The following is a 51,245-nucleotide window of genomic DNA, read 5'->3' on the forward strand; positions in this document are numbered from 1 at the left end:
GGGGCTTGAAGGCGCGTCGCTGCAACGCGCGCAACGGGCGCTGACCTATATCAAGAACCGCGATCGGGCTGATGAAACCGAGATACGCGCCGAATTCGCCACCTATTTCGATGCGGTGGCCTAGATCATGATCCCGAACGGTGGGAGCCGGTTTTTCGGAACAGATCACGGTCAAACACGAAGTTAGAAGCAAAGGAAGCGACAGGAAGTGGCGGAAACATTGGACAGCAAGGCCGGCAAGGCCGCACCGATGGACCGTCTTTGGGCCGAGAACGACGATTCGCGGCTGACCGGCGATCCCGCGCTGGTCGTCGATGTCGACGGTTTCGAGGGCCCGCTCGATCTTCTGCTGCATCTTGCCCGCAACCAGAAGGTCGATCTGTCGCGCATCTCGATCCTGGCGCTGGCCGAGCAATATCTGGCCTTCGTCGAAAAGGTGAGGGCGCTCAGGCTGGAGCTTGCCGCCGACTATCTGGTGATGGCGGCGTGGCTGGCGTTTCTCAAGTCGAAGCTTTTGATCCCCAAGCAACCCGGCGACGACGGTGAAAGCGGCGAGGAACTGGCGGCGGTGCTGCAATTCCGGTTGAAGCGTCTGGAAGCGATGCGTGACGCGGCGGCACGCCTGGTCAATCGCAATCGGCTCGGGCGCGACGTGTTCGCCCGCGGCATGCCGGAAATGGTCATCGTCGAGAAACGCAACGCCTATTCGGCCTCGCTCTACGATCTGCTGACCGCCTATGCGGCGCAACGCCAGAAGCAGGCGATCACCAATGTGACGATCGCCAGGCGCGGTGTGTGGTCGCTCAAGGATGCGCGCGACATCCTGAACAGGCTGATCGGCACGCTTGCCGACTGGACGGCGCTGGACCGTTTCCTGGTCGAATATCTGACCGACCCGGACGATCGGCGTACCGCGATTGCCAGTTCGTTTGCGGCGACGCTGGAACTGGTGCGCGAAGGCAAAATGGAAATGCGGCAGGACGACGTGTTCGCGCCGCTCTATCTGCGCGGTCGTGCGCAAGGCATCAGGGCAGTTGAGGTGGCATCATGAGCGAGCGCACCAACGCTTCGGTCATTCCGTTCAAGGTCGACGACGAGACCGAAGACGGCGTGCTCGCCGAGGTGCCGGCAGAAAGTCAGGCCCAGAACTTGTCCCAGAATCCTGGCGAGCGGCTGCATATGGCAGAGGCCGTGCGCATGGCCGAGGCGATCGTGTTCGCCAGCGCCGAGCCGGTCAGCGAAAAGCAGCTTGCCGGGCGCCTGCCCGACGGCATCAATATTGCCGCGGCGATGGCTGAACTGCAGCAGATTTATGCGCGGCGCGGCGTCAATCTGGTGCGCGTTGGCGATGCCTGGGCGTTCCGCACCGCCGGCGATCTCGCTTTCCTGATGAGCCGCGACACGGTGCAGCAGAAGAAGCTTTCCCGTGCGGCGCTCGAAGTGCTGGCGATCATCGCCTACCACCAGCCGGTGACGCGCGCCGAGATCGAGGATATCAGAGGCGTCGAGACCTCGAAGGGCACGCTGGACACGCTGATGGAGACCGAATGGGTGAAGATGCGCGGCCGGCGCCGCACGCCCGGCCGTCCCGTTACCTACGGCACCACCGACATCTTCCTCGACCATTTCGCGTTGGAGGAGATCCGCGATCTCCCAGGCATGGAGGAATTGAAGGGTGCCGGGCTGCTTTCGGGCCGCATGCCGTCGAATTTTTCCATTCCGATGCCGCCGGCCGACCCGGACGTGCTGACCGATGACGAGGATCCGCTGACCGACATCGACCTTGAGGAACTCGGCCTGTTGACGCCGCGCGTCGAGGAAGATTGACCGCAAACGACGTGCCGAAAGCGATGGTATTTAGCGGCTGCGCCGATAGGTAGCGGGCTGAGGCGCCGAAACTGCGTGACTTCGGCCACTCATTTATAAACTCTGTCGCGGTTGTGTTTGAATCCCGGCGCGAAAGCGCATAGATCATCGTCAGAGAAAACTTTCGAGAGAGATTGTTATGGGTTCATTTTCGATTTGGCATTGGCTGATCGTGCTGGTGATCGTGCTGCTGGTGTTCGGTCGCGGCAAGATTCCCGAGCTCATGGGTGACATGGCCAAGGGTATCAAGAGCTTCAAGAAGGGCATCGCAGACGACGAGGTTGCCGAGGACAAGCGCACCGTCGAGCACCGTGCCGACGAAACCGTTTCGGCAGCGAAGGAAAAGGCCAGCAAGAGCTGAGCCCAAAACTTTAGTCGGAACGTATCGCCATGTTCGACATCGGCTGGACCGAGATGCTGGTGATCGCGATCGTCATGATCGTGGTCGTCGGGCCCAAGGATTTGCCCAAGATGCTGCGCACTTTTGGCCGCACGACGGCGAAGATGCGCGGCATGGCCGCCGACTTCCAGAAACAGTTCAACGATGCGCTGAAGGAGGCCGAGCTTGACGACGTCAAGAAGTCGGTCGATTCACTCAGAAGCCTCAACCCGGCCGCCGAGATCAGGAAACAGCTCAACCCGTTCGAGCAGGCGGCGGCCGACGTCCGTTCAGGCGTCGACGCGGTGATGAAGCCGAAGCCGGCCGCAGACCCGGTCGCGCCGGCTGCTTCGACGCCGCAGGATACCGCGCTGAACAATGGCGCGACGGTGCTGCCGGGCGTCGATGCCCCGGACGCGGCGCCGGCGGCGCCGACCTTTCCGGCGATGACCGATGGTTCGGTGACCCCGCCTGTCGCGACGGCGGCGCCGGCCACATCGCCAAAGGCCTCGGCGGCGAAGACGGAGGCGGCGCCAGCGAAAGCGATGCCGGCCTCCAAGGCCGCAGCGAAGCCAGCGGCAAAACCTGCTGTGACAAAGACCGCGGCTAAAAAGGCCGAGCCGAAGCCCGCAGCAGCAACGGTGAAGAAGCCGGCCGCAGCCGCCAAAAAGACGGCGGGAGCCGCCAAGTGAGCATTTCGGAAAAGGACGAGATCGACAAGTCGGCGGCTCCGCTGATGGAGCATCTGATCGAGTTGCGCCGGCGGCTGATGTGGTCGATCGGCGGGTTCTTCGTCGCCTTCCTGTTCTGCTTCTTCTTCGCCAAGCAGTTGTTCAACCTGCTGGTCATCCCGTTCAAATGGGCGACGCAATGGGCCGGGCTCGACCCGCACAAGGTCGAGCTGATCTACACGGCGCCGCAGGAATTCTTCTTCACCCAGGTCAAACTGGCGATGTTCGGCGGCATGGTGATCGCCTTTCCGCTGATCGCCACCCAGATCTACAAATTCATCGCGCCCGGCCTCTACAAGAATGAACGCAACGCCTTCCTGCCGTTCCTGATCGCTTCGCCGATCCTGTTCCTGATGGGCGCTTCGCTGGTCTATTTCTTCTTCACGCCGATGGTGATGTGGTTCTTCCTCGCCATGCAGCAGGCCGGCACCGACGACCAGGTGCAGATTTCGCTGCTGCCGAAAGTGTCGGAATATCTCAGCCTGATCATGACGCTGATCTTCTCTTTCGGGCTGGTGTTCCAGTTGCCGGTGGTGACCAGCCTGATGACGCGGGTGGGCATGCTGTCGTCCGAGGCGCTGGTCGAAAAGCGCAAATGGGCAATCGTCATCGCCTTCGTCGTCGCGGCTATTCTGACGCCGCCCGACCCGATAAGCCAGATCGGCCTGGCCGTTCCCACGATCCTTCTCTACGAGGTCTCGATCTGGTCGGCCCGGCTGATCGAGCGCAGCAAGGAACGGGAACGTCTGGCGCGCGAGAAGCGGGAGGCTGCGGAAGCGGCGGCCGAAAAGCCGGCGGACGCGTCATCGACCTAGCGGCATCGCCGTTATCTTCAGGTTTGCGGGACAGCGCGGGGCGCGAGGGAACTCGATCTTCACATCTTGCATCGGTCAAGGATGCGGTTTACGCCCCCTCTAGCCTACTTGAGGACGAACAGACCATGCTTGACATCAAATGGATTCGCGACAATCCGAAGGCCCTTGTCGAGGCGCTCCAGAAGCGCTCGTGGCCGGTTGCGGAGGCGCAGTCCACTGTCGATGATCTGATCGCCGGGGACGAGGCGCGGCGCGAACATCTGACCGAGCTGCAGACCAGGCAGGAGCGCCGCAACGCCGCCTCGAGAGAAATCGGCAACGCCATGCGCTCGGGCGACGGCGCCCTTGCCGAAAGACTGAAGGCCGAGGTCGGCGAGATCAAGGCCTTCATCCAGAACGGCGAGGCGCGCGAACGCGAGCTCGACAAGGCGCTGAACGACGCATTGGCGGTGCTGCCCAACGTGCCGCTCGACGACGTGCCGGTCGGCAAGGACGAGCACGACAACGTCGTCAAGCGCACCGTCGGCAAGGTGCCGGCCCGCCCGAACTGGGTGAAGGAGCATTTCGAGATCGGCGAAGCGCTCGGCATGATGGATTTTGAGCGTGCGGCGAAACTGTCCGGTTCGCGGTTCACGGTGCTCAAGGGCGGACTGGCACGGATGGAACGCGCGCTCGGCCAGTTCATGCTGGACCTGCATACGACCGAGCATGGCTACGAGGAGATCCAGCCGCCGCTGATGGTGCGCGACGAAGCTCTTTTCGGCACCGGGCAACTGCCGAAGTTCGAGGAGGATCTGTTCTTCGCCCCGCATGGGGACGGCAGGCTTGGCCTCATTCCCACCGCCGAAGTGCCGCTGACCAATCTCGTGCGCGAAGACATCACGCCGCATGAAAAACTGCCGCTGCGCTATACCGCGCTGACCTCGTGCTTCCGCTCGGAAGCGGGCTCGGCCGGGCGTGACACGCGTGGCATGCTGCGCCAGCACCAGTTCTACAAGGTCGAACTGGTGTCGATCACCGACCAGGACACCTCGCTTGCCGAGCACGAGCGGATGACCGAATGCGCTGAGGAAGTGCTGAAGCGGCTCGGCCTGCCGTTCCGCACCGTGACACTGTGCACCGGCGACATGGGCTTTGGCGCGCGCAAGACCTATGACATCGAGGTCTGGCTGCCGGGCCAGAACGCCTATCGCGAGATTTCGTCCTGCTCGGTCTGTGGCGATTTCCAGGCACGGCGCATGGATGCCCGCTACAAGGACAAGGACGGCAAGGGCAACCGCTTCGTCCACACGCTGAACGGTTCCGGCACCGCCGTCGGCCGCGCCCTTATTGCCGTCATCGAAAACTACCAGAATGAGGATGGCAGCGTAACCATTCCTGAAGCGCTTCGGCCTTACATGGGCGGTCTGGAAAAGATCGAATCGAGATAATGCGCATCCTCCTGACCAATGATGACGGCATCCATGCCGAGGGCCTTGCATCGCTTGAACGCATCGCCCGCACGCTGTCGGACGATGTCTGGGTGGTGGCGCCGGAGCAGGATCAGTCCGGCTATGCGCATTCGCTGTCGATCTCGGAGCCGCTGCGCCTGAGAAAGATCGGCGAAAAGCACTTTGCCGTGCGCGGTACGCCGACCGACTGCGTCATCATGGGCGTAAAAAAAATCCTGCCCGCAGCACCAGACCTGATCCTGTCCGGGGTCAATTCCGGCGCCAACATCGCCGACGACGTCACCTATTCGGGCACCGTTGCCGGCGCCATGGAAGGCGCGCTGCTCGGTGTGCGCTCGATCGCACTCAGCCAGGCTTATTCCTATGTCGGCGAGGATCGCCTCGTCCCTTACGAGACCACCGAGGCGCTGGCGCCGGCGCTGCTCAAAAAACTGGTCGCCATGCCGCTGCCGGATGGCGTGCTGCTTAACGTCAATTTTCCGAATTGCCTTCCCGAAGAGATCGCCGGCACGGTGGTCACCGCGCAAGGCAAGCTCGTCCACAGCCTGTGGGTCGACGAGCGCCGCGACGGCCGCGGGCTTCCCTATTATTGGCTGCGCTTCGGCCGCGAGCCGGTCGAGGGCAAGCAAGGCACTGATCTCCATGCCATGCGCAACCGGCTGGTGTCGGTGACGCCGCTGCAGCTCGATCTCACGGCGCATGAAATTCGCGATCAACTGACCAAGGCGCTCGTATGAACCTGAACCATGGTCCGACGGTCGATGACCGTGAAGGCTTCGCCGCTTTCCTGCTCCGCCTGCGCGGCAAGGGCGTGGTGCCGAAGGCGCTGATCGCCGCCTTCGAGGCGACGCCGCGGCGCGGCTTCCTTTCCGCACAGTTCCACCCGATCGCCTGGTCGGACCGCATGCTACCGATCGAATGCGGCGAGGCGATCGAGGGCGCCGATCTGCAGGCTGCGGTGATCGCAGCACTTGCCATCGAGCCGGGCAACCGGGTGCTCGAGATCGGCACCGGGTCGGGCTACACGGCGGCGGTGATGTCGCGGCTCGCCGCGCGCGTCGTCACAATCGATCGCTACAAGACGCTGGTCGAGCAGGCCAAACAGCGCTTCGAGGCGCTCGGCATCGGCAATGTCATCGTGCGCCAAGCGGACGGCTCCAACGGACTGGCCAATGAAGCGCCGTTCGACCGTATCGTCGCGTGGGCGGCCTTCGACAGCCTGCCGCGCTTCCTGCTCGATCAATTGTCGAGCGGCGGCATCGTCATCGCCCCGATCGGACCCGAGGAGGGCGAGCAGGTGCTGGCCAAGCTGACCAAGGTCGGCAGCCGCTTCGAACGCGAGGACATCGGTCTCGTACGCCTGCAGCCGATCCTGCGCAGCGTGGCCGCCGTCATCTAGGATCTGTCGATATTCAGGTGATGCCCGCAACTCACCTGTCTGGTCCGTCTCCGGCTTGCCTCAGCTCAATCACGCCCGTCCAATGCAGCTTTAAACATTTTAAGAAAATTTGCGTCTGATTCTAGAGGTTTAACCGGCCGGTAACATTAACGCGCTTTAATCACGGTCAGTCTGTACCGGGTATCTGCGGGTAAATGCGATGCAATTCAGTATTTTGAAGGCAAACGGACGCAACCTGGCGCGGGGTATCGCCGTCCTGATGGTTGCGGGCACTACGGCGGGATGCAGCTCCCAGGTCTCGCGGTTCAACAGCGTCGATGATGTCTTCACGTCGTCGACAAACAACCAGCGCGCCATCATCGACAAGCAGGACGCCGCCCAGCCCTATCCCGGCGATGCCGCCGCGGTTTCGACCGCGCCGCTCGACGGCAGCCACACCCAGTCGGTAAGCCGTTCAAGCCTCGAACCGGTCACGACGCAGCAATTGCCGCCGGTCGACCAGGCGCAGCCGGCTACCGCGTCGGCGCCCGCCGCCAGTCCGGTTCGCACCGCTTCGGCGCCAGCCGCTCCCCGGGTCGACCGGACCGCGACCGGAACCGTGGCAAAGCCGTTCAAAGAGTCACAGCCCGATGCTCCGCGCATGGCGACGGCGGGCGGCGAACCGCGTGCAGCCGAGATCATCGTCAAGGACGGCGAGACCATTTCCGGCCTGTCGCGGCGCTACGGCGTGCCCGCCGACGCCCTGATGAAGGTCAATGGGCTAAGCGCGACCAACGGGCTGAAGACCGGCCAAAAGATCGTCATCCCGGCCTATGCCTATTCGGGCAAGAAACCGGCGCCTAAGCTTGCCGGCGCCAAGCCTGCGAACGACACCAAACACGATGTGCCGGCCAAGGCGCCGGAGATGGTCGCCGTGCTGCCGCAACAGCCCAAGCTCAAGGAGGGCAAGTCCACCGCGCAGGTGGATGCATCGGCCGCAGCAAGCCAGCCGAAGGACGCCGCACCCAAGGCGGCTGGTGCCGGTGGCGCCTACACCGTGCAGCAGGGTGATACGCTGTCGGCCATCGCCAGGAAGACCGGCGTCGGCGTGGTTGCGTTGAAGCAGGCGAACGGCATGCAGGACGGTCTGCTCAAGATCGGCCAGACATTGAAGGTGCCGGCCGGCGGAACCGCGACAGTTGCCAACGCCAAGCCGGCAAAGGTCGATCCGGTAACGACTGCCACCACCCCGCCTGCGGCGAAGACGACGCCGTCGGAAACGCTCGCCGCCTACACGCCGCCGAAGAAGGAAAAGGTCATCCAGCAGGCCGAGGACGACGACGCGGTCGCGCCGAACGCCACCGGTATTGGCAAGATGCGCTGGCCGGTGCGCGGCCGCGTGATCTCCAGTTTCGGCGGCGGCAAGGACGGTGTCGACATCGCCGTGCCGGAAGGAACACCAGTCAAGGCGGCCGAGAACGGCGTCGTCATCTATGCCGGCGATGGCCTCAAGGAATTCGGCAATACGGTGCTGGTGCGCCACGAGAACGGTTTGGTCACAGTCTATGGTCACGCCCGTTCGATAGAGGTCCAGCGCGGCCAGAAGGTCAAGCGCGGCCAGGAAATCGCGCAGTCCGGCATGAGCGGCACCACCGACTCGCCGAAACTGCATTTCGAAGTGCGCAAGAATTCGGCGCCGGTCGATCCTTCGACCTATCTTGAATAAAGAAAGTCGATCCTTCGACCTATCTTGAATAGAACAAGAAAAGCGATTGCGGGCCGCCTGACCTCCAGTCCGGCCCGCCGGCTCAGCCCGCTCCGCAAGGGGCGGGCTTTTTCAGGGGCTTTTCCGGACCATGATCTTGTCTGAAAACCGGGCTCCACTTTTTGCTACGCTGACCTTCGGTTCGGGATCATGGGCTAATCCTGGAGCGACTTGCCGAGCCGGCCTGCCAGATCCTGGGTGTACTGCCAGGCGACACGGCCCGAACGGCTGCCGCGCGTCGTCGCCCATTCCAGCGCCTCGGCGCGCAGCGTCTCGGGATCGATGGCAAGTCCATGATGGCGGACATATCCGTCGATCATGTCGAGATACTCGTCCTGCGAGCATTTGTGGAAGCCGAGCCAGAGGCCGAAACGGTCGGAGAGCGAGACTTTTTCCTCGACCGCTTCCGACGGGTTGATGGCGGTCGAGCGCTCATTGTCGATCATGTCGCGCGGCAAAAGGTGGCGCCGGTTCGACGTGGCGTAGAAGATCACATTGGCCGGGCGGCCCTCGACTCCGCCTTCGAGCGCCGCCTTCAGCGACTTGTAGGACGTGTCGTCGTGGTCGAATGAGAGGTCGTCGCAAAACAGGATAAAACGGTAAGGCGCTGCCTTCAGCAGCGCCATCAGCTTCGGCAGCGTGTCGATGTCCTCGCGGTGGATCTCGATGAGCTTGAGTGGCAGGTCCAGCTTTGCCGATGCGTTGACCGCCGCATGCACGGCCTTGACCAGCGAGGATTTTCCCATGCCGCGTGCGCCCCACAACAGCACGTTGTTGGCTGCGTAACCGGAGGCGAAACGCTCGGTGTTGTCGACCAGTATGTCGCGGACGCGGTCGACGCCGCGGATCAAACCGATGTCGACGCGGTTGACCTTGCGCACCGGCTCCAGATAGCCGGGATCAGCCTGCCAGACAAAGCAGTCGGCCCCGCCGAGATCGGTTTCCGGCACCGGAGGCGGGGCGAGGCCGGCGACCGCCTCGATCAGGCGGTCGAGCTTCCTGTTCAGGGCTTCGATGGTGCTGTCGGTCATTCTTGTCTTTTGTCTTTGCATTCACGAAGCAACGGAACCTATTGATTCCGGCGGTTTCGGAACCGGCTCCAACCTTTTGTTAGGGCACGATCTTTTTCGAGAACCGCGCTCCATCTTTCGGGACCATGCTCTAACACGGCTCAACCAGCCGGAAAAGCAGCTGAAATGCTCGGCCGCAGTTGCATTGGCAACTTTACCGACTATATTCCGGCCAAATTTCACGGGGCCGCCAAATTACCCGTTTGGCGGCTGTTTTTCAAAATTCAGGAGTACTTCGATGTTCGTGACACCGGCATATGCCCAAGGCGTCGGCACCTCCCCGGATATGTTCATCAGCATTTTGCCGTTTGTCCTGATTTTCGTGATCATGTATTTTCTGATCATCCGGCCGCAGCGCACGCAGTTGAAGAAGCGCGGCGAGATGCTGGCGGCGGTGCGCCGCGGCGATACGGTCGTCACTGGCGGCGGTTTCGTCGGCAAGGTGACCAAGGTCATCGATGACAACGAGCTCGAGATCGATCTCGGCGGTGGCACCAAGGTAACGGCGCTGCGCTCGACGATCGCCGATGTGCGCGTCAAAGGCGAGCCAGTGGCGAACCAGAACGCCAAGAAATAACCGATTGTCGGCGAACGATCTGCGGATACGCCCAGACCGACAAACGCCATTTGCTGTATTTTGCGCTTCAGGACGAACCTGATCTGGCTGGCCGCCGGTATCACGGGGCGCCAACGATCTCGTGATGCCATTGCGCGCTGGTCCCATGCCGGCAAGATTGACAATAGTTGAAGAAAGCCCGATGGCAGCATCAAAGTGAACTGCCTTTAGCTCGACATCAACCTTTGTGCGGACCACGGCGAGCCAGTGGCGAACCAGAGCGCCTAGAAATAACCCAATTCCAGGCGGAACGATCCGCCCGAATGCCGTGACGGACGACGCCATATGCTCTATTTCTCGCGCTTCAAGATGATCCTGATCTGGCTGGCCGTGGCCGCCACAGTGATCCTGGCTGCGCCCAATCTTTTTTCGGCAAGCACGCTCGCCAGGCTTCCCGACTGGGTTCCGAAGCGCCAGATGACGCTCGGCCTCGATCTGCAGGGCGGCTCGCATATCCTGCTCAGGATGGATCCGAACGATCTGATCAAGGATCGGCTGGAGACGACGCGCGACGAAATCAGGACGCGGCTGCGCGATGCCAAGATCGGTTATACCGGCCTTGCCGGATCAGGCCGGGCCGTGCAGGTCCGCATCACAGATCCCGGTCAGGTCGAAGCCGCCAAGACGGCGCTGAAGACATTGACCGACCCGGTGGCCGCCGGCCTGTTCAGCGGCGGCTCCGTCCAGGAAATGTCGCTGGATGATACCGAGCCCGGCCTGCTCAAATTCGCCTTCACCGATGCCGGCATCAAGTATCGCACGTCGACGGCGCTGGCGCAGTCGCTCGAAGTCGTCGAGCGCCGCGTCAACGAACTCGGCACCACCGAGCCGATCGTGCAACGCCAAGGCGACGACCGCATTCTGGTCCAGGTGCCGGGCCTGCAGGATCCGCAACGGCTGAAGGACATTCTAGGCCAGACCGCCAAGCTGACCTTCCAGATGGTCGACCAGTCGATGCCGGTGCAGGACGCGCTCAACGGTCGTCCGCCGGCCGGATCCTCGGTGTTGTATTCGCAGGATGATCCGCCAGTTCCCTATCTGATCGAGAACCGCGTCATCGTTTCTGGCGAAAATCTCGTCGATGCGCAGGCGACGTACAATTCCCAGACCAATGAGCCGGTGGTTTCGTTCACCTTCGATTCCAAGGGGGCGGCGCGTTTCGGCCAGGCCACCTCGCAGAATGTCGGCAAGCTGTTTGCCATCATCCTCGACAATCAGGTGATTTCGGCGCCGCAGATCCGCGAACCGATCCTTGGCGGCAGCGGCCAGATCTCAGGCAATTTCACCGCCGAGAGCGCCAACGATCTCGCCGTGCTGTTGCGTGCCGGCGCGCTGCCGGCGACGCTGACGGTGATCGAAGAGCGCACGGTAGGCCCTGGGCTCGGCGAGGATTCCATTCACGCCGGCAAGGTTGCCGGCGTGATCGGCTCCATCCTCGTCGTCGTGTTCATGTTCGTGGCCTATGGCTTTCTCGGCTTCATTGCCAACATCGCGCTGGCGGTGCATGTCGCGATGATCATCGGGTTGTTGTCGTTGCTTGGCGCGACACTGACATTGCCCGGCATCGCCGGCATCGTGCTGACCATCGGCATGGCGGTCGATTCAAACGTCCTCATCTACGAGCGCATCCGCGAGGAGCGACGAAACGGTCGCTCGGTAATCCAGGCGATCGACACGGGTTTTTCCAAAGCGCTGGCGACCATCGTCGATTCGAACGTCACCTCGCTGATCGCGACCGTGGTGCTGTTCTGGCTCGGGACCGGGCCGGTGAAGGGCTTTGCCGTAACCTTCGCCATCGGCATTCTGACCACCGTCTTCACCGCCTTCACCTTCACCCGCCTGCTGGTGTCGATCTGGCTTCGCCGCGCCCGCCCGAAGGAATTGCCGCGCGCGCCGGTGACCTTCGTCCCGCCGGGCACGCGAATTCCGTTCATGGGCATCCGCCGCTGGACATTCGCGCTGTCCAGCGTGCTGTCGATCCTGGCGGTCGTGCTGTTCATGACCGTCGACATCAATTACGGCATCGACTTCAAGGGCGGTTCGCTGATCGAGGTCCAGGCCAAGGATGGCACCGCCGATATTGCCGACATCCGCGGCAGGCTTTCGGAACTCAATATCGGCGAAGTGCAGGTGCAGCAGTTCGGCGACCCGAACGACGTCTTGATCCGCGTCGGCACGCAGGAGGGCGGCGAGAACGCCGAACAGACCGTCATCGACAAGGTGCGTGGCGAGTTGCAGGACCATTACGATTTCCGCCGCGTCGAAGTGGTGGGACCGACGGTTTCCGGCGAGCTTGCCAAGCAAGGCACCATCGCCATGCTGATCGCGCTGCTCGGAATCCTGGTCTATGTCTGGTTCCGCTTCGAATGGCAGTTCGCGGTCGGCGCCATCATCGCCACGGTCCACGATGTGGTCATGACCATCGGCTTCTTTGTCATCACCGGTCTCGAATTCAACCAATCGTCGCTTGCAGCGATACTCACCATCATCGGCTATTCGCTCAATGACACGATCGTCGTCTATGACCGTGTTCGCGAAGACTTGCGAAAATACAAGAGGATGCCGCTGCCGCAATTGTTGAACAACGCCATCAATGAGACGCTGTCGCGAACGACGCTGACCTCGGTGACAACGATGCTCGCGCTGCTGGCGCTGGTGCTGTTCGGCGGCGAGGTGATCCGCTCGTTCACGCTGGCGATGCTGTTCGGCGTCGTCTTCGGAACCTATTCGTCGATTTTCATCGCTGCGCCATTGCTCATCCTGTTCAAGCTGCGGCCGGAAACCGCGACGGCCGATGTGGAGAAGCCGGTGAGCGGCGGCAAAGCCATAGCAACCTGACGGGCGGCCAACGGGATGACCAAAGGCATTGTCATCCGTGAGGCGCATTTCCCCGGCCGTGCGCCGATCGAGGCCTATGGCAATGGCGGGTTTCGTTTCGCCGACATGTCGCATCGCGGCTCGCTCCTGTGCCTGCCGTCGGGCATCTATGGCTGGGAGCCGGCTGATCCCCTGGCGCTGACGGCGGCGGATTTCGCCAAGCTGCTCAACGAGGCTGACCAGGTCGAGATCCTGCTGGTCGGCGCCGGCAAGGATCTCAGGCCGTTGCCGGCAGCGCTGCGTGCTGTGTTGAAGGCGGCGGGCATTGCGGCCGATCCGATGTCGACTGGTGCTGCCGTGCGGACCTACAATGTTCTCCTGGCGGAAAACCGTGCGGTGGCCGCCGCGCTGATTGCCGTCGAGTGACGTGAGCGAAAACGCCAAAATCGTCATGGAAACGGTGCGCGCCGCCGACCATGATCGCTATGTTTGCGCGCTCTATGCGCCCGAAGACAAGCGTGACGCGCTATTTTCGCTCTATGCCTTCAATGCCGAGATATCAGGCATTCGCGACCGTATCCGCGAGGCACTGCCCGGCGAGGTGCGACTGCAATGGTGGCGCGATGTCATCGCCGCCGAGGACGCCGGGGTAGGCACAGGCCATCCCGTCGCCGACGCGTTGAAGGCGACGATTTCCGCCCATCACCTGCCGAAGCCCGCCTTCGAGAACATGCTCGAAGCCCGTATTTTCGATCTCTATGACGACCCCATGCCGTCGCGCACCGATCTTGAAGGCTATTGCGGCGAGACAGCAGCGGCGCTCATCCAGCTTGCAGCGATGGTGCTCGATCCCGTCGAAGCGCCCCGTTTCGCAGAACTTGCGGGCAGGGCAGGTTGCGCACAAGCGATGACCGGCCTTTTGCTGCTGCTGCCATTGCATCGCAAGCGTGGGCAATGCTTTGTCCCGGCCGACATTCTGGCCGCGGCAGGATCGTCTTCCGAGGAGTTCGTTGCAGGCGATGACGGGCCTGGAGCACAACGCGCCGTCGCCGCAATGATCGCGCTGGCGCAAGAACATCTTGCAGCTTTCGAAAGCGGTGCATCGTCGTTGCCGGATTCGCTCAGACCAGCATTTTTGCCGCTGGCCTTGTCGCGCTCCTATCTCGGCAAGATGGAAAGCTCTCGTCAGTCACCTCTGAACGAGGTGGCGCGGCTCTCGGCCTGGCGCCGGCATTTTCAGTTGTTGCGCCGCGCGACGCGAGGCTGGCCGGACGAATCGACAACGTAAGCGATGATGGCAGAGTGCTCGAACGGCACTGTCCGCAATCCCGGCGCAATGTCATCGCGCGACCGGCCACCACGAGGCGCATTGCCGATGCTCTGGCAGCGTTATTTAATCCGATCGACAAAACCATTTGCGATGCTTTCGCTGCCGCTGCTCTCAAGGATGTAGGCAGCCATCGCTTCGAGATCGGCAATAGCTTCTTCGCTAAGAGCGACGGCGAGACGCTGTATCATCATTGTCTCGCTCGCGTTGTGAAATCCGGCTCTTTACCCTGTCGATTGCTTCTTCGAGCGAAACAGCGGGCCTTGTATCCTCGATCGATGCCTTCACGCGCGCCCTGATCGACGCCATGCGCTCGGCATGCTCTTCCTCCTCGCGCTGGAAGGCACGAAGTGCTGCGCGGATGACCTCGCTCGCCGAACCAAAGGTACCATCCTCGACTTTTTCGCGGATCATGCGCGCCATGGCGGGCGTGACGGTGACGGACAGTTTCTCGGCGGGCTCCATGGAATTGCTCCCTGTGGCGAGGTAGGATAATATCCTACTCTCCGATCAACTGATCGACAAGACCGGAAAAGGCTACTCCGCTGCTTCCGCCCGCGAAGGCAGCCCTAGCCATTGCCGGCAATCATCCAACGCACGCGATGTAACAGCACGCCGCTTGGCGACGGTCTTGTCCTTGCCGCGCAGGCGTTTTCCCTCGGCTTTCGGCGCTTCCACCGGAGGGAACAAGCCGAAATTGATGTTCATCGGCTGGAATGAGCGCTTTCCCGGCTCGTCGTCGGAAACGATGTGGCCACCGGTAATATGGTTGAGCAGCGCGCCAAAGGCTGTGGTTATCGGCGGCAGCGCCGGCGCGTGGCCCAACCGCTCGGCGGCGGCAAAGCGCCCGGCAAGCAGGCCGATGGCGGCACTTTCGACATAGCCCTCGCAGCCGGTGATCTGGCCGGCGAAGCGCAGGCCGGGCCGTGATTTCAACTGCAGCGATTGGTCAAGCAACGTCGGCGAATTGATATAGGTGTTGCGGTGCAGGCCGCCGAGGCGGGCAAACTCGGCGTTTTCGAGGCCCGGGATGGTGCGGATCACGCGCACCTGCTCGGCGTGCTTCAGCTTGGTCTGGAAACCGACCATGTTGTAGAGCGTGCCCAGCGCATTGTCCTGGCGAAGCTGCACGACGGAATAGGCCTTTACCGACGGATTGTGCGCATTGGTCAGCCCCATCGGCTTCATCGGCCCATGGCGCAGCGTCTCGACGCCGCGCTCGGCCATGATCTCGATCGGCAGGCAGCCGTCGAAATACGGCGTGCCTTCCCATTGCTTGAATTCGGTCTTTTGGCCGTCGACAAGCGCCTGCACGAAGGCAAGATATTGCTCCTTGTCCATCGGACAGTTGATGTAATCCTTGCCGGTGCCGCCAGGTCCGACCTTGTCGTAGCGCGACTGGAACCAGCAGATGTCCATGTCGATCGTGTCGAAATGGACGATCGGCGCGATGGCGTCGAAGAAGGCGAGCGCATCGGCCCCGGTCACTTCCGCGATCGATTGGGCGAGCCCAGGTGCGGTCAGCGGGCCGGTGGCGATGATCGCCTGGTCCCAATCCGCCGGCGGCAGGCCTGGCACTTCCTCGCGCTGGATGGTGATGAGCGGGTGCGCTTCGAGCTTTTTTGTCACCGCTCCGGAAAACCCGTCGCGGTCGACAGCCAGCGCACCGCCGGCCGGCACCTGGTGCGCGTCGCCGGCGCTCATGATCAGCGAACCGGCCAGCCGCATTTCGGCGTGCAGCAGGCCGACGGCGTTGGTCTGCGCATCGTCGGAGCGGAAGGAATTGGAACAGACGAGTTCGGCCAATCCATCCGTCTTGTGCGCATCGGTGCCGCGGATGGGACGCATTTCATGCAGCACGACGGGAACGCCGGCTTCGGCCGCCTGCCAAGCGGCTTCAGAACCGGCCAGGCCACCGCCGACGACGTGAATGGGTTTCTTGTTCATGAGCGCCGAAATAATCCTTTGTAGCTGCGATTGCAATTACGCGAGCCGGCGGCGTTGTTGCCGCCAAGCGCGGCAATCGTCTACTGTCGGAGAATGGACGGGATGCTTGGGATCTTTGCCAGAGCGACATTTCTGACAGTCGTGATCGGCGTGGGCGGAGCAGCGGCCGCCGGCGAACTGGCTGCGACGGCTTCCAAGCGGATCCCCATCTGCCACGGCTACAGTTGCAACTATCGCACGATGCTGGCGCTTGGCTCCGGTGACGGCGCGCGTTTCCGCTCTATTCTGCGTGCCGGCGCCGGTTCGCCCCAAGCCGAGCGAGCCGCCATTTCGAAGGCTGTTCGCTATTTCGAGCAGCGCATTTTCCGGGCCACCGGCATTCGCGATCTGCCGCAGTCGGAATTCGGCGCATCGCGCATCAGGGGCCAGATGGATTGTGTCGACGAATCGACCAATACACATGCGCTGCTGGTCTATCTTGCCGCGCGAAAATTGCTCAGGTTCCACAAGGTCGAGGACAAGGCCTCGCGAGGCTTGTTTGTCGACGGGCGCTATCCCCATTGGACGGCGGTGATCAGCGACCGCAGGGGCACCGAGTGGGTGGTGGATTCCTGGTATGCGCCGATGGGCGGCGCACCGGACATTTTTCCGCTCAGCCAGTGGAAGAAGCGGGGCGTGCTGGAAAGCGGTGCGCTCGACTGACGACAGGGACTTCCTCGCCAGAACGAATTCCCAGAACGATTCTCAGAGTGTGCGTCGAGCCTGAAAAACAACAACACCCGCCGGGGGAGGATCCGGCGGGTGTCGTTTTGCTGGTCGATCCTCGGGAGGAGGTGAAGATCGACCGTATTCGCCATCGCCGGGGAGGAGGTCGGCTTTGACGAAATTCCTTTCGCCTGATGGACGAAATTGCTTCGCCCTGGGGGAAACAGCGCCCGCCGCGGGAGGAGGTGCGGCGGGCGCCGTTTTTGTGGTCAACCCTCGGGAGGAGGTGAAGGCTGACCGTATCCGTCAGGGTCGGGGAGGAGGTCGACCCTGGCGAAATTCTGACTAGATCGCCTTGCGGGCGATGCTCTTGATCTCTTCGCGGACAATGCCGAGATCATGCAGCTGGCGGTTCGAAAGGCGACCCAGCTCGGTAACGGTCGAGCGATAAACGCGCCAGTTACGATAGTTGCGGATCAGGTTCATTGTCGTTCTCTTTTCAAGTCAAACTGGTTCGGACCATTTGCGGTCCGAAGAGGATTAGACCGCCTTGCGGGCGACGTAGTGGATGTCGCTGCGGCTGATGCCGAGGTCGGTCAGTTCGCGGTTGCTCAGGCGGCTCAGCTCGGAAACGGTGTCCCGGTAGCGGCGCCAGTTGCGGTAGTTGCGGATCAGGTTCATGGTATTCTCGTTTCGTCTTTCTTCCGGATCATTCCGTCTTTGTGTACGCCCTGAAGATAGGTCGGGTCATATCGATTTAAAAGCGCTATTGGTGCATGGCAGCAATGCAAATTGTGCAATGCACAATCGCCGGCAGTTCCCGTCTTCGATATAGATAGGCCCGAATCGGAAAATGCCGTAGCGTCAACGGTTTGTCCGGGTCGGTTGAAGAGACGACCAAGCTGGAGGAGAAAGGCATGGCGAGCTATTCGTCGCGGGTCAGGGCCGATATCGCACGATGGCTGCAGGCTGGCCTGATCGACGCCTCGACGGCCGACGCGCTGACGCGCGACGTCGAGGCCAATGAGCGCAAATCGCTGAGCTTCGGCTCGATCCTGGCGATGATGGCGGCGTTGCTTTTTGGTGCGGCCGTCCTGATCTTCGTCGCCGCCAACTGGGAAGCCATCCCGCGGCTGGCGCGGGTGGCAGCCCTCTTCGCCATCATCTTCGCCGGCTATGTCGGCGGCGCCGTTCTGAAGACACGCGACCATGCTGCAATCGGCGAGGCACTCTGGATCGTCGCCGTGGCGGCATTTGGCGGATCGATCGCGCTGATCGGCCAGATGTATCATTTGTCAGGCGACGAAGCGTCGGCCTTGATCACCTGGGGCGCGGGCACCGCCCTGGCGGCAGTTGCGCTGCGCTCGAACCCGCTGACCGTCGCTTCTGTCGGCATTGCCGACGCGTGGCTGTTCCTGAGAGGGTTCGATTATTTCAGGCGCACGGAATTTCCGCACCTCTTCGTCGCCATGGCGATCGTGTTGTTCGCCATTTCGTTCTGGACCCGCAGCCAGGCGGCGCGGCATCTGATCGTCCTGTCGGTCATCTTCTATCTCGTGCTGTTGTTTACGGAATACGAAACGCTGCAGGTCGCCGTCCCGCTCATTGTCGTGTCGGCGCTGCTTTTCGCGGCTGCGATCCTCGCTGCCGAGCCCGTCGACCGGATATTGCAGCTTGGCGGCCGTCTGCCCTTGCACGCGCTGATCGGGTTTCTCACCGGCCTGGCGATGATCCAGTTCGAACTGGCCAGTGAAAGCAATAACAGCGGCTTTGGCATTGCCTCGGCCATTGCGCTTGCCGGCATTGTCGCGGCAATCGTGCTGGGCGGCCGCGAGAGCAGGGGCTTGCGCTGGGTTGCCTATGCCGGCTTCGCCTTCGAACTCGCCATCATCTATGTGGTGATGCTGCAGTCGATGCTCGACACGGCAGGCTTCTTCCTTGCAGCCGCTGTGCTTCTTGGCCTGCTTGCCCTTGTCATCCTCCGCGTGGAGAAGCGCATGAGGCTCCCGAGCGTAGAAGGAGCAGCGGCATGATGACCGGCAAAAAACTGATCATTTCAGCGCTGGTGCTGACACTCGTCCAGATCGGCTTCCTGAGCTGGATCATCGCCGGCCGGGCGGCGATCCTGCGCGACGGCAAGCAGGTGCTGCTGAGGGTGGAACCGATCGACCCGCGCGATCTGCTGCGCGGCGACTACATTATACTCAGCTATGATATTTCGCGCCTGCCGGTGAAGCTGATCGCCAACATTCCGACCGGCAAGCTGACGAGCGACGATACGCCGATCGTGGTCAGGCTGAGACGGGGCTCCGACGGCTATTGGGGCGCGACCACGGCCTGGTTCGGGCAAGCGCCGGCACCGGCAGCATCCGATGAAGTCGATATCGTCGGGCATGTGTCAGAAGGGTGGGATCTCAGCGCAGCCACGACGATCGCGCCGAATTACGGCATCGAGCGCTTCTATCTGCCGGAAGGCGAGGGGATGGCGATCCAGAACGATATGCGGGTGCGGCCGTTCGGCGTCCGCGTCGCAATCGCAACCGATGGCGCCGCGCAGATCAAGGCGCTGATGGACGGCGACAAGACGCTGTTCGAGGAAGCGCTCTATTAGAATTGGCCCGGATTAGAATTGGGAAAGCGCGACCGCGGCCCCCAACGCCTTCCGGTACTGGAACCTTAGTCCACTGCTCGAGGGAGCAGTGGTGCGGGTAGAGGGACTCGAACCCCCACGTTCTCACGCCAGAACCTAAATCTGGTGCGTCTACCAATTCCGCCATACCCGCTGGCTTCGTTCACCGTGACATGTCTATGTCACAACCCATGTCACAAGTTCAACACTTAGATTTTCGAGGTTTTTGGGCCTCGCGTTGGCGTTCGGGGCCACGGCGCGGACTTTCTGTCCACAGTAGGCGACGGCGGCGCAAACGAACTCGTCGGCGGCCGGGACGCGACTCCTGGAACACCCGGGACTCCTGGCGTGAGCGTGGTCGCGCAGATGTCCAGCAGCCAGTTGATACGGATGAAGAAGCGCTGCGTGGATGTGCTCGGGAGCGGCGGCACATACGATCGCGACCTGCTGAGCTTTGCTTGCTGATCGCACGCCGCTGAGAAGACTGTTGCGCAAACGGGAGTGTCGCATCGGCCGTACAGGCTTGACAACACTCTCCCGGCCTCGCGGCCGGCCCGCCACTCGGAAGGTGGCGGGCTTCTCTGCGTCAGGACCGCTGTGCTGAGCGGATGACGACTTCGGGGTAGCTACACCAGCGGGAGCCAAGTCGGAGTGGTGCCTAAGATCCAGTCGCGGTCAAAATAGCGGCCGTTCGCCGGCGCATGATCCCGAAAAACGAAAAATCGTATTTTTGGGGATCATGCGCCAAAATCAAGGTGCTCCAGCTTCCTGTGCGCCTCCAAGATGACGCGCGGCGCTGTAGACGCGAAGATGGTTGAAAATCGGCCGCGCCTGTGACAAAAGGCGTGTCGAATGTGACGGGATGCGACGATCCACTTCTGCAGAATGTGATAAGAAGTCGGAAAAACAAAGACTTATTCACATTTTGGAGCGTGTTTCTGGACGATTTTGAGCCGCGTTGAGTGGACAGATCGCCAAGTCCCGCACCAAACGCCATTCCCGGCAAGATCATACCGGCAGGCTGTAAACGGCAAGAGCCGTTTGGCTGCGGAAACGAAGGTTCTATGATGCAGGTTACCGAAACGCTCAACTCCGGTCTCAAGCGCGAGATCAAGATCACCGTGCCGGCCGGTGACATGGAAGCCAAGCTGATGGCGCGGCTTTCAGATGCCAGGAGCAAGGTCCGCATCAACGGCTTTCGCCCCGGCAAGGTGCCGGTGCAGCACCTGCGCAAGGTCTATGGCAAGTCGTTCATGGCCGAAGTGGTCAACGAGATCCTCAACGATTCGACCCGTTCGATCATTACCGGCCGTGGCGAAAAGGCTGCCATGCAGCCCGAAGTGATCATGACCGAGGACGAGAAGGAGGCCGAGAAGATCCTGGCCGGCGGCGCCGACTTCGAGTTCCGCCTGAACTACGAGATCATTCCGCCGATCGAGATCAAGGATTTCTCCGACATCAAGGTGACGCGTCAGGTGTTCGACGTGCCGGATTCGGAAATCGACGAGCAGGTCAAGCGTGTCGCCGAATCGGCGCGCACCTACGAACCGAAGACCGGCAAGGCCGCCGAGGGCGACCGCGTGACGATCGACTATGTCGGCAAGATCGATGGCGAAGCCTTCAGCGGCGGCGCCGGCACCGACCAGCCGCTGGTGCTCGGCTCCAAGGAATTCATTCCCGGCTTTGAGGATCAGCTCATCGGCAGCAAGGCCGGCGACGAGAGGCAGGTCACGGTCACGTTCCCGGAGAACTACCAGGCGGCGCATCTTGCCGGCAAGGAAGCCACCTTCGACGTCACCGTCAAGGAAGTGTCCCAGCCCGGTGCGTTGGAGATCAACGACGAAATGGCCAAGAATCTCGGCCTGGAGTCGCTGGAGCGCCTGCGTGAGGTGGTGCGCGGCCAGATCGAGAACCAGTTCGGCTCGATGACGCGCCAGAAGATCAAGCGCCAGCTGCTCGACCAGCTCGATGCCGCCTACTCGTTCGAGGCGCCGTCGAAGCTTGTCGAGGCCGAGTTCAACAACATCTGGAACCAGGTCAACCGCGATTTGGAAGCCGCCGGCCGCACCTTCGCTGACGAGGAGACGACGGAAGAAGAGGCGCGCGCCGAATATATGCGGCTTGCCGAGCGCCGTGTGCGTCTCGGCCTGGTTCTCGCCGAAATCGGCGAGAAGGCCGGCGTCACCGTGTCGGACGAGGAATTGCAGCGCGGCCTGCTCGAGCAGGTGCGCCGCTATCCGGCCAACCAGCAGCAGGAAGCCTTCGAATTCTACCGCAGCAATCCCGAAGCGCTGAACACGTTGCGCGCGCCGCTGTTCGAGGAGAAGGTGGTCGACCATCTGCTCAGCCAGATTTCGGTCACCGACGTCAAGGTCAGCAAGGAAGAGCTGATGGCCGACGACGAGGACAGCGAGACGGCCAAGGCGAAGCCGGCCAAGAAAGCCGCAGCGAAGAAGGCCGACGCCAACAAGGCCGACGATGCGGAAGAGCCCAAGAAGAAGGCCGCGCCGAAGAAGAAAGCTGCCAAGGACGCCGAATAGCACAACATCTGCTGGATTTGAAAGGCCGCCCTCGAGGCGGCCTTTTTTTCGCCGCGCCGCATTACTCGTGAGGCAATTGGCTGACGAGGATACGCATCACCGTTACTCGCTTGGGCAGCTCAACGAGAAACTCTTGGTCGCGGGGCAGGTGGTGGATCTTGTGCGGGTCGCCGCCGGTGAAGCTCGCCATGGCATCGACGTCAGGCCAGTACGAGATCGTCACGAACTCCGTCTCTTCTTCGCGATCTTCGCGAAATAACTATACGCCGAGTGCCTTCTCCTGAAGCGGCGGAATGCCTTCGCGGCGTAGGTATGGCTCGTAGGCGTCCGCCAGATCACGGCGTGTCGTTCCCCGCCAGATCCGGGCGATTGTGGCGTTGTCGATCATGGAGTGCGCTCCTCTCGATGGGTGGTCAGCAATGGCGGAATCCGCTGCGGTGTTGTGCGGGCGATTAATGCAGGACCTTGCCCAGAAACCGTCGCACCAGTGGCAGGGCGACCTCGAAATGGGTCTCCAGCAGCCAGTGCCCTGCTTCGTTCAGCAAATGCAGCTCGGCCTCAGGGAGATCGCGCAGATAGGCGCGCGCTGCCGGCTCGGGCATGTATTCGTCCTTCGGTCCCCAGAGGATCATTGCCGGTGGCCGCCGCTCGCGCAGGTATACCTGGTAACGAGGGAACCAGTCGAGATTAGCCTTGAGCTTCTCCATCAGTCCGACTGAAAGCGCACGGCGCACAGGCGTATCCATCAGCGGCCAATGCAACTTCCACAGATCGGGCGGGACACGTCGAGCGACGTCGTCATCGACTTCGCCTACGAACTCGGCGCGAAAGCCGTCTTCGCTCACCGCCTGTTCGAGCGGTGCACGGTTGGCTGGCGAAGGATCACGCCAGAAGCGCCGGATCGTTTCGTATTTCGGGCCAAGAGCATCGGCGTAGATGTCGCCATTCTGGATGATCAGGGCCCTGATCCGCGATGGGTGCGCTATGGCGTGGCGCAGGCCGATCTGCGAGCCGTAGTCGTGCAGCCATAACGCGTAGCTGTCGAGCTCCAGCGCGTCGGTGAACCGCTCCAGGAACGTTGCATAGGCATCAAAATCATAACCGAACCGTGCCGGATCGCCACTGTAGCCAAAGCCGGGGAAATCCGGCGCGACCGTCCGCCACCGATCGGCGAGCGCCGGCATCAGCCGGCGATATTGGAAGGATGAGCAGGGATAGCCATGCGGAAGCAGCAACACCGGCGCGGTTTCAGGACCTGCTTGTCTGTAAAAGACGGTGTCGCCGTCGATCGTGCGGGTGCCGTGGCGCACCTCCAGGTCGCTCCTGTCGTTCATACACTTCTCTGATCTTTTGATATTCCAGATGTTTAACCGTAGCTGGTCTAACGCCATTACCCGGTATGCGTTCCGATTGCGCTCGACGCCGATCTGCCTGCCTCGTCGCCTCTGCCGCGATCCCGCGGGTCGACTTCTTCTATCTGCCGGCCGGATTCTGTGGTATGTAGATGCCGCAATTCCATGCGGGAGACGCGGATATTCCGCTCTGTCGTGCAAGGGGCGCATGACGGCGAAAGTGGTCGGCAGGCGCAGATCGTCCAAGGCAGATTTGGCGATCGGGGAGGAAAATGCCATGCGTGCAATCGCGTTTTTCGCCGCCATCTCCGTTGCGACGTTTATTACAAACCAATCGCAGGCACAGGATGCCGCCGCGGGTGAGAAGGTCTTCGCCAAATGCAAGGTTTGTCACGTCGTTGACAAGGACCAGAACAAGGTCGGTCCGTCGCTGAGCGGCGTCATCGGCCGGACCGCCGGCACGCATCCGGGCTTCAAGTATTCCAAAGCCATGACCGAGGCGGGTAAATCCGGCGTCAAATGGGACGACGCTACGCTGACGAATTATCTTCGCGATCCCAAGGCCATGATCAAAGGTGGGAAAATGGCGTTTCCCGGCCTCAAGAAGGACGAGGATCTCGCCAACGTCATCGCCTATCTGAAGCAATTCTCCAAATGACCCGGTTCTTCCACCAGGAAGTAACCCGGTTCTTCCGTCGGCCGATGGGCGGGCCAAATTGCCTGCCCCCATCGGTGGTCGCCTGAAATGTCGGCTCGGGAAAGCGGCCTCAAGGATACCGGTATCCAGATCTCTGAAGCGACGGTCAGTGATTTCTTCGCGCTTCTGAAACCACGCGTCATGGCGCTTGCTGTCTTTACCGCTTTCGTCGGCCTGATGGTGGCGCCCGGGGCGATGAACCCGGTCATCGCCGTGATTGCAATCGGTGCAATTGCGGTTGGAGCGGGAGCGGCCGGGGCACTCAACATGTGGTACGATGCCGATATTGACGCGTTGATGTCGCGCACCTCAAAGCGGCCGGTCCCGTCAGGCCGGGTCACGCCAGGCGAAGCGCTCGGCTTCGGCATGGTGCTTTCCGTACTTTCGATCATGACGCTCGGCGTGCTGGTGGGGTGGCTCGCCGCATCGCTGCTGGCCTTCACCATCTTCTTCTACGTCGTCATCTACACGATGTGGCTGAAACGCTCGACGCCGCAGAACATCGTCATAGGTGGCGCCGCGGGCGCGCTTCCTCCGGTCATCGGGTGGGCGGCCGCCACCGGCGCCGTCGGGGTTGAAAGTCTCGTCCTGTTTCTGATCATTTTCCTCTGGACGCCGCCGCATTTCTGGGCGCTCGCGCTGTTCAAGATCGGCGACTATGCTGCGGCCGGCATTCCGATGATGCCGAACGTGGCCGGCCAGGCTTCGACCAGAAAGCAAATCTTCGTCTATTCGCTGATCCTGGCACCAATCGGCGTGCTGCCTTGGGCTGTCGGATTCGCGAGCGGATTGTACGGGATTGTTTCGGCCGCATTGGGCGCGGGTTTCATCTGGCATGCCTGGAAGCTTCTGGTCGACAAAAGGTGGGCTGAAGGACGGGAGATGAAACGCGCAAAGGCGCTGTTTGCCTATTCGATTCTCTATCTTTTCGCGATCTTTGCCGTGCTGCTTGCCGATACCGTTGCAATGCGTGTCGTCATGTCAGCTGGAAATTGACGGCATGACCTGCGTCATGGCTGCATTGAATCCCGATGTTCTCGGATTGTTTGCCGGGTTGAGAATCGGCGATTGCTGAACGAGGTGCGCCCGAACCTGCTCAAACCTCACGTTGGCACTGCGCAGAATCCCAGCACCAGCAGAATAACTATGCCAAGGCCGAGTATAAGAACGGTCTTTCCATCCATGACCTTCACCCCTTCAACCCAGCTTTGAGACTAGCGAAGAAAGGCCGTTAGAGCTAGCGGGATCACCGGAGCCGTCCCCGCAGACAAAGGGCCGCGACAAATCCCACGCAAGAGCGTATGTTGATCATGGTGCAGGTCGCGGTTTTGCGTGGCCAGTCACGCTGAACGACAGCACCGTGAAATCGCGACCTTTACTGGACCTGGTCTGGAGGAATGGTCATGGCAAGTTTTCACGTGATTGCAGGCGCCAGCGAGACGCTGGAGCACACCAGAATTCGAAAGATAGGCGTTTCCGACCTTTTCGACGCGCTCAAGCGTGGCGTCGACGATTTCATGGTCAAACCGTCGCACATCGTTTTCCTCTGCCTGATTTATCCACTTGTCGGCGTCGTGCTCGCTGTCTGGACGTCGGGCAACAACACGTTGCCGCTGTTGTTTCCGCTGGTGTCTGGTTTTGCGCTGATCGGCCCGTTCGCGGCGCTCGGCCTGTATGAGATCAGCCGGAGGCGGGAGGCCGGGCTCGACGCCTCATGGAACCACGCTTTCGAGGTCAGGAATTCTCCAGCGCTGCCGGCCATCGCGGCGGTCGGGATCATGCTGCTTGCGATCTTCGTCGCCTGGCTGTTGACCGCGCAGATATTTTATCAGCAGGTGTTCGGTCCAGCCCCGCCGGAATCACTGTCCAGCTTCATCAGTGAAATATTCGCCACCGGGCGCGGCTGGACGCTGATTATCGTTGGCCACGCGATCGGCTTCGTCTTCGCCGCGGTCGTGTTGTGCACCACGGTCGTCGCGTTCCCGTTGTTGCTCGACCGCGACGTCGGCGCCTACGAAGCCATCCATACCTCGGTGCGGGTGGTCCTGGCGAACCCGATCGTGATGGCTGTCTGGGGCCTGATTGTCGCCGTCGCCCTGATCATAGGCTCGCTGCCGGTGTTCGCGGGGCTGGCGGTGGTGCTGCCGATCCTCGGTCACGCCACCTGGCACGTCTATCGGAAAGTCGTGGAATCGCCGGCCTCCACCAGACCGGCGGACTGAAAAAATCCTGCCCTGCCGCACCGGCGAGAGGCCGCTGCGGCAGGTTGGCAAGAGCGTTTTAGTAAGCCGGGTAGCTAAAGCGGGCTTGCTGTGCGTCGCTGGTCAGGTTGCGGAAATCCTTGCCGCTGACATGCACGAGCGTCCTGTGGTCGCCACCCTCGAAATAGATATCGCCGGCATTGCCGAGGCTTTCATCGACAATCACCGGCACATCGTAGGCCGCGCCGATCGGCGGGATGGCGCCGGTGTCGCAATCCTCGAAGAGCGAAACCACCTCGTCCTCGGAGGCGAGCCCAATGCGCTGGTGCATGACGTCCTGCAATGTGCCGAGCTCGATCCTGTGCGTGCTCGGGACCACGGCCAGCGCATAGCCACCGTCGTGGTGAACCACCACCGATTTGGCCATTATGCTGCCGGGCACATGTGCCGCTAAGGCGGACTGCCTGCTTGTCGACGTGCGGTGGTGCTCGACGGTATCGTAGGAAATTCCTTTCTCGTCGATAAAGTCCTTCAATCTGTTTGCGATCGTCATCTTGAGCCTCCCTTCCTGGAGTTCACGACGGAGAACCGACGAAAATCGTTCTCCTTCTGTCGTTTTCCGGTGGTGACAAAAATGGGCCAGCTGTCGACCGTTTCAAGGCAACGCAGAGCGGGCCGTGAACAGCCCCTCCGGCCCTCGACGGGAAATGCTGCCCGAACCCGGATTGCGCGTCAGGGCTCGGCCCCAAAAAACAGCATCCGGGTGAGAAGCGTGTACTCCGATTCGAAGACCATCATTGCCACGAACACCAGCACCAGGATCGGCGGCAATATGATCGCATAGGTCAGCGCCAGCCGCTCCCAGGCCATGTGCATGAAGACCGCGACGATCAGCCCGGCCTTGAGCATCATGAAGATCAGGATCAGCGACCATCTGAGATAGCCGTGGAGGCCGACATAGTCGACCAGATAGGAGCAGGCGCTGAGGATGAACAGCCATGCCCAGACCACCAGATAGAGCCTGATCGGGTGCTCCTGATGGACCTCCGCAGGGGCAATGCCTGCTGCTGCCGCATCATGCGCTTGCGTTCCGTGCAGCGTATGTTGCCCCAGACCGTTTGCGGTTGCTTCAGCCATATCTGCCTCTCACCAAAGCCATGTCTGCCTCTCACCAAAGATAGAAGAATGCGAAAATGAACACCCAGACCAGGTCGACGAAATGCCAGTAGAGTCCCATGATCTCGACGTGCTCGTAGCTGCCCCTGCGGCTGGTGAAGAACCCGGGCCGGCCGGTTTCGTAATCTCCGCGCCAGACCTTTCGCGCCACGATGATCAGGAAGATCACCCCGAACGTCACATGGGTGCCGTGAAAGCCGGTGATCATGAAGAAGGATGACCCGAACTGCGCCGCACCCCACGGATTGCCCCAGGGCCGTACCCCCTCGGAGATCAGCTTGGTCCATTCGAAGGCCTGCATGCCGACGAAGGTTGCGCCGAGCGCTGCGGTCAAAAGCATCAGGATCGCCGTCTTGCGGCGGTCGTGGCGGTAGCCGAAATTCACCGCCATGGCCATCGTTCCGCTGCTCGAGATCAGCACGAAGGTCATGATGGCGATAAGGATCAGTGGAATATTCGAGCCGCCGATATGAAGGGCAAAGACCTCGCTCGGATTGGGCCACGGCACTCGGGTGGACATGCGCGCGGTCATGTAGGAGAGCAGGAAGCAGCCGAAGACGAAGGTGTCGCTGAGCAGGAAGATCCACATCATGGCCTTGCCCCAGGACACGTTCTTGAACGCGCGCTGATCCGAGGACCAGTCGGCGGCGACGCCTTGCAAGCCAGCCGGCCGCGCCTGTGCTTGGCTGGTATGCGTCACTGTCGTGTCTGCCATCCGTCCGGCCCTCCTAGGTCAGCAGCTGTCGGCAAATTTCGATAAAAGTCGCGGCCCAGCCGGCCAGAAGTGCAAAAATGGCGAGCCAGACGAAAAGCAGGAAATGCCAGTACATGGCGCACAGTTCGACGCTGAGGCGAAGCCGCTCCGGCCGTGCTCCGTTCCAGGCGCCGGCAGTTGTTCTGCCCAGGCCCACCAGCCCGCCCAGTATGTGCAGCCCATGCATCCCGGTTATCAGGTAGAAAAAACTGTTGGCCGGATTGGCGGTCAGCAAGTAGCCGTCGGCGGTCAGTTCCCGCCAGGCCGCAAGCTGTCCGACCAGGAAGGCAAGCGCGGTGAGCCCAGCCGTGACGAGGCCGAGCCTGACCGCGTCGATCTCGCCCCGGCGCGCAGCGACCGAGGCGCATTGCAGCGCGATGCTGCTCAGGACCAGCACGCCGGTGTTGAACCAGAGCACGCGCGGCAGCGGCAGCGCCTGCCAGTCGGACAGCGCCATGCGCATGAAGTAGGCGCTGGTGAAAAGCGCAAACAGGCAGCCGACGACGGCGAGGAAGACGCCGAGGCCGATCTTGGCGGTCGGCAGCGCCGATCCTTCCGGGCCTATAATGTCCCCGATCAAACCTTGCTCGAGCCATGGCTTGGCCATCAGCCGCTGATGGGAGAGCCACCATCCGACAAAGCCGACGATGACGAGGAGGAAGACCAGAATGACGCTCATGCCGGCTCCCTGGAGGATCCGAAGGAGCCCGGCATGTTTTGCGGGATAAAGTCCTCCTTGGCGCCCGGGACGCTGTAGTCATAGGCCCAGCGATAGACGATCGGCAGTTCCTTGCCGAAATTGCCATGGGCGGGCGGTGTTTCCGACGTCTGCCATTCGAGCGTCGTGGCGCGCCATGGATTGCCGCCGGCCTCGCGGCCATGGCGGATGCTCCAGATCAGATTGAACAGGAACACGATTTGGGCAAAGCCGACGAGGAACGCCATGATGCTGATGAACGCGTTCAGATCGTGGGCCGACTCGGTCATCACCGTCGTGGCGGTCAGTTCGTTGTAGCGGCGCGGCACGCCCATCAGGCCGATGTAGTGCATGGGAAAGAAAATCAGATAGGCCCCGAGGAAGGTGACCCAGAAATGGAACTGGCCCATGGCCTCGTTCAGCATCCGGCCAGTGACCTTCGGGTACCAGTGATAGATCGCCCCCAAGATCACGAGGATCGGGGCAACGCCCATGACCATATGGAAATGGGCAACGACGAACATCGTGTCCGATAGCGGAACGTCGACGACGACGTTGCCGAGAAACAGTCCGGTCAGCCCGCCATTGACGAAGGTGACGATGAAGGCCAGGGCAAAAAGCATCGGCACGGTGAGGTGGATGTCGCCGCGCCACAATGTCAGCACCCAATTGTAGACCTTGATCGCGGTCGGGACGGCAATGATCAATGTCGTGGTGGCGAAGAAGAAGCCGAAATAGGGATGCATGCCGCTGACATACATGTGGTGCGCCCAGACCACGAAGCTCAGCGCGCCGATGCCGACGATGGCCCAGACCATCATCCGGTAGCCGAAGATGTTCTTGCGCGCATGGGTGCTGATCAGGTCGGACACGATGCCGAAGGCCGGCAGCGCCACGATGTAGACCTCGGGGTGGCCGAAGAACCAGAACAGATGCTGGAACAGGATCGGGCTGCCGCCGCCGTGCTGCAGTTGTTCGCCCATCTCGACGATGGCCGGCATGAAGAAGCTGGTGCCGAGCGCACGGTCGAACAGCATCATCACGCAGGCGACAAACAGCGCCGGGAAGGCGAGCAGCGCCATGACTGTCGCGGTGAAGATACCCCAGACGGTCAGCGGCAGGCGCATCAGCGTCATGCCGCGTGTGCGGGCCTGCAGCACCGTCACGACGTAGTTCAAGCCGCCCATGGTGAAGCCGATGATGAACAGGATCAGCGAGACGAGCATCAGGATGATGCCCCAGTCCTGGCCGCCTGGTGTGCCGGTCATGATCGCCTGCGGCGGGTAGAGCGTCCAGCCGGCGCCGGTCGGTCCGCCGGGCGCAAAGAAGCTCGACACCAAAACCAGCACGGCGAGCAGGTAGATCCAGTAGCTCAGCATGTTGACATAGGGAAAGACCATGTCGCGCGCGCCGACCATCAGCGGGATCAGGTAGTTGCCGAATCCGCCCAGGAACAGTGCCGTGAGCAGGTAGATCACCATGATCATGCCGTGCATGGTGATGAACTGGTAGTAGGCTTCCGGGGTGATGAAGTCGAAGGTGCCGGGGAAGCCGAGCTGCAGCCGCATCATCCAGGACAGCACCAGCGCCACCATGCCGATTGCCGTCGCCGTCGCCGAATACTGGATGGCGATGACCTTGGCGTCCTGCGAAAAGACGTACTTCGTCCACCAGCTATGCGGATGGTAGAGTTCCATCTCCGCGACTTCGGCCGGCGGTACCCCATCTGCAGGTGTGACATCGACCATATAGGAACACCTCCGTGTCCTTTTCGGCCAGGCTCGACAGTTTCGAGCCGTGCCGCAATTTCAACCCAAATCGCCGTCTTTGCCGGCGTCTACTCTGCCGAGCCCACCTGCTGGGGGGCCGACAATTGCGCAAAAGTCTGCTGTTCGCCGAGCCACGCCAGATAGTCTTCCGGCGTGTCGACCATCACCACGCCATTCATCAACGGGTGCCCCTGGCCACAAAGCTCGGCACACAGGACCTGAAAAGTTCCGGTCTTGGTCGGGGTGAACCAGAAATAGGTGACCGAGCCCGGGATCATGTCCATCTTGGCGCGGAATTCCGGCACGTAGAAATCGTGCAGCACATCGATCGAGCGGAGCAGCATCTTGACCGGCTTGCCGACCGGCAGATGCAGATCGGCGGCTTCGACGACGACATCGTCCTGGCCGTTGGCGTCACTGGAGTCTACGCCGAGAGGATTTTCAGGGCTGACGTTGCGGGTGTCGGACGTGCCGAGCTTGCCGTCCTTGCCGGGCAAGCGGAAACTCCACTGCCATTGCTGGCCGACGACTTCGACCTCGGTTGCGTCGCTTGGGACGCTGACGAACTGGTTCCAGACGAACAGGCCGGGAACCAGCATGGCGGTGACGCCGATTGCGGTGACGATCGTCAGCCACCATTCGAGCCGCTTGTTCTCGGGTTCGTATGCAGCCTGGTTGCCCTCCCGGTGACGGAAGCGGAAGACGCAATAAGCCATGAATAGGACGACGGCGGCGAAGACGACGCCGGTGATCCAGAAGGTGATGATGATGGTGTTGTCGATATAGTCCCAATTAGAGGCAATCGGCGTCCACCACCATGGGCTCAGGAAGTGGAACAACACTGAGCCCACAACTACCAAAACGAGTACAAGCGCTATGGCCATATCCCGTTCCTCCCGGCATTCCAAGGGCGCGAAGCCGTCCCAGGAAATGCCAAATGCATCATAGCTCGATTTCCGGTCGAAATTCTAGTGCGGTCTTCCCGTCAGACGAAAACGCAATGGCGATGATGTGGAAGAACCCAAGAAGAAGAAGGCTGCGGCGAAGAAAAAACCTGCCGGGGCACCGAACAACACGGCGTCCTGCCGGATCGTGAAAGGCCGCCGGCTCGCGGGGGAGGAGGCTGGTTCGGGATTGTGCCGACGAGATCAGGCGATTGGTTTCCGCCAGACCGGCTCCTGCTGTCCTGGCGATTCGGCTGCTGTCGGGGCGAGGCGAGGCCGTTTTCGACCTAACCGGGTTCAGCGAGGCGGTCGGTCGGAATCGCCGGCACCTGCAACATAGAGTTGCTGTGATCGAATCAGCAACGCTCCCTTGACCGCTACGCTTTAAGAGATCCAGTGGGCTTTTCCGGTGCAAACGTCTCGAACGCAGCCGCGCAGCCACCGGTGCGCCGGATCGGCATCCAGCCGCGGGTGCCACAAAAGTGAGACCGCGATTTCCGGCAGGGGAACCGGCAGAGGGAACCAGAACATTCCATCGCGCAGGTTTCCCGTATAGCGTTCGGGAACGCTGGCGATCAGGTCTGAGGCACGCGCCAGAGCCAGAGCTTCCGAAAAGCCGCTGACGACCGTCACGATCTCCCGTTTCAACCCTATCGGCGCAAGGGCATCGTCGATCGGTCCCCTGTCGAGTCCGCGACGGGAGATGAGGATGTGCCGGCCGGCTGCGTAGCGGGCAGGGGTCATCGTGACCTCGCACAATGGATGTCCCATCCGCACGACGCCGACGAAACGATCACGGAACAGCGCTTGCGCGCGCATCTCCGGTCCCGTGGCCTTTCCGACAACGCCGGTTTCCAGGTCTACGCTACCGTCGCGCAGAGGCGTGCTGTCCTTGTCCGGCTTCAGCACAAAACGCAGCCGCACGCCCGGTGCTTGTTCGCCGACGCGCGCAATGAGATCCGGCCCGAAATTCTCGACAAAGCCATCCCTGTTTCTAAGCGTGAAGGTCCGCTCAAGCCGTTTCAGGTCGAGCATCTCGACAGGACGCAAAACGGCTTCGGCGTTCTGCACAAGCTGACCGACGCGCTCGCGGAGCTCGAGGGCCCGAGGTGTCGGAACGAGGCCGCGTCCGGCCCTGACCAGCAGCGGATCGCCCGTCGTCTCACGCAATCGCGCCAGCGCCCGGCTCATCGCCGACGGGCTCAGCCGCAGCCTTCTGGCGGCGCGCGCCACGCTGCCTTCCGTCAACAACACGTCAAGCGTGACAAGCAGATTGAGGTCGGGATGCGACATATGATGATCGTAGCATGGCCGGAACGATCTGACATGTCGTCAAACGCAATGATTACGTGCAAATGATGCGCCTTCCGCCATCTCCAGCAAAGGACTACCTGTCTGCCAGCTCCGTTTCGGGAGTCGCGCCAGAAAACGGAGTTCATGTTGAAGCCAATCGATGCAGGACGGGCAGTCGCCGAAAATCCAGAACGGGCACCTGCGGTTCGCTGGGCGCTCGCCAGCCTTTCGCTATCGATGTTGCTGTCCTCGCTCGGCATCAGCATCGCCAATGTCGCCTTGCCGACGTTGACGCAGGCGTTCGACGCCTCGTTCCAGGAGGTCCAGTGGATCGTGCTGGCTTACCTCCTCGCCATCACCACCCTGATCGTCAGCGTCGGGCGACTGGGTGACATCACCGGTCGCCGGCGGCTGCTGCTGGCCGGGCTGTTCCTGTTTACGGTGGCCTCGGTCCTGTGTGGCGTTGCGCCGACGCTCTGGCTGCTGATTGCAGCCCGGGCGGCCCAGGGCTTGGCGGCGGCCATCATGATGACCCTGACCATGGCTTTTGTCGGTGAGACGGTGCCGAAGGCAAGGACCGGCAGCGCCATGGGGCTGCTCGGAACGATGTCGGCGATCGGCACCGCTCTCGGTCCCTCGCTCGGCGGTCTGCTGATTGCCGGAGCCGGTTGGCGGGCGATCTTCCTCGTCAACGTGCCACTGGGCTTGCTGGCATTTTGTCTCGCCTACCGCTATCTGCCGGCTGATCGCCGGGAGCCGAAGACGGATCGGGCCGGCTTCGACGTTGTCGGCACGCTGCTGCTTGCCCTGACGCTTGGCGCCTATGCGCTCGCGATGACGATCGGGCGTGGCAGTTTTGGTCAGCTCAACCTGGCTCTATTCGTGGCTGCAGTCTTCGCGGCCGGTTTGTTTGTGCTTGTCGAGGCGAGAGTGGCGTCGCCTTTGATCCGATTGGCCGCTTTCGGCAATACGACGTTGAGCGCGAGCCTCGCCATGAGCGCGCTCGTGGCGACGGTGATGATGGCGACATTGGTGGTCGGGCCGTTCTATCTGTCTCGTGCGCTCGGGCTCGACGCCGCTGTTGTTGGCATCGTCATGTCGGTCGGTCCGCTTGTCGCCGCGCTGACAGGTGTGCCGGCTGGTCGCATAGCCGACCGTTTTGGCGCTGGGCGCATGACCATCATTGGGCTTATCGCGATAGCCGCCGGTTGCTTCATTCTATCCGTGATGCCGGCAATATCGGGCATCCCTGGCTACATCGCCCCGATCGCCGTCATCACATCTGGCTATGCGCTGTTTCAAACGGCAAACAACACCGCTGTCATGTCGGATATCCGCCCGGACCAGCGGGGCGTCATTTCCGGCTTGCTCAATTTGTCGCGCAATCTCGGGCTCATCACCGGCGCATCCGTCATGGGCGCTGTGTTCGCATTCGCCTCAGAGGCCATCGACATCGCAACGGCGCGGCCCGACGCCGTCGCGACCGGTATGCGGATCACGTTTGCAGTCGCGGCAATACTGATCATCGTCGCGCTCGTCGTTGCGGTCGGAGGCCGCGTTCTCGCGGCACGCCCGTCGCTGCCTGGCGTGTCATGACTCGAGACCGGACGCTTTGGGGCCGATGCTTGTCCAAACAGGGCGTCAGATCAGCAGCAGGCCCTTCATGCTGGCATGACCCTTCTTGCCGATGATGATGTGATCGTGGACGGCGATGCCGAGCGGTTTGGCCGTCTCGATGACCAGCTTGGTCATCTCGATGTCGGCGCGCGACGGCGTCGGGTCGCCTGACGGATGATTATGCGCCAGAATGATCGCGGTGGCGGAGAGTTCGAGCGCCCGCTTGACCACTTCGCGCGGATAGACCGGCGTGTGGTCGACGGTGCCGACCTGCTGCACCTCGTCGGCGATCAGCGCGTTCTTCTTGTCGAGAAACAGGATACGGAACTGCTCGCGCTCCTCGAAGGCCATGACCGACCGGCAGTATCCGAGAACCTGCGTCCAGGACGACAGGACCTCGCGGCCCTTGATCTCGCTACGCGCCGCGCGTTGGGCGGCCGCGGCAACGATCTTCAGATCGAGTGCCACTGCCGGACCGATACCGCTGACCTCCTCAAGCCGTGCGACGGGGGCGCCAAGCACCTCGGCCAGCGTGCCGAAGCGTGCCAGCAATGCCTTGGCGACGGGCTTGGTGTCGGCGCGGGGGATCAGGCGAAACAGCAAGAGCTCCAGCAATTCGTAGTCGGGGAGGGCGTCGGAACCGGCCGCAAACCGTTGGCGCAAGCGGTCGCGATGGCCGAGATAGTGCGGCTTTTCGGGCGACTTATCGACCGAATTGGCTTTCGCGAGCGGTTTTATCGGTGTTTCGGGAAAGAAGATCCGTTCGTCATCGTCGCTGGTCTTTCCCATAGGCCGCCTGCATTTTCTTGACCGGAAAGATCCGGCCCTCGCGCAAACACTATGCTGGCAGGCCGCGGCGGTCGAGGTTTTTTGGCGACAGCGTGAAAATCTCGCATCCGGTCTCGGTGACGCCGATCGTGTGCTCGTACTGCGCCGACAGCGAGCGGTCGCGTGTCACCGCCGTCCAGCCATCCGACAGCACTTTTACGTGCGGCCGGCCGAGATTGATCATCGGTTCGACGGTGAAGATCATGCCCGGCCGCATCTCGACGCCCTCGCTGGCGCTGCCATAGTGCAGGATGTTCGGCGCATCGTGAAAGAGCTGGCCGACGCCGTGGCCGCAGAAATCGCGCACCACCGAGCAGCGCTCGGCTTCGGCATAGGTCTGGATGGCGGCGCCGATGGCGCCGGTGCGGGCGCCGGGCCTGATCGCGGCGATGCCGCGCATCAGGCATTCATGCGTGACCTCGAGCAGGCGCTCGGCGGCGCGCTTGATCGTGCCCACCGGATACATGCGCGAGGAATCGCCATGCCAGCCGTCGAGGATGTAAGTGACATCGATGTTGACGATGTCGCCGTCCTTCAACGGCTTGCTGTCGGGGATGCCATGGCAGACGACGTGGTTGATCGAGGTGCAGGACGACTTGGTGTAGCCGCGATAGTTGAGCGTCGCCGGCAATGCGCCGTGATCCATGCCGAACTCGAAGACGAAGCGGTCGATGGTTTCGGTGGTGACGCCCGGCGCGACGATCGACACCAGTTCGTCGAGGCAGCGCGCGGTGAGATCGCAGGCCTTGCGCATGCCGGCAAAGCCTTCTTCGCCATAGAGGCGGATCTGGCCGGTGTTTCTGAGCGGTGCCGTGGCGGCGTCGAGATAGGTGACCATTGTGTCCGTCTTGCCGGGTGAAAGGGCTTCTGTTGAGCCCGCGAGAAAAGTCCCCCAGATTTGGCACCGGACGGCGCCAGGTTCAAGGACGAACTGCCGGCGATTGGGCTCAAGCCGGCGATATTCATGCTTTGCGGCTTCATCTTGTGCGTGTTCGGCCCCATGCCGGGCCGTTCGTCCGCACTGACGACATATTTTGTGAGCAAGAAGTTTCTGGGCAAGAAGCGGAGCCTGAGCGGAAAGCTGGTCAAAGCAACTTTTTGCGGCGAGTGGCGTTGCTGCGCGTTCTGGAGAGATAGGAATGGACAGATTGCAATTCGAGGTGCCGGTGCGCATCACGACCGCGCCTGGCCTGCCGGTCGAGGAAATATACAGCGTCGAACAGGCGCTGGATTTCCTGCAAGGCTGGCCGGTTCGCCGCCAGGGCCCAGTCTATCAGGCTGCGTTCAACGCCTGCTTCGGCGCCACCGTCGACCTGGTCGAGACCGAGGCGGCTTGCCGGGCGTTCATGGCATTCTGCCGGGTGAGCCGCCTGCTGGCCAGGGATATGATGGTTCCGCGCAAGCGCGGAGGCGAGGCGAGGAGGCTGAGGGCTTAACGCCGAGCGGGCAAGTCCCAGCAAATTGCGTGATGCATAGCTTGCCCTCGGTGGTAACGCCTGTCGGTGATGCTGTGCCAACCAGCCACGAATCGGCTATGCCTGCGGCATGCAGGAAACGTCTCTTTACATGCCGGTGAAGCGGTTTCTTGAGAGTCTGGACTTCACTGTCAAAGGCGAGGTTGGCGGCTGCGACGTTGTTGGACTGCGTGACGGCGAGCCGCCCGTGCTCGTCATCTGCGAATTGAAGCTGCAGTTCAACCTCGAACTCATTCTTCAAGGTGTTGACCGTGCTGCGTCATGCGATGAGGTCTGGCTCGCGGCGAGGATGTCAAGTCGAGGCAAGGGCCGCGAGCACGATCGCCGGTTCCGTGCGCTGTGCCGGCGGCTCGGCTTCGGCCTTCTCGGGGTTGGCTCCGCCGGCAACGTCGAATTGCTGCTCAGTCCGGCCGCCTTGCCGCCCCGGCGAGACCCGAGGCGAAGATCGCGCCTGGTGGACGAGCATCGGCGCCGGCGCGGCGACCCTGTAGTCGGCGGCGGCTCGCGTACGCCGGTCATGACCGCTTACCGGCAGGACGCGCTGGCCTGCGCCGCTGCCATGGTCGACGGCCCAAAACGCCCGCGCGATCTGAAAACCATTTCGCCACGCGCCGCCAATATCCTGCTTCACAATGTCTATGGCTGGTTCGCTAGGGCCGAGCGCGGCGTCTATGCGCTTACCGACGTTGGCCGTGCTGCGCTACAGCGCTGGCCTCAATCGGCTTCATGACGAGGCAGCACGAGTCGTTTGAGCGACTTGCAGCGGCAGGCAGGCAACGACGCCCTCGTCAAGCCACGGAAGAGGTGGAGCGGCTTGCGGTTGCCGGCCGCGCAACCGTGAGAAGAGTCGTCAGCCCCAGCGGCAATGACGGCTGGATGACGGGCTTCTCGCGCTCGGGTTTCTTTAGAATGTAGGGCGCCTTGGCTGTCCTCAGCTGCTGCAATTGTCGCCGGGCCTTGGCGCGCAGGGCGGTTTCCGCGGGGGCGGGCGATCCATTCTCAAGGACCAGAGTGAAAGCCTGGGCCGCCTCATCCGTCCGCTGCAGGGCGAGAAGGCTGCGGCCCAGGGCATAACGCGCTAGAATGAGGCCTGGATTGAGGTCCGTTGCTCGCCCAAACGACTCGATGGCTGCGGAGTGGGCGTTTAGCGACTGCTGCGCAATGCCCAGGCAAAGCCAGGCGTTTACAGATTGCGGCGACATCGCTGCAAGCGCGCCGAAGCATTCCGCAGCCTGACGGTGATCGCCCTTGGTGCCCAGAACGTGACCGAGCCCGTACAGGGCCTGATCATGCGTCGGCTCGGTGTTCAGGATCTGGCGATAGATGTTTTCGGCCTGGATGATCCAACCCTTCTTGTGGAGGCCGGCCGCCTGCTGCAACGCGCCGACCAAGGATCGCCTGTCCAACTGGTCGCCAAGGTTCCGGCCGGTTTTGGTCCGCACAAGAGTGCAGTTGAGGACGGTTTCGTGGGTGCCGAAGGAATATTTGTAAGGTTCGTTGCCGCGCAGGAAATCATATGTCCGGAAACCGTTCTCTATCGCGCGGCGGATGCAATAACCGTGCAGGACCAGTCCCGACGGCAGCATGTCGGCCGTCTCGTCGCGCCCGACCATGTGGAACAGCATGCTCTTCTTGACCGGATCGAGGAAGATCGCGAGAGCGCTCAAGGGCCGGTCGCCGTGCCAAAGTACAGGCACAAACAGCGTGCCCCGTTCGAAAGCTTGCCTGAACAGCGATCGGTTGCTCTTGACCAGGCCGGGAACGAGATTCCCCTTTCGCGGCGTCCACTTGATGCGCCAGAACTCGAGCAGGATGTCGATATCGCGCTCGATGGTAGCGGCGTCGGCATGCGTTATGCGAAACTCGTCAGAGTTCTCCAGCTTCCGGAGAAATCTCCGCATCTTTTGGCGGGTGTTGGCGCTGAGATTGTGCAGAAGATAATCTTCCCATGAGGACGGGAGGTCGATCGCCGGGCATATGCAGTTGTCAACATTGTCAACCTGGTTGACGCGCCGCATCCGACGCATCGTCAGCCGATTGTCGGAAAGCTGCTCCATCAGCCAGCCTGTCCTGCGTTCCGACATCCGCAGGTTTTCCAGATGCAGGCTGGCCCAATGCATCGTCTTCAGATGCTTGGCGAAAACCGCGATTGCCCGGTAGGCGTATTCCGGCGCGCAGAGGATGCCGGTATAATCGGCTGCAAGGTTCCCCCCCATATACACATCATGGTAGATTTCGCCGGTTTTTTTCCTCATGCTGGTGCGCAGCCGGAGCGGCAGAAGCGCGACATAGGGAGAGCCCGGCGGCCCCTTGCGTGCCGCCAAAATGAACCATTCACCGTCGAAGCGTCGAAGATAGTGGGAAAGAAAGTCCCACGAGACGAAGAAATGCGCGTCGGGATCCCTGGCGTAGAGGTCGTCCCAGTTGTCGCGAAGCCCGTTCAGTTCTTCCGGGCGTGTCAAGACGTCGATCTGCATACTTACCCCCCGCCTCTACGGTCAGCGCTCATTAAATGCCCTAGCCATGCTGTCTTTGATCGGCTTGGACAGGTAGCTGAAAAAGGTCCGCTCCGCCGTCTGGATGAGAATTTCAGCGGGCATGCCTGGCGTCGGAACAAATCCAGGCACGCGAGCCAGTTCGCTGACTGGCAGGTTGACGCGCGCCAAATAGACCTCCTTTGCGGTCGGACCGGAAGCGTCGGGGAGCGAGTCGGCAGAGACGTAGTAGACTTCGCCGTTCAGAACCGGCGTCGTGCGCGCGTTGAGCGCGACCAGCCGTACCGTCGCCTTTTGTCCGACCTTGACATTGTCGATCTCGGTGCGAGGCACCTGCGCTTCTATGATAAGCGGCACATTCGCCGGCAAGATCTCCATGATGCTCTTGCCGCTCTCGATCACGCCGCCGGACGTGTGGTAGAATAACCGCACGACAGTGCCCGAAACCGGCGCATTGATCGTCGCTCGGCGCAGCACGTTTTGCGCCTCGCGGGACTGTTCACGGATGCTGTCCAGTTCGGTTTCAACGCCCTCGAGCTCGTCGAGCGCCGCCTGGCGGTAGGCGTTTTCTGTCTGCCGCATCTCCTGTTCGTGCTTGACGACCTGGGCGCCGGTCTCGGATATCTCGGCTGAGAGCCGCCCCATCTGCCCTTCGGCATCTGCTATGGCGCGCTGAATCGCCTTGATCTCGGTCGCGCGGATCAATCCTTGGTCAAGCAGGGTCTTCTTGCCGGTATACTCCTCGCGTAGCAGACCGAGCTGTATCGTGACCGCTTTCAGCAACTGCTCATAACCGCCCGCCCGGAACTTCAGGGCGCCGATGTTCTGGTCGAGCAATCGGATCTCGCTGCTCATTTTGGTGCGCGAGCCCTCGAAGTTGAGACGCTGGCTATGCACGATCGAAGCAATTTCCGGGTCGTCGCGATTTTCGGTTATTGTGGCCGGGAACTCTATAGTCTCCGCCCCGTGCACCTCGGCGGTCAAGCGCGCCACGATCGCTTCAAGGCGCGCCTGGCGGAAGAACAACTGCCGTTCCTTTGCCCGCGCGGCCGTTTCGTCGAGCAGCACCAAAGGCTGATTGGTTACGACATGGTCGCCTTCGCTAACCAGAAGCTGCTTGATGATACCCCCTTCGAGGTGCTGGATGATCTTGTTCTGCCCAGTGGCCACGAAGCTTCCTTGCGCGACGATCGCGGCTGCGAGCGGTGCCGTGAATGCCCAGGTGCCAAATCCGCCGAAGGTGACGGCCATCAGCAGCAATCCGGCGGTCGTCTGCTTCCAAATGGAACGCGGAACGGCGCCATACCATTGAGCGTCTTCGATCTTGGCTATTTCCTTCACGGCCGCTCTCTCTCTCATTTGACCTGAATATTGGCAAAATGGCCGCCATCGAGGCTCATGCCGCGCGCCGCCAAAGCCTGGAGCACGTCCTGACGCAGCCCGAAAAGAGCCACGGTGCCGTTGACGAGCACCAGGATCTTATCCACGGTCTGCAGCAAAGCAGGCCGCTGCGTGATCGTCACCATCGTGATCTTTTGCTCTTTGGCTTGCTGTAGAGCGCGCGACAAAGCCAACTCGCCAGCGGTGTCGAGGTTCGAATTCGGCTCGTCGAGGACCACCAGTTTCGGGCTGCCGAAAAAGGCGCGCGCCAGAGCGATACGCTGCTTCTGCCCGCCAGAAAGCGGCGCGCCATCGGCGGCGACAAAGGTCTCGTAGCCATGCGGGAGCGAGGCGATCAGTTCGTGCACGTCGGCCAGCTTGGCGGCTTCGTAAATTGCGCCATCGTCGACGTCTTCGCGCATTCTGGCGATGTTCGCCTTGATCGACCCCGGGAAAAGCTGCACGTCCTGGGGAAGGTAGCCGATGCTTTCACCAAATTGCCGCTGATCCCAGTTCCGCAGGTCCATCAGGTCGAGCCGCACGCTTCCCGAAGTTGGAAGGATCGAGCCGACGAGCATTTTGCCCAGGGTCGTTTTACCGGCGCCCGAATTGCCGATGATCGCCAGCGAGTCTCCGGCCTCCAGCCCAAAGCCGATGCCATTGAGCACGACACGTTTGGTTCCTTGCGGCACGAACAGCAGCCGCTCGACATCGAGGCGCCCTTCCGGACGCGGCAGCTTCAGGCGTTCGAAGTTCAGGGGGGATTCCTTCAGCAGCGCACTGATGCGGCCAAAGGCGGCGCGTGACTGCACAACCTGGTTCCACCCTTCAATCGCACCCTCGATCGGGCCAAGTGCGCGACCGGCAATGATTGACGCGGCGATGACCATGCCGCCGGTGACCGAGCCTTCGATGGCCAGATAGGCGCCCCAGCCGAGCATTATGACCTGAGTCAGCAGCCGGACGCCCTTGGAAAGAGAAGCAAAGGCTATGTTTCGGTCCTGGGCTATGACCTGCCATCTGAGCGAGTTGCCGGTATCCTTGCCCCAGATCCACACGGCTTCCGGGATCATCGCGAGCGCGTTGATGATCTGCGAGTTGCGCGACATCGAATCGACGTGGAGGTTGGCTTTGGTTTGGCTTGTGTTGGCCTCGCCGAACGGCTTGGCGGTTGCGCGCTGGTTGGCGAGCGTGATGGCCAGCAGCAGCAGCGCCGTCGCCACGACGATGAAGCCGAGGTCGGGGTGGATCAGGAATATCGCCAGCATGAACAACGGGGCCATCGGCGCATCGAGAAGAGACAGCAACGTGGCGGACACCAGAAACGTGCGCAGCTGCTGAAGATCCCCCAGCGTCTGATATTCGCGCCCATTGCTGTGCAGTGAAGCCCTGGCGGCTGCGCTGAGGATTGGTCCGCCCAGTTGGGCGGCGACCTCGACCGCTGTGCGCATGAGGATGAAGCGCCGGATGGCGTCAAAAACCGACTGCAGGATGACTGCGCCGACGATCACGATCGTCAGCATCACCAGGGTGTCGACCGAGCGGCTCGTCAGCACGCGATCCGAAATCTGGAAGAGGTAGACAGGTATCGCCAGCACCAGCACGTTGGTCGCGATCGTGAAGATCATCACTGCGATGAGGTTCTTCTTGACCGCGCGAAGGCCGGCCGTGAGGCTTGCCGAGAGATCGACCGGGCCGAGACGCTTGTGGAATGCGCCGCCGCCGCCGCCATTGCCGCCGCCACCGCCGCCCCCCTTGCCGGTTCCGGTCGGGCCGCCGCCGCCAGGCACTTCCCGGGCAAGCAAGGGACCGCGGTCGCCCTCGATTGTCACGCCGGGCAGAACCGGCTTGTTCTTCATCTCCTGCGTGGGCGGCTCTACTCGCGCGCTCGGCTCGTGCTGCTTGCCGGGCGCGTCCTTCGGAGCGTTGGGCGTCTTGCGTTCCAATATTTCCGGCTCCGGCTTGCGCGCCGGTTCTTCCTTTGGCGGTACGGCGCGCTGGGCCGGCTCGGAGATCCGAGGGCCTGGTGGCCGGATCTCCTGCGTGGGCGGCCCTACTCGCGCGCTCGGCTGGTCCTGCTTGCCGGGCGCGTCCTTCGGCGCGTTCGGCATCTTCCGTTCCAGCATTTCCTCCTCGGGCTTGCGCGCCGGCTCTTCCTTTGGTGATACGCCGCGCTGGGCCGGCTCGGAAATCCGAGGGCTCGGTGGCCGCATCTCCTGCGTGGGCGGCTCGCCTCCTCGCGCGCTCGGCTGGTCTTGCTTGCCGGGCGCGTCCTTCGGTGCGTTCGGCGTCTTGCGTTCCAATATTTCCGGCTCGGGCCTGCGCGCCGGCTCTTCCTTTGGTGATGCGGCGCGCTGGGCCGGTTCGGAAATCCGAGGGCTCGGTGGCCGGATCTCCTGAGTGGGCGGCTCGCCTACTCGCGCGCTCGGCTGGTCCTGATTGCCAGGTGCGTCCTTCGGTGCGTTCGGCGTCTTGCGTTCCAGCATTTCCGGCTCGGGCTTGCGCGCCGGCTCTTCCTTTGGTGATACGGCACGCTGAGCCGGCTCGGAGATCCCAGGGCTCGGTGGCCGGATGGGGTCGGGGCCTCTTATGCTGTCTGCGGCTGGAGCAATGGGCGTGGCCGACGGCGGAGCCGAAGGCGCTTTTGCTTGCGGGGAGGGTGGTTGCACCTCGCGTTGCTGAGCGCTTCTAGCACCAGGTAAAGGCGCGGTGGAAGGGCGCGCTTGTTCGGTGCCCTTGGCCTGTTCGGTGACCTTGGCTGGCGTCGCGTCGCGAAGCGATGTTGGCGTTTCGGTTGGCCGGGCGTCCACTATGCGCCACAATTCGGCAACGACATCGTCCAGTTTTTCCACCGAACGATCGACCGCCCTGCTGTGACGAAACCAAGTCTGTGCGATCGGCTCGGCGGCGCTTCGCCCGACTGCTTCGCCGCCGTCATCCGGCCGATCCCATTCTGGTTCCTGGGCGAAAGCGCGCCCGGTTTGATCGCGATCTTCGGTCATTGCTGCCACCCCGGTTCGAAAATCACGCGAGAACGCTTTGCATCGGATCGGAATAGGTCTCAGGCACGAGCGAGGGATACGCCACGTTTTGAGAGGCTTCCGGCGCCAGCATGTCGTCATCGAGGAAAGCGACCGCTTCATTCACCAGCACGTCGGGATTCTGGCCGCCAAGATCGGGGCCGGTGGAAATCAGCTCCGCCTGGATGAGGATCTCGTCCGAATAGATGCCGCCGCCGACATAGGTCTTGCCGGTGGAATCCACGTCGGCAATGTAGGCATAATTGACCAGCGAGTTGGTTCCCGTTGAAATTGTCCAGTCCGCCTCCGGATGCGCCAGCGCATTCATGGCCAATGCTACCTGATCGCTGTCGCCAAGAATGGTGGTCTGTTTGATGTATTGCAGATTGAGGATGTCGCCGGAGATGTAGAGCACGCGAATCGCCCCGATGCCCGCGAATGCGCCATCGTTCAGTATGTCGGAAAGGTCAGCTTTGCCGTTTTGCAGGCTTTCACACGCCTTGCGATAAGCTTCAGACATCGCCTCGAAGCGATCGCCGGCGCCGTAACTGACGATGTTGGCCTGGTTCCAAAGCAGATTGTCGCTGGTGGAGGCCGCGCCTTCGCCGGTTGTCTGGAAACCATCGACCGCGCCGATCAGGTCGTTGTCCAGGAGCACGTTCAACTGATGGATGATGTTGGCGTCATAAATGTTTCCGCCGACGACGATCAGGTCGTAATTGAAGCCCAGTTCGTCCAGCGAAATGTCGTTGGCCGCCGTGTTGGCGCCGGCTGTCACCAGCGTCTTGACTCCCGATGACGACAGGACGGAAACGTCATTGTCCATCATGAAGGTGTATTGCTGGATCCAGTTCATGATGAGCAGGTCGCCTTCGACCTCGGTGACAACCCAGTGCTTGGGGAAGTCACCCTGCTTGGCCTGCGACGCCGCAGCTTCCGCCGACGGATCGATGCGCTTGAACATCGCGATATTGAAGCCTTGGGTCGGATCGGTGGCGTTCAGGCTCCAACCGTTGACGGAGGAACTGACGAGGTCGCTGTCGCACGAGACGTTGATCTGAATGATCGCGTTGAGCTCGACATGGTCGCCCATCACGGCGCAAACCGGCGACTGCAGCCAATTGTTGGCCATCGCCACGCTGTTGACGAGGAGATTGCCGCCGGCTTCCAGCTCGACCGAAACATCGATGTCGATGCTTCCGGACCCAGGCGTGTAGGAGGGTTGCTCGGGCTCTTCTTCCTCTTCCTCCTCCTCCTCCTCGGCTCGACGGTGCTTCTCCGGGAGGTGATCGTCGAGCTTGGGCGCTTCGTCCACGGACTGCCCATTGACGTAAGTGCCTTCGATGACGTCTGCCTTGACGACGAAAACATCGGCTTCGCCATCCGTTTCCTCCGGATAGCCGTTGAGCCGTTCGCCGGCTGTCTTGATGACAGCCACTATCTCCTCGGACGAACCCGGCATTTCCAGATCGTCGATCGGCGACAGATCCGCCGCCGCGCCCAGCAAGGTCGCCATTTCGGCAGCATGGTCCGCTGCTGCGGGAGAGAATTTCAGGCCATGTCCGCCAGCGCCTGTATAGTCGTTGTCGGAGAGCCGAACCTCCTGATTGATAAGGACCGCCACCGAGCCAGGGGGCTCGATATGGGGCAGGATCAGGCGTGAAGGCGCACTCCCCATCGGGTACGCTTCCTGGGGAAGCAGGAAACCTGGATAGGCGACGTCCGGCTGCGGGATCGCAGGGATGTCTGGAGGAACGAATTGGAAATCCGACCAGGGTGTCGACAGGACAAGTTTTGGTGGAACTGGCGAATACTCGATGGAAGGAACGAAATCCTTCAAAGTGTATCCTGCGTCGACGTTGACCGTTTGACTGGCAAGCTCCGGCGTTTCTTCCTCGACCGCCTGGGCCGCCTTGAATTCGTCATAGGCTTTCCTGAGACGGGCTTGCTCCAGCGTGATTTCAAAGAGTCCCACAAAGTGGCTGATCGCCTCGGTGATCTTGTCCATATACACGGAAGTTTCCTCCGGTTTTCGAGATCATCCGCGCCCTTGCCGGGTCGCGCTTCTCTTCTCTGGTTCAAAGGACTGCGCAGGGTTTTCCCCCGCGCAGTCCCTTTTTGCAGGTCCCGCCGTTGCGAGACCTGCCATGCCAGTTATGCCGCGTCGTCTTCGCCTACCAGCGAGCTGGTGAGGTTGCCGCCCACTACAGTCATGTCGACCGAGTGGCCTTGCAGGTTGGCGCCCATCACGATCTGCTGGTTGAAGCCGTTCATGTCGATGGTGCCATTGGCGTTGGCCTGGCTTATGGCTTCAATGTGCTGGTCGTGGCCGATATTCGACCCCCAGCTGCCGCCGTCGCCGCCAGCGCCAGCCGCGCCGCCGGTCGCAGTCGCTGCGCCGCCGTTGCCGCCAGCGCCGCCCGTGGCGTCGCCGCTCCAGGCATAGCCACCGTCCGCTCCGTCAGCCCAAGCGCCGCTGAGAGCAACCGCGCCCGTTCCACCGGTCGCCGTCGAAGCGCCGCCAGTCGCATCGCCGCCAGTCGCGTCGCCGTTCGTGGCCGCACCGCTGGTGGCTGCGCCACCGGTGTTGACGTTGCTGGCCAGGCCGCTGCCGGCGCCGCCGCTGCCGGCTCCGCCGGTTGCGTCGCCGCTCGTGCCAGCCCCACCCGCGCCGCTGGTTCCACTGCCGCCGGCGCCGCCGACGCCAGAGCCAGAACCAGAGCCAGTGCCAGTGCCAGAGCCAGCGCCGCCGGTCGAGTTTGCGCCGCCGCCAGTCGAGGTTGCAGCGCCGCCATCGACATCGGCGAAATTGCCGGCATTCGCGCCGCCGCCGCCGCCACCGCCGCCACCGCCGCCACCGCCGCCGGTGTTACCGGCATCGGTGTCGCCATTCGCGGCGATCGGGATAGCTACGGCGACGTTGTCATCCTTAGACGACCAGGCATCGCTGTCGCTGCCAGCTTCGGCATCGTCCATCAGCGCCAGGGCGACAGGTACCGCGGTCGAGTCGCCGCCGCGTCCGCCATTGCCGCCGTTGCCGCCGTCGCCGCCCTTGGCGTCGGCAAAGCCAAGCGCACCAGCGTCGCCGCCCTTGGCGTCGGCATCGCCGCCTTCGGCCTTGGAGTCGCCGCCGACGCCAACGCCCAGGCCGAGGCCCAGGCCGAGCCCGACGCCGTCGCCGCCGTCGCCGCCCTTGGCGTCGCCGCTGTCGCCGCCATCGGCTTCGCCGCTGTCGCCGTAGCCGCCCTTGCCGTCACCGCCGAGGCCTGCGCCGACTGCTATGCCGGTCGCGTCGCCGCCCTTGGCGTCGCCGCTAACCGCGATCGGCACGGCGTCGCCGCCATTGGCGTTGCCGCCGTCGGACTTGGCGTCCGCGGAGCCGACGACAATCGGCACGCTTACGGCCACGCCGCCGCCCTTGGCGTCGCCGCCCTTGGCGTCGCCGCTATCGGCATCGCCGCCCTTGGCGCCGAAGCCGCCCAAAGCGACCGAATCGCCGGCATGGCCGCCGTCGCCGCCGGCATCAATGCCTTCCTCGGACTTGGCGTAGCCACCCTTGGCGTCGCCCTTGTTGCCGAAGTAGCCATCATTCTTGACCGTCGCGCTGCCGAGATAGTCGTTGTCCTTCATGTCGCCGGTCTGGTTGATGATGGTGGCGCTGTGGCCATTGCCGGCACCGGCAAACGCACCGTTCAGGACGTCCGAGAAGCTGACGTCATCGCCCGGATCGAAGCTGATGTCGCCGTCGCGGCTGAACATCATGACGCCGCCGAGGCCGACAGCCACGTGGTCGAGGTCAGCGAAATCGTCGTCCGACTTTCCGTCCGACGACGCGTGGGCGCTAACACTGGCTTTAACGTCGGTGTGGTTGGTGTTGGAGTTGGAGTTGTTGTTGTTGTTGTTGCTATTGTTGCTGTTGTTGTTGCTGCTCGAATTGCTATTGTTGTTGTTGTTGTTACTGGTCGAATTGGCCGTAGCGTCAGCGTCGCCAATGCCGATGCCAGCTCCGATACCCACGCCTACGCCAACGCCGACACCGGTGGAGTCAGCGTCGCTCTTGGAGTCAGCGTCGGATTTTGCATCGGCATCGGATTTGGCGTCGGCGTAGGCGTCGCTCTTGGCGTCGGCGCTGGCGTCGCTCTTGGAGTCAGCGTCGGATTTTGCATCGGCTTCGGCATCGGCGACGTCGCCGATGAACTGCCAACCGGTGTTATTGTTGGTGCGAGTAGTCATTGTCGTTCCCTCGGTTAGGGGCCGCGACAACCGAACCACATTCATTCTGACGTGGTCTTGGGCTGCTCGCGGCCGTTAAGTTTTCATGTGGTTGGTTTTGGATCGCCTGCGCCTAGGGGACTAAGGCCGGAGATCCGGTCATCGTCTGTTTGTACGGCGTCACCTCCCTTTGACGGGGGAGCGAGGCAGCCAGGTTGCGCACGAGTTTCCGCCTGCGCCGCCCAACGGTGCGGTCGCTCGCTGCTCTCGTGACTCTCTGGATGTTCCCCAAGCTCCCAATTCGGAACATTGGAAGTCTGTGACCGTCAGCCGTAAATTGTAAGCTGATAGTTGGAGCTAGCCCGTTTGGGACGAACTGCTCGCCATGAAGGGTTAAATCCTGGACGGTGACTAGGTCGGCAGCAATCGTGAATCGCGGACAGTTGCGCGCCGCGCCGCTGCCAGCACGGGTTGCCCCAGCAATTGCCTAGCTCGTCAGGACTATATTTTTCCGCCTATTTTTGAGTTAGGAAGTCGTTAACGTGTGTCGTCCGGGTTAGGGGTTCCCGGCCTTTTGTGAGTGTTAGTAGACAGGTGGGCCATGAATGGGGTGGATGGGGTGGAGGCGAGCGGACGAGGTCGAGCTGATACAGCCGATAGAGAATCCTGGGCCCGACGAACCTTGCTGTTCATCGCCCCTGACGACACGATCTCCGATAGCCTGGTGCATGCCGTCGAAAGGGAATTTCCGTGGATCGGGGCTGAGCGCGTTCGCGACCTGTCCGCCACTTGGGCTGCGTTCGATCCTTCGGTTTCCCTTATTCTGATCGATGCGGTGTTTCTGAGCGAGATCGATTCCTGTTCCGCCCAGCTGGCCCGCTTCCACCCGGCAGCCATGACCGCTGTGATGCAGGACGACGGCAGGAGGCCACTTTCCCCCGATGAAGTCTTTGCGTCGCGAGTGGTGCGCGGCGTGCTTCCCATGAACCTGAAGCTGGATGTGTGGCTTTCCGTGATCAGGCTCATGCTGCGCGGAGGCGAGTATTTTCCCTTGGCCATGTTCCAGCCGTACCTGAACAACGGCATCCCGCATGGCGACGCGAAGGAAGCGAAGCCCGCCATCAAACGGCAAGCCGCACTCGAGGAGTCAGGCCAGCTGACATGTCGGGAGAGTCAGATCCTGGAGATGGCGTCGCAGGGACTGCAGAACAAAACCATAGCGGCCGCACTTCGCCTTTCCGAACACACCGTCAAAATTCACATGCACAACATCATCAACAAGCTGGGCGCCCACAACAGGACTGAAGCCGCAGCCCTTTTTCATGCCAGACGGGTTGCGGCCGCCGGAATGGTCCCCGGTGCGGATCGCCCGGTGATCTCAACTCTCACGTGAGCAGGTCGATGCCACGCTTCCAGGAGATTTTACTGCTTGTTGGTCAATTGAACTACACATGGACCAACACGGAAAGCTTGCTGATTTACCTGATTGCGGGTCTGGCGAAAGTAGACAAGGAGACTGCGATCGTCATTTTCCTGACGCTGAACACCACGCGTGCACGGATCGAGCTGGTCGAGCGGTTGGCGAAGATGGCGGGAACACCGGTTGAATGCCGACGCCAGGTCCTGGAGATTGCCAGCCAGCTTACCCGGCAGGGAAAGCTGCGCAACAAATACAGCCACTGCATCTATTCGTTCGACGAAACGGGAACGCACGCGAGCACGCAACTAATGCGCATCTTCGACAGCAAGGATGCAATCAAATATGGGAAGATCGAGGAGCTCGACGATTCCGAGATGAAGCGGATCAGCGCCTCCATCCAGGCGATCAGCGCAATCAACAAGGATATTTGGCGGGTCGTCGAAAGCAATTCCTTTCCGCATTGAATTGCTTGCCCTGTGATGCCGCGCATCGAGGTTGACGTGGGCCACGATCAGGCCGCCGTGACCTCTGCCTGTACGCATTATCGCGCAGAGCCGGTGACGGTAGCTCCCAACCGCCGGGCTGAGGACGCCAGATCGAAGATAGATCTGGTTTGCGCCCCGGGGAATCGGCGAGTGAAATCGGCGCCGGGCGATCAAGGCACGGGTGTCAGGTTCTTATCCGCGTCCACTTGCCGTTTTCGGACTGGGACTGCCGAGCGAAATAACGGTACGAGGTCCGTGACCAATTCCTGATCGCGCCCGTCCTGTTGTCCAGCACCAGATCGCCCTGGTTCGTCCGCACCGTCAGGACCGTATGACCTGCGCCGCCAAGCGTCGCAACGGTCAGCAACATGGCGGATGCGGGCCACCCGCGTTTCAACAACTCAGCTTTCTTGAGGATGGCGAAATCCTCGCAATCGCCTTCGCCGGTCGGCAAGCCCCAGACGTCGGCTCGGCCTGCGGAGTCTCTGTCGCCTCTCTCCTTGATGCGGCGATTGACCGACTTGTTCACGCTCGCAAGTTCCGCTTCCAGCCTCGGCGTGAGTTCGACCGCTTTGACCTTGCCGCGGGTGCTGCAGAGCGCCGGATTGCTGGCGCAGAATTTGTAGAAGGCGGCCGGTGCAAAGGCGTAGCCTTGCGTGGCCATCTTCGTTGCTGTTCCGGTTGTTTGATTGCTGCAGCCGGCCAACAAAATAGCCGCCGCGAGAAGCGCCGCTGAACGAATCACTGAGTGTCCCCTTTTGGTGGGTCGCCATAATCCTTATGGGGATTGGTAAATCAATCCTGAGAATCGCGATTGCGCAGGAACAAATTGTTTGCCATACTTAACAAAGTGTTACCGATGGTCGGTAATATTGACCCTTTCGCGCAACCAAGGGGACGGGAGCGCCTTTTTTTCCCTCAAGGAGGAAGAAAATGCACCTGTACCCTGACGTCTCAAGCACGATTCTAAGAATACTGCTCCTTTCATCCGCTGCCTTCACGGTGGCAATGATCACACCGGCCACCGCACAGCAGAGTCAACGTCCTCGGCTTGCGGCTGCACAGTGCCAACCTCTCACTGAAGCCAATTTCGCGCTTTGCTGTATTGCAGCCAACCGCACCAGCATTCTTTCCGCCGCGCAAATCGACATGTGCCCGCCGGTTACCACGGCCCTTATCACCGCCGCCTTGAACGATGGCGGCGATGGTGACGGCGGCAATGGCGGCGGCAGCGGCGGCGGCGGCAATGGCGGCGACGGCGATGGTGACGGCGACGGCGATGGCGACGGTGACGGCGACGGCGATGGTGACGGCGACGGCGATGGTGACGGCGACGGCGGCAATGGCGGCGGCGGCGGCATTGGCGGCGGCGGCGGCGGCGGCGGCGGCGGCAG

General features: G+C 62.0%; 52 protein-coding genes and 1 tRNA gene (1 of these 53 cut by a window edge). 27 read left to right on the forward strand and 26 right to left on the reverse strand.

The genetic code is table 11. The features are described 5' to 3' along the window. The 10 genes from nagZ to AC0L3H_RS20680 form a co-directional block, all read left to right on the forward strand. Positions 1–124, forward strand: partial view of a beta-N-acetylhexosaminidase gene (gene nagZ / locus AC0L3H_RS20635; RefSeq protein ID WP_473586725.1) — the final stretch only. The gene continues 896 nt to the left of window position 1, outside the view; the window shows 124 of its 1,020 coding nt (coding positions 897–1,020); the start codon falls outside the window, past its left edge; its stop codon occupies positions 122–124. A gap of 126 nt (positions 125–250) precedes the next feature. Beyond that, positions 251–1,051, forward strand: coding sequence for a segregation and condensation protein A (locus AC0L3H_RS20640; protein ID WP_473586750.1), 801 nt, complete (start codon positions 251–253; stop codon positions 1,049–1,051). Then, positions 1,048–1,827: an SMC-Scp complex subunit ScpB gene (scpB, locus tag AC0L3H_RS20645; RefSeq protein ID WP_091596919.1), complete on the forward strand. Its 780-nt coding sequence runs from the start codon at positions 1,048–1,050 to the stop codon at positions 1,825–1,827. Before AC0L3H_RS20640 ends, scpB begins: the two co-directional genes overlap by 4 nt. 178 nt (positions 1,828–2,005) lie before the next feature. Then, on the forward strand, positions 2,006–2,227 hold the full coding sequence (locus tag AC0L3H_RS20650; protein ID WP_023802572.1) for a twin-arginine translocase TatA/TatE family subunit: 222 nt from the start codon (positions 2,006–2,008) through the stop codon (positions 2,225–2,227). Positions 2,228–2,256: 29 nt separating this feature from the next. Then, on the forward strand, positions 2,257–2,937 hold the full coding sequence (tatB, locus tag AC0L3H_RS20655) for a Sec-independent protein translocase protein TatB (protein WP_473586726.1): 681 nt from the start codon (positions 2,257–2,259) through the stop codon (positions 2,935–2,937). Positions 2,938–2,981: 44 nt separating this feature from the next. Then, positions 2,982–3,791: a twin-arginine translocase subunit TatC gene (tatC, locus tag AC0L3H_RS20660; protein ID WP_051407946.1), complete on the forward strand. Its 810-nt coding sequence runs from the start codon at positions 2,982–2,984 to the stop codon at positions 3,789–3,791. Positions 3,792–3,916: 125 nt separating this feature from the next. After that, positions 3,917–5,221, forward strand: coding sequence for a serine--tRNA ligase (gene serS / locus AC0L3H_RS20665; RefSeq protein WP_473586727.1), 1,305 nt, complete (start codon positions 3,917–3,919; stop codon positions 5,219–5,221). Further along, positions 5,221–5,979, forward strand: a complete 759-nt coding sequence (gene surE, locus AC0L3H_RS20670; RefSeq protein ID WP_473586728.1) for a 5'/3'-nucleotidase SurE — start codon at positions 5,221–5,223, stop codon at positions 5,977–5,979. Before serS ends, surE begins: the two co-directional genes overlap by 1 nt. Beyond that, positions 5,976–6,641, forward strand: coding sequence for a protein-L-isoaspartate(D-aspartate) O-methyltransferase (locus AC0L3H_RS20675; protein ID WP_287178033.1), 666 nt, complete (start codon positions 5,976–5,978; stop codon positions 6,639–6,641). The genes surE and AC0L3H_RS20675 overlap by 4 nt, the downstream gene beginning before the upstream one ends. Positions 6,642–6,840: 199 nt before the next feature. Continuing rightward, on the forward strand, positions 6,841–8,346 hold the full coding sequence (locus tag AC0L3H_RS20680; RefSeq protein ID WP_473586729.1) for a peptidoglycan DD-metalloendopeptidase family protein: 1,506 nt from the start codon (positions 6,841–6,843) through the stop codon (positions 8,344–8,346). Between the two features lie 194 nt (positions 8,347–8,540). Here AC0L3H_RS20680 and AC0L3H_RS20685 read toward each other — a convergent pair whose 3' ends face one another. After that, the gene (locus AC0L3H_RS20685) at positions 8,541–9,416 is read right to left on the reverse strand and encodes an ATP-binding protein (protein ID WP_473586730.1); all 876 of its coding nucleotides are present in this window, start codon (positions 9,414–9,416) and stop codon (positions 8,541–8,543) included. Positions 9,417–9,693: 277 nt separating this feature from the next. Here AC0L3H_RS20685 and yajC point away from each other — a divergent pair, with 277 nt between their 5' ends. The 4 genes from yajC (at position 9,694) to AC0L3H_RS20705 (ending at position 14,176) form a co-directional block, all read left to right on the forward strand. Continuing rightward, positions 9,694–10,032 (forward strand): preprotein translocase subunit YajC, encoded by a 339-nt coding sequence (yajC, locus tag AC0L3H_RS20690; RefSeq protein ID WP_023802565.1) that lies wholly within the window; start codon positions 9,694–9,696, stop codon positions 10,030–10,032. Positions 10,033–10,356: 324 nt separating this feature from the next. Further along, the gene (gene secDF, locus AC0L3H_RS20695; RefSeq protein WP_473586731.1) at positions 10,357–12,909 is read left to right on the forward strand and encodes a protein translocase subunit SecDF; all 2,553 of its coding nucleotides are present in this window, start codon (positions 10,357–10,359) and stop codon (positions 12,907–12,909) included. 15 nt (positions 12,910–12,924) lie between these two features. Beyond that, on the forward strand, positions 12,925–13,314 hold the full coding sequence (locus tag AC0L3H_RS20700) for an Mth938-like domain-containing protein (RefSeq protein ID WP_023802563.1): 390 nt from the start codon (positions 12,925–12,927) through the stop codon (positions 13,312–13,314). Between the two features lies 1 nt (position 13,315). Further along, positions 13,316–14,176 (forward strand): phytoene/squalene synthase family protein, encoded by an 861-nt coding sequence (locus tag AC0L3H_RS20705; RefSeq protein ID WP_473586732.1) that lies wholly within the window; start codon positions 13,316–13,318, stop codon positions 14,174–14,176. 101 nt (positions 14,177–14,277) lie between these two features. On the opposite strand, the gene AC0L3H_RS20710 is transcribed toward AC0L3H_RS20705, so the two are convergent. From AC0L3H_RS20710 to trmFO, 3 genes are all read right to left on the reverse strand, one after another. Continuing rightward, the gene (locus AC0L3H_RS20710) at positions 14,278–14,406 is read right to left on the reverse strand and encodes a hypothetical protein (RefSeq protein ID WP_473586733.1); all 129 of its coding nucleotides are present in this window, start codon (positions 14,404–14,406) and stop codon (positions 14,278–14,280) included. After that, positions 14,378–14,680 carry a type II toxin-antitoxin system ParD family antitoxin gene (locus AC0L3H_RS20715; RefSeq protein ID WP_091596942.1) on the reverse strand — a complete coding sequence of 101 codons (303 nt, stop codon included), beginning with the start codon at positions 14,678–14,680 and terminating at the stop codon, positions 14,378–14,380. Before AC0L3H_RS20715 ends, AC0L3H_RS20710 begins: the two co-directional genes overlap by 29 nt. Before the next feature lie 72 nt (positions 14,681–14,752). Then, a complete protein-coding gene (gene trmFO, locus AC0L3H_RS20720) occupies positions 14,753–16,162 on the reverse strand; it encodes a methylenetetrahydrofolate--tRNA-(uracil(54)-C(5))-methyltransferase (FADH(2)-oxidizing) TrmFO (protein ID WP_473586734.1) in 1,410 nt (469 codons plus the stop codon). A gap of 102 nt (positions 16,163–16,264) precedes the next feature. On the opposite strand from trmFO, the gene AC0L3H_RS20725 reads away from it, so the two are divergent. Further along, entirely contained in the window at positions 16,265–16,864 is a 600-nt protein-coding gene (locus AC0L3H_RS20725) for a hypothetical protein (RefSeq protein WP_473586735.1), read from the forward strand. Between the two features lie 348 nt (positions 16,865–17,212). Here AC0L3H_RS20725 and AC0L3H_RS20730 read toward each other — a convergent pair whose 3' ends face one another. Both AC0L3H_RS20730 and AC0L3H_RS20735 read right to left on the reverse strand, forming a co-directional pair. Next, positions 17,213–17,353, reverse strand: coding sequence for a DUF1127 domain-containing protein (locus AC0L3H_RS20730; protein ID WP_023802557.1), 141 nt, complete (start codon positions 17,351–17,353; stop codon positions 17,213–17,215). Positions 17,354–17,407: 54 nt separating this feature from the next. Then, positions 17,408–17,548, reverse strand: coding sequence for a DUF1127 domain-containing protein (locus tag AC0L3H_RS20735; protein WP_006335194.1), 141 nt, complete (start codon positions 17,546–17,548; stop codon positions 17,408–17,410). A 236-nt stretch (positions 17,549–17,784) separates the two neighbouring features. Between AC0L3H_RS20735 and AC0L3H_RS20740 the strand changes: the two genes are divergently transcribed. After that, a complete protein-coding gene (locus AC0L3H_RS20740; RefSeq protein WP_473586736.1) occupies positions 17,785–18,900 on the forward strand; it encodes a DUF2157 domain-containing protein in 1,116 nt (371 codons plus the stop codon). Beyond that, on the forward strand, positions 18,897–19,478 hold the full coding sequence (locus AC0L3H_RS20745) for a GDYXXLXY domain-containing protein (RefSeq protein WP_473490357.1): 582 nt from the start codon (positions 18,897–18,899) through the stop codon (positions 19,476–19,478). Before AC0L3H_RS20740 ends, AC0L3H_RS20745 begins: the two co-directional genes overlap by 4 nt. 89 nt (positions 19,479–19,567) lie before the next feature. On the opposite strand, the gene AC0L3H_RS20750 is transcribed toward AC0L3H_RS20745, so the two are convergent. Further along, positions 19,568–19,650 (reverse strand) — tRNA-Leu (locus AC0L3H_RS20750). Between the two features lie 913 nt (positions 19,651–20,563). Here AC0L3H_RS20750 and tig point away from each other — a divergent pair. Further along, positions 20,564–22,036 (forward strand): trigger factor, encoded by a 1,473-nt coding sequence (tig, locus tag AC0L3H_RS20755; RefSeq protein WP_091597207.1) that lies wholly within the window; start codon positions 20,564–20,566, stop codon positions 22,034–22,036. Between the two features lie 61 nt (positions 22,037–22,097). Here tig and AC0L3H_RS20760 read toward each other — a convergent pair whose 3' ends face one another. The 3 genes from AC0L3H_RS20760 to AC0L3H_RS20770 all read right to left on the reverse strand — a co-directional run bounded on the left by AC0L3H_RS20760 (position 22,098) and on the right by AC0L3H_RS20770 (position 23,370). Then, positions 22,098–22,259, reverse strand: coding sequence for a hypothetical protein (locus AC0L3H_RS20760; RefSeq protein ID WP_473586737.1), 162 nt, complete (start codon positions 22,257–22,259; stop codon positions 22,098–22,100). Between the two features lie 36 nt (positions 22,260–22,295). Beyond that, positions 22,296–22,424, reverse strand: coding sequence for a hypothetical protein (locus AC0L3H_RS20765; RefSeq protein WP_473586738.1), 129 nt, complete (start codon positions 22,422–22,424; stop codon positions 22,296–22,298). A gap of 64 nt (positions 22,425–22,488) precedes the next feature. After that, entirely contained in the window at positions 22,489–23,370 is an 882-nt protein-coding gene (locus AC0L3H_RS20770) for an alpha/beta fold hydrolase (RefSeq protein ID WP_473586739.1), read from the reverse strand. Between the two features lie 295 nt (positions 23,371–23,665). On the opposite strand from AC0L3H_RS20770, the gene AC0L3H_RS20775 reads away from it, so the two are divergent. The 3 genes from AC0L3H_RS20775 to AC0L3H_RS20785 all read left to right on the forward strand — a co-directional run bounded on the left by AC0L3H_RS20775 (position 23,666) and on the right by AC0L3H_RS20785 (position 26,307). Further along, positions 23,666–24,046 carry a c-type cytochrome gene (locus tag AC0L3H_RS20775; RefSeq protein WP_419693537.1) on the forward strand — a complete coding sequence of 127 codons (381 nt, stop codon included), beginning with the start codon at positions 23,666–23,668 and terminating at the stop codon, positions 24,044–24,046. Positions 24,047–24,133: 87 nt separating this feature from the next. Continuing rightward, positions 24,134–25,081 carry a heme o synthase gene (locus AC0L3H_RS20780; RefSeq protein WP_473586740.1) on the forward strand — a complete coding sequence of 316 codons (948 nt, stop codon included), beginning with the start codon at positions 24,134–24,136 and terminating at the stop codon, positions 25,079–25,081. Between the two features lie 407 nt (positions 25,082–25,488). Further along, positions 25,489–26,307, forward strand: coding sequence for a DUF2189 domain-containing protein (locus tag AC0L3H_RS20785; RefSeq protein ID WP_473586741.1), 819 nt, complete (start codon positions 25,489–25,491; stop codon positions 26,305–26,307). Positions 26,308–26,365: 58 nt separating this feature from the next. Here the strand turns inward: AC0L3H_RS20785 and AC0L3H_RS20790 are convergent, their stop codons facing one another. The 7 genes from AC0L3H_RS20790 to AC0L3H_RS20820 form a co-directional block, all read right to left on the reverse strand. Next, the gene (locus AC0L3H_RS20790) at positions 26,366–26,839 is read right to left on the reverse strand and encodes an aminoacyl-tRNA deacylase (protein ID WP_023802548.1); all 474 of its coding nucleotides are present in this window, start codon (positions 26,837–26,839) and stop codon (positions 26,366–26,368) included. Positions 26,840–27,018: 179 nt separating this feature from the next. Then, complete coding sequence (locus tag AC0L3H_RS20795; RefSeq protein ID WP_023802547.1) at positions 27,019–27,423, reverse strand: cytochrome C oxidase subunit IV family protein; 405 nt, start codon at positions 27,421–27,423, stop codon at positions 27,019–27,021. Between the two features lie 31 nt (positions 27,424–27,454). Then, positions 27,455–28,177, reverse strand: coding sequence for a heme-copper oxidase subunit III family protein (locus AC0L3H_RS20800; protein WP_473586742.1), 723 nt, complete (start codon positions 28,175–28,177; stop codon positions 27,455–27,457). 13 nt (positions 28,178–28,190) lie between these two features. Then, complete coding sequence (locus AC0L3H_RS20805) at positions 28,191–28,895, reverse strand: cytochrome c oxidase subunit 3 (RefSeq protein WP_287240594.1); 705 nt, start codon at positions 28,893–28,895, stop codon at positions 28,191–28,193. Next, positions 28,892–30,661, reverse strand: a complete 1,770-nt coding sequence (gene ctaD, locus AC0L3H_RS20810; RefSeq protein WP_023802544.1) for a cytochrome c oxidase subunit I — start codon at positions 30,659–30,661, stop codon at positions 28,892–28,894. Before ctaD ends, AC0L3H_RS20805 begins: the two co-directional genes overlap by 4 nt. 89 nt (positions 30,662–30,750) lie before the next feature. Beyond that, a complete protein-coding gene (coxB, locus tag AC0L3H_RS20815) occupies positions 30,751–31,566 on the reverse strand; it encodes a cytochrome c oxidase subunit II (RefSeq protein ID WP_473512692.1) in 816 nt (271 codons plus the stop codon). 444 nt (positions 31,567–32,010) lie between these two features. Next, positions 32,011–32,919, reverse strand: a complete 909-nt coding sequence (locus AC0L3H_RS20820) for a LysR family transcriptional regulator (RefSeq protein WP_473586743.1) — start codon at positions 32,917–32,919, stop codon at positions 32,011–32,013. Between the two features lie 147 nt (positions 32,920–33,066). On the opposite strand from AC0L3H_RS20820, the gene AC0L3H_RS20825 reads away from it, so the two are divergent. Further along, positions 33,067–34,515: an MFS transporter gene (locus AC0L3H_RS20825; protein ID WP_473586751.1), complete on the forward strand. Its 1,449-nt coding sequence runs from the start codon at positions 33,067–33,069 to the stop codon at positions 34,513–34,515. Between the two features lie 45 nt (positions 34,516–34,560). Here the strand turns inward: AC0L3H_RS20825 and radC are convergent, their stop codons facing one another. After that, complete coding sequence (gene radC, locus AC0L3H_RS20830; RefSeq protein ID WP_023802539.1) at positions 34,561–35,325, reverse strand: RadC family protein; 765 nt, start codon at positions 35,323–35,325, stop codon at positions 34,561–34,563. Positions 35,326–35,374: 49 nt separating this feature from the next. Beyond that, positions 35,375–36,202: a type I methionyl aminopeptidase gene (gene map / locus AC0L3H_RS20835; RefSeq protein ID WP_473586744.1), complete on the reverse strand. Its 828-nt coding sequence runs from the start codon at positions 36,200–36,202 to the stop codon at positions 35,375–35,377. 301 nt (positions 36,203–36,503) lie between these two features. Between map and AC0L3H_RS20840 the strand changes: the two genes are divergently transcribed. Together AC0L3H_RS20840 and AC0L3H_RS20845 are read left to right on the forward strand one after the other, a co-directional pair. Continuing rightward, positions 36,504–36,800: a DUF982 domain-containing protein gene (locus AC0L3H_RS20840; protein WP_473586745.1), complete on the forward strand. Its 297-nt coding sequence runs from the start codon at positions 36,504–36,506 to the stop codon at positions 36,798–36,800. A 109-nt stretch (positions 36,801–36,909) separates the two neighbouring features. After that, entirely contained in the window at positions 36,910–37,569 is a 660-nt protein-coding gene (locus AC0L3H_RS20845; protein ID WP_236388755.1) for a DUF2161 domain-containing phosphodiesterase, read from the forward strand. Between the two features lie 58 nt (positions 37,570–37,627). Here AC0L3H_RS20845 and AC0L3H_RS20850 read toward each other — a convergent pair whose 3' ends face one another. From AC0L3H_RS20850 to AC0L3H_RS20860, 3 genes are read right to left on the reverse strand one after another with little or no spacing between them, the layout of a single operon-like run. Further along, positions 37,628–39,316, reverse strand: a complete 1,689-nt coding sequence (locus AC0L3H_RS20850; RefSeq protein WP_473586746.1) for a GNAT family N-acetyltransferase — start codon at positions 39,314–39,316, stop codon at positions 37,628–37,630. Positions 39,317–39,337: 21 nt separating this feature from the next. Further along, entirely contained in the window at positions 39,338–40,675 is a 1,338-nt protein-coding gene (locus AC0L3H_RS20855; RefSeq protein WP_473490345.1) for an HlyD family type I secretion periplasmic adaptor subunit, read from the reverse strand. A 14-nt stretch (positions 40,676–40,689) separates the two neighbouring features. Further along, a complete protein-coding gene (locus AC0L3H_RS20860; RefSeq protein ID WP_473515827.1) occupies positions 40,690–42,573 on the reverse strand; it encodes a type I secretion system permease/ATPase in 1,884 nt (627 codons plus the stop codon). Between AC0L3H_RS20860 and AC0L3H_RS20865 the strand changes: the two genes are divergently transcribed. Beyond that, a complete protein-coding gene (locus AC0L3H_RS20865; RefSeq protein WP_473586754.1) occupies positions 42,563–43,114 on the forward strand; it encodes a hypothetical protein in 552 nt (183 codons plus the stop codon). The two genes, AC0L3H_RS20860 and AC0L3H_RS20865, sit on opposite strands and share 11 nt — an antisense overlap. Positions 43,115–43,738: 624 nt before the next feature. Here the strand turns inward: AC0L3H_RS20865 and AC0L3H_RS20870 are convergent. Continuing rightward, entirely contained in the window at positions 43,739–45,742 is a 2,004-nt protein-coding gene (locus AC0L3H_RS20870; RefSeq protein WP_473586752.1) for a type I secretion protein, read from the reverse strand. Between the two features lie 146 nt (positions 45,743–45,888). Further along, positions 45,889–47,967 carry a hypothetical protein gene (locus tag AC0L3H_RS20875; protein ID WP_473586747.1) on the reverse strand — a complete coding sequence of 693 codons (2,079 nt, stop codon included), beginning with the start codon at positions 47,965–47,967 and terminating at the stop codon, positions 45,889–45,891. Positions 47,968–48,628: 661 nt separating this feature from the next. Between AC0L3H_RS20875 and AC0L3H_RS20880 the strand changes: the two genes are divergently transcribed. Further along, positions 48,629–49,339 carry a helix-turn-helix transcriptional regulator gene (locus AC0L3H_RS20880; protein ID WP_473490343.1) on the forward strand — a complete coding sequence of 237 codons (711 nt, stop codon included), beginning with the start codon at positions 48,629–48,631 and terminating at the stop codon, positions 49,337–49,339. 8 nt (positions 49,340–49,347) lie between these two features. After that, entirely contained in the window at positions 49,348–49,830 is a 483-nt protein-coding gene (locus AC0L3H_RS20885) for a hypothetical protein (RefSeq protein ID WP_027156248.1), read from the forward strand. Positions 49,831–50,035: 205 nt separating this feature from the next. Here AC0L3H_RS20885 and AC0L3H_RS20890 read toward each other — a convergent pair whose 3' ends face one another. After that, positions 50,036–50,563, reverse strand: a complete 528-nt coding sequence (locus AC0L3H_RS20890) for a transglutaminase-like cysteine peptidase (RefSeq protein ID WP_473586753.1) — start codon at positions 50,561–50,563, stop codon at positions 50,036–50,038. Between the two features lie 272 nt (positions 50,564–50,835). Continuing rightward, the coding region (locus AC0L3H_RS20895; RefSeq protein WP_473586748.1) for a hypothetical protein at positions 50,836–51,245 on the reverse strand (410 nt) is incomplete at its 5' end.

Source organism: Mesorhizobium sp. WSM4816 (assembly GCF_055811535.1).

What these genes read in the sequence shown, in the direction of transcription:
- AC0L3H_RS20725 (WP_473586735.1), top strand. Translation starts at nt 16,265, where the DNA reads ATGCTTGGGATCTTTGCCAGAGCGACATTTCTGACAGTCGTGATCGGC.
- surE (WP_473586728.1), top strand. Translation starts at nt 5,221, where the DNA reads ATGCGCATCCTCCTGACCAATGATGACGGCATCCATGCCGAGGGCCTT.
- AC0L3H_RS20885 (WP_027156248.1), top strand. Translation starts at nt 49,348, where the DNA reads ATGCCACGCTTCCAGGAGATTTTACTGCTTGTTGGTCAATTGAACTAC.
- ctaD (WP_023802544.1), bottom strand. Translation starts at nt 30,661, where the DNA reads ATGGTCGATGTCACACCTGCAGATGGGGTACCGCCGGCCGAAGTCGCG.
- AC0L3H_RS20735 (WP_006335194.1), bottom strand. Translation starts at nt 17,548, where the DNA reads ATGAACCTGATCCGCAACTACCGCAACTGGCGCCGCTACCGGGACACC.
- AC0L3H_RS20820 (WP_473586743.1), bottom strand. Translation starts at nt 32,919, where the DNA reads ATGTCGCATCCCGACCTCAATCTGCTTGTCACGCTTGACGTGTTGTTG.
- AC0L3H_RS20740 (WP_473586736.1), top strand. Translation starts at nt 17,785, where the DNA reads ATGGCGAGCTATTCGTCGCGGGTCAGGGCCGATATCGCACGATGGCTG.
- AC0L3H_RS20770 (WP_473586739.1), bottom strand. Translation starts at nt 23,370, where the DNA reads ATGAACGACAGGAGCGACCTGGAGGTGCGCCACGGCACCCGCACGATC.
- yajC (WP_023802565.1), top strand. Translation starts at nt 9,694, where the DNA reads ATGTTCGTGACACCGGCATATGCCCAAGGCGTCGGCACCTCCCCGGAT.
- AC0L3H_RS20765 (WP_473586738.1), bottom strand. Translation starts at nt 22,424, where the DNA reads ATGATCGACAACGCCACAATCGCCCGGATCTGGCGGGGAACGACACGC.
- AC0L3H_RS20710 (WP_473586733.1), bottom strand. Translation starts at nt 14,406, where the DNA reads ATGATACAGCGTCTCGCCGTCGCTCTTAGCGAAGAAGCTATTGCCGAT.
- scpB (WP_091596919.1), top strand. Translation starts at nt 1,048, where the DNA reads ATGAGCGAGCGCACCAACGCTTCGGTCATTCCGTTCAAGGTCGACGAC.
- trmFO (WP_473586734.1), bottom strand. Translation starts at nt 16,162, where the DNA reads ATGAACAAGAAACCCATTCACGTCGTCGGCGGTGGCCTGGCCGGTTCT.
- AC0L3H_RS20775 (WP_419693537.1), top strand. Translation starts at nt 23,666, where the DNA reads ATGCGTGCAATCGCGTTTTTCGCCGCCATCTCCGTTGCGACGTTTATT.
- coxB (WP_473512692.1), bottom strand. Translation starts at nt 31,566, where the DNA reads ATGGCCATAGCGCTTGTACTCGTTTTGGTAGTTGTGGGCTCAGTGTTG.
- AC0L3H_RS20795 (WP_023802547.1), bottom strand. Translation starts at nt 27,423, where the DNA reads ATGGCTGAAGCAACCGCAAACGGTCTGGGGCAACATACGCTGCACGGA.
- AC0L3H_RS20800 (WP_473586742.1), bottom strand. Translation starts at nt 28,177, where the DNA reads ATGGCAGACACGACAGTGACGCATACCAGCCAAGCACAGGCGCGGCCG.
- AC0L3H_RS20850 (WP_473586746.1), bottom strand. Translation starts at nt 39,316, where the DNA reads ATGCAGATCGACGTCTTGACACGCCCGGAAGAACTGAACGGGCTTCGC.
- AC0L3H_RS20685 (WP_473586730.1), bottom strand. Translation starts at nt 9,416, where the DNA reads ATGACCGACAGCACCATCGAAGCCCTGAACAGGAAGCTCGACCGCCTG.
- radC (WP_023802539.1), bottom strand. Translation starts at nt 35,325, where the DNA reads ATGGGAAAGACCAGCGACGATGACGAACGGATCTTCTTTCCCGAAACA.
- AC0L3H_RS20680 (WP_473586729.1), top strand. Translation starts at nt 6,841, where the DNA reads ATGCAATTCAGTATTTTGAAGGCAAACGGACGCAACCTGGCGCGGGGT.
- AC0L3H_RS20700 (WP_023802563.1), top strand. Translation starts at nt 12,925, where the DNA reads ATGACCAAAGGCATTGTCATCCGTGAGGCGCATTTCCCCGGCCGTGCG.
- AC0L3H_RS20805 (WP_287240594.1), bottom strand. Translation starts at nt 28,895, where the DNA reads ATGAGCGTCATTCTGGTCTTCCTCCTCGTCATCGTCGGCTTTGTCGGA.
- AC0L3H_RS20860 (WP_473515827.1), bottom strand. Translation starts at nt 42,573, where the DNA reads ATGAAGAACAAGCCGGTTCTGCCCGGCGTGACAATCGAGGGCGACCGC.
- tatC (WP_051407946.1), top strand. Translation starts at nt 2,982, where the DNA reads ATGGAGCATCTGATCGAGTTGCGCCGGCGGCTGATGTGGTCGATCGGC.
- AC0L3H_RS20640 (WP_473586750.1), top strand. Translation starts at nt 251, where the DNA reads ATGGACCGTCTTTGGGCCGAGAACGACGATTCGCGGCTGACCGGCGAT.
- AC0L3H_RS20840 (WP_473586745.1), top strand. Translation starts at nt 36,504, where the DNA reads ATGGACAGATTGCAATTCGAGGTGCCGGTGCGCATCACGACCGCGCCT.
- AC0L3H_RS20845 (WP_236388755.1), top strand. Translation starts at nt 36,910, where the DNA reads ATGCAGGAAACGTCTCTTTACATGCCGGTGAAGCGGTTTCTTGAGAGT.
- AC0L3H_RS20715 (WP_091596942.1), bottom strand. Translation starts at nt 14,680, where the DNA reads ATGGAGCCCGCCGAGAAACTGTCCGTCACCGTCACGCCCGCCATGGCG.
- AC0L3H_RS20780 (WP_473586740.1), top strand. Translation starts at nt 24,134, where the DNA reads ATGTCGGCTCGGGAAAGCGGCCTCAAGGATACCGGTATCCAGATCTCT.
- serS (WP_473586727.1), top strand. Translation starts at nt 3,917, where the DNA reads ATGCTTGACATCAAATGGATTCGCGACAATCCGAAGGCCCTTGTCGAG.
- tig (WP_091597207.1), top strand. Translation starts at nt 20,564, where the DNA reads ATGCAGGTTACCGAAACGCTCAACTCCGGTCTCAAGCGCGAGATCAAG.
- AC0L3H_RS20730 (WP_023802557.1), bottom strand. Translation starts at nt 17,353, where the DNA reads ATGAACCTGATCCGCAACTATCGTAACTGGCGCGTTTATCGCTCGACC.
- AC0L3H_RS20650 (WP_023802572.1), top strand. Translation starts at nt 2,006, where the DNA reads ATGGGTTCATTTTCGATTTGGCATTGGCTGATCGTGCTGGTGATCGTG.
- AC0L3H_RS20785 (WP_473586741.1), top strand. Translation starts at nt 25,489, where the DNA reads ATGGCAAGTTTTCACGTGATTGCAGGCGCCAGCGAGACGCTGGAGCAC.
- map (WP_473586744.1), bottom strand. Translation starts at nt 36,202, where the DNA reads ATGGTCACCTATCTCGACGCCGCCACGGCACCGCTCAGAAACACCGGC.
- AC0L3H_RS20745 (WP_473490357.1), top strand. Translation starts at nt 18,897, where the DNA reads ATGATGACCGGCAAAAAACTGATCATTTCAGCGCTGGTGCTGACACTC.
- secDF (WP_473586731.1), top strand. Translation starts at nt 10,357, where the DNA reads ATGCTCTATTTCTCGCGCTTCAAGATGATCCTGATCTGGCTGGCCGTG.
- AC0L3H_RS20875 (WP_473586747.1), bottom strand. Translation starts at nt 47,967, where the DNA reads ATGACTACTCGCACCAACAATAACACCGGTTGGCAGTTCATCGGCGAC.
- AC0L3H_RS20790 (WP_023802548.1), bottom strand. Translation starts at nt 26,839, where the DNA reads ATGACGATCGCAAACAGATTGAAGGACTTTATCGACGAGAAAGGAATT.
- AC0L3H_RS20870 (WP_473586752.1), bottom strand. Translation starts at nt 45,742, where the DNA reads ATGGACAAGATCACCGAGGCGATCAGCCACTTTGTGGGACTCTTTGAA.
- tatB (WP_473586726.1), top strand. Translation starts at nt 2,257, where the DNA reads ATGTTCGACATCGGCTGGACCGAGATGCTGGTGATCGCGATCGTCATG.
- AC0L3H_RS20675 (WP_287178033.1), top strand. Translation starts at nt 5,976, where the DNA reads ATGAACCTGAACCATGGTCCGACGGTCGATGACCGTGAAGGCTTCGCC.